This window comes from Planomonospora antibiotica, assembly GCF_014647955.1.
Classification (GTDB): domain Bacteria; phylum Actinomycetota; class Actinomycetes; order Streptosporangiales; family Streptosporangiaceae; genus Planomonospora; species Planomonospora parontospora.
Genome location: NZ_BMQE01000055.1, coordinates 1 through 41,423 on the forward strand (window position 1 = coordinate 1; position 41,423 = coordinate 41,423).

Genomic DNA, 41,423 nt, shown 5'->3' on the forward strand with positions numbered 1-41,423 from the left:
TGTACATCTTGTACGCGGCCAGCATCCGGTCGTACGGCAGCTCGCCCACGATGTGCGGGACGTACTTCTCCGGCCAGGCGTACTTCTCGTCCACGGTCCCGTTCCGGGCGAAGATGTGCAGGCCCAGCTCGCGGATCGGGTCGAGCACGGTCTCCATCTGCTCGCGGCGCTCGGGGTGCTTGTCCCGGAAGTACATGCCGGCGAAGACGACGTCGTGGACGCGGCCCTGCTTCTCCTGGATCGGGTTGTGCACCCGCGGCTGCGCCGCGAACTGCAGCACGTCCACCCGGTCGTGTCCCAGGATTTCGCGATATTTCGGCACCATGTCGCCGTCGCACGTGAACACGTAGTCGAACAGCTTGGCCGTGTCGATGAAGAAGTCGAAGTTCGGCGGGTCCTCCTTGTTCCAGAAGACCGTCGGGATCCCCTCCGCGCGGCACCAGTCGATCAGCGCGCGCAGCTCCGGCTTGGGGGCGTTCGTCCCGGTCATCTGGTAGCGCCAGCGCCCCTGGTTGCCGTGCCAGGCCGACTCCACGAAGAGCAGCTCGGGCCGGCGCTCGGCGAAGACCTCCGGCCAGTCGCGCAGCCCGAACTCGATCTGGTCCCACTCGTATCTGAACGCCATCCGGGAGAAGTCGTCGAGGATGACCGCGACCTTCAGGTCCGGCCGGACGACCGGCCCGGCGGGCCACTTCACCACCGGCACGTCCACCGACGGTCCGCGCTCGTCCAGCTCGGCGACCACCTCGGCGACCGGGCGCGGCGCGGCGGGCCCCTTGCGCGGCTTGAGCGCCATGCGGAGCTTGCCCGGCAGCCGCACCACCCCCGGCCCCTTGGCCGCGGTGAGCGCCTCGGCCACCCGGTACGGCCGCTGGACCCGGGTCGACTCCAGTTTCCACTGGGCGTAGTCCGCGCGCGCCTCCGCGATGGCCAGGCGCCGCTCCAGGTCCCGCACCCGCTCCTCGAAGCGCTCGACGACCTTGCGCTCCTCGGGCAGCCAGTTGACCGGTCCCAGCCGCTGGAACCTCGGCTCTTCGGGGGTCTCGTCACTCAGGGGGGAGGTGGAGCTCATGGGAGTCGCCTTCGTCCGGGGTCGTGCCAGGGTACGGCTTTCGCCGTACCGGAACGGTGCTTTTAGAGGGATTTGGGCGGTACGGCCTGCGAGGCCGGGGAGAGGTTCTCCCCCTTCAGCCAGGAGACGATCACCCGGGCGATGCGCGGGCCCGCCTTGCCGTCCCAGAGCGGGGGCAGCTCGCCCGAGGGCGTCGCCGCGCCGTCGGCCAGGGCCTTGTCGGCGGCGGCCGGGAGCAGGTCCGGGGTGACCAGGCGGTTGGTGCCGTGGGTGACGGTGACCGGCCGCTCGGTGTTGGGCCGGACCGTCAGGCAGGGCACGCCGAGCATGGTCGTCTCCTCCTGCACGCCGCCCGAGTCGGTGACGACCAGGGACGCGCCCCGGACCAGGGAGAGGAAGTCCACGTAGCCCAGCGGGTCGACGATCAGCAGGTTCCCGCCGGTCACCAGCCCCGCCGCGGCCAGGCGCTCGCGCCCGCGCGGGTGGATCGGGACCACGACCGGCAGCCGCTCGCTCACCTGGAGGACGGCGTCGACCAGCTCCTTGGCGGCGGCCGGGTCGTCGACGTTGGCGGGCCGGTGCAGGGTGGCCACGCCGTACCGCTCGGGCAGGCCGAGCCGGGTGCGGACCGGCGCCGGGTCGAGGCGGTCCAGCGCGGAGAAGAGGCTGTCGATCATCGGGTTGCCGACGAGGTGGACGCGGGAGGGGTCCACGCCCTCGTTCGACAGGTGGGACAGCGCGTCCGGCGAGGTGGCGAAGAGGATGTCGGACAGGGCGTCGGTGACGACCCGGTTGACCTCCTCGGGCATGCCGCGGTCGAAGGAGCGCAGGCCCGCCTCGACGTGCGCGGTCGGGATCTGCAGCTTGGCGCAGACCAGGATCGCGGCCAGCGTGGAGTTCACGTCGCCGTAGACGACGACCAGCGCGGGGCCGTGCTCCAGCACGACCTCCTCCAGGCCGGTGAGCAGGGCCGCCGTCTGGCGGGCGTGCGAGCCGGACCCGACGCCCAGGTTCGCGACCGGCTCGGGCAACCCCAGGTCGGCGAAGAACACGTCGGACATCAGCGCGTCGTAGTGCTGACCGGTGTGGACGATGCCCTGGCGCACTCCCAGCCCGTCCAGCGCGCGCACGACGGGGGCGGCCTTCACGAAGTTGGGCCGGGCGCCCAGCACGTGCAGGACGAGGGGGTTGCCGGGAGCCTTCCCGGAGGCCTTCCCGGGGGCCTTCCCGGGGGCCTTCTCGCCGGCCGGAGCCGCCTGCGAAGGGGCGGAGTCCCTCATTGACCTCGCCTTTCATGTGGGAGTGGGGCAAACGTTGCCTATGGTACGGTCACGACCGTGGTACCTGACGCCAGTCGGCCGGAGTCCTCGGCGCCCTCGACGGTTTCCGCGAAGTCGGCGCGTGCCGGTTTGCGCGGACTTCTCAAGGGTTTCGCCCAGCATCCGATCATCGTTTCCCGAGTCGTCGCGACCAAGGTCAAGAGTGACCCCGTGCGCGTCGCCCAGGCCGCCGCGGAGACCCTTCCGCCGAGCCTGCGCCCCGTCGTGGGCCGGGTCGCCTGGCCGCTGGCCCGGCGCGCCCGGGTCGCCGTGCGCAAGTTCGGCATGCGCGTGGTCCGGGGACCCTGGAACGAGGCGAAGGAGCACTTCGACGCGGGCCGGATGACCGAGGCCGTCGCGGTGCTGGAGGGCCACGCGAAGTACCCCTTCATCAAGCGCCGGGCCGCCTACTACGCCGGCGAGCTGGCCGCCATCCAGCCGAACCCCATCCCGCCCAAGTCCAAGGTGATCGTGGGCGAGCGGGTCGAGGGCCGGGTGCTGCACTGCGTCACCAACGCCCTGCCGTACACCCAGGCCGGCTACACCGTGCGCACGCACCGGATCGTCACCGCCCAGAAGGAGGCGGGCCTCGACCCGCACGTCGTCACCAGCTGGGGCTGGCCGATGATGCAGGGCCACGCCGACGCGACGCCGTACGAGGAGATCGACGGCATCCCCTACCACCGGCTGCTGCCGAGCGGCGAGGTGCCGTTCGAGAGCCGGGGCCGGATGATCCGCGGGGCCGGCGAGGTGACCGAGCTGGTCAGGACGCTACGGCCGCAGGTGCTCCACGCCGCCACCGACCACCGCAACGGGTCGGTCGCGCTGGCCGTGCGGGAGCGGACCGGCACGCCGATGGTCTACGAGGTCCGGGGCTTCCTGGAGGAGACCTGGGCCTCGCGCGACCCCAAGCGGATCGGCAGCCAGCGGCACGTGCTCCAGCGCGACCGCGAGGCGTTCATCATGCGCTCGGCCGACGCCGTGGTGACCCTCGCCGAGACCATGGCCGCCGAGATCGTCGAGCGGGGGGTGCCCCGGGAGAAGATCTACCTGGCGCCCAACGCGGTGGACGACTCGCTGCTGACCGCGGACTACGACGGGGCGGCCTTCCGCGCCGCCTACGGCATCGCCGACGACGAGATCGTCATGGGCTCGGTCTCCAGCATCGTGGCCTACGAGGGCTTCCGGACCATGATCAGCGCCGCGGCGCTGCTGCGCGACCGGGGGACCCCGGTCCGGGTGCTGCTCGTGGGCGACGGAGCCGAGCGCCCCGCGCTGCTGGAGCAGGTCGAGGAGCTCGGCCTCGGAGACCTCGCGATCCTGCCCGGCCGGGTCGGCCCGGACGAGGCGCTGCAGGCCCAGGCGGCCATCGACATCTTCGCCTGTCCCCGCGAGGACCTGCGGGTTTGCCGACTCGTTACGCCATTGAAACCCGTCGAGGCGATGGCCCTCGGCAAGCCCGTCGTGCTCAGCGATCTGCCCGCCCTGTCGGAGCTCGTGGGCTCGGAGGGCGCCGGTCTCCTGGTCCCCCCGGGCGACCCCGAGGCGTTCGCCGACGCCGTCGCCGGACTGCGGGAAGACCCGGCGCGGCGGGCCCTGATGGGCGAGGCCGGACGGGCCGAGGTGGCGGCGAAACGCACCTGGAGCCGGGTCGCGGAGACCTACCGCGACCTCTACCGGACGATCAGCGGTTGATGATCCGATGGAGATAACCCGTGGCCACCGCATTTGTGATGCGTTTAATCGCATCAGGCGTGGGGTGTGCGGAGTTGAGATAACCTTTGCGACCATGAAGTGTTGTTTCCGGCTCCCCAGGGTCTCCCAGTGACCGGCTACGACCTGGCCGTGATCGGTCTGGGTTACGTCGGCATGCCGCTGGCCAAGGAGGCCACGGCAGCAGGGCTGCGCGTCGTCGGTTACGAGGTCGACCCCCGCAAGGTGGACGCCCTCAACGGCGGGCGGTCCTACATCGACGACCTGACCGACGCCGACCTCGAGCACATGCTGGCCGGCGGCTTCCGAGCGACGCTGGACGAGAGCGTGCTGGCCGAAAGCCGCACCATCGTCATCTGCGTCCCCACTCCCCTGGACGACGACCACCGTCCCGACCTGTCCGCGGTGGAGGGCGCCACCGCGACCGTCGCCAAGAACCTCACCGCCGGCTCCCTGGTGGTGCTGGAGTCCACCACGTGGCCCGGCACGACCGACGAGGTGGCCCGTCCCCTGCTGGAGTCCTCCGGGCTCGTCGCGGGCCGGGACTTCCACCTCGCCTTCTCGCCCGAGCGCATCGACCCGGGCAACCCCAAGTTCGGCCTGCGCAACACGCCGAAGGTCGTCGGCGGCTACACCGACGCCTGCCGTGACGTGGCGGCCGCGTTCTACGCGCAGTTCATCGAGCAGGTCGTGCCGGTCAGCGGCACCCGCGAGGCCGAGATGGCCAAGCTCCTGGAGAACACCTACCGGCACGTCAACATCGCCCTCGTCAACGAGATGGCGATCTTCTGCGACGAGCTCGGCATCAACCTCTGGGAGTCCATCGAGGCGGCGGCGACCAAGCCGTTCGGCTTCCAGAAGTTCCTGCCCGGACCGGGCGTCGGCGGCCACTGCATCCCGGTGGACCCGTCCTACCTGTCCTACACCGTGCGCAAGCTGGGCTACCCGTTCCGGTTCGTGGAGCTGGCCCAGGAGATCAACGAGCGGATGCCGTCCTACGTGGTCACCCGCGTGCAGCGGCTGCTCAACCGCCACAAGAAGGCGGTGAACGGCTCCAAGGTCGCGCTGCTCGGCGTCACCTACAAGCCCGACATCGCCGACGAGCGCGAGACCCCGGCCCTGCCGGTCGCGCGCGGCCTGCTGGAACTGGGCGCCGAGCTGGTCTTCGTCGACCCGCACGTCAAGCAGTGGCAGGTCGACGGCACTGCGGTGCCCCGCGAGGAGAACCTCGCGAAGGCGGTCGCCGAAGCCGACGTGACGCTGCTGCTGCAGCAGCACGGCGCCTTCGACCTGGCGATCGTCGAGGACCACGGCAAGCTCGTGCTCGACACCCGAGGCGTGCTCGCCGAGGGTGAACGCGTCGAGCGGCTCTAGGCACGAAGGGGCTGCGCGCAGTGCACGTGCTCGTCATGACGGTGGTACATCACCCCGAGGACGCCCGGATCCTGCACCGGCAGATCCGGGCGCTCGTGGACGCCGGTCATGAGGTCACGTATGCCGCGCCGTACACCGCCCGCGGGGTCATGGCCCGGTCCTGGGTGAACGGCGTCGACCTCCCCCGGGCGGCGGAGCGCCGGCGGCTGTCCGCGGTGCGCGCCGCCCGCAAGGTGTTCAAGCGCATGCGCGGCCAGGTCGACCTGGCCGTCATCCACGACCCCGAGCTGCTGCTCGCGGTCGCGGGGGTCCGCGGACGCCCGCCGGTGGTCTGGGACGTCCACGAGGACACCCCGGCGACCCTGTCGCTCAAGCCCTGGCTGCCGGCGTTCCTGCGGCCGCCGGTGCGCTTCCTGGCCCGCCTCCTGGAGGGCACCGCCGAGCGCCACCTGCACCTGCTCCTCGCCGAGTCGGCCTACGCCGGGCGGTTCAGCCGGGCCCACCTGGTGGTGCCGAACGAGACGTGGGTGCCGGACGACGTGACCCCGCCGGGCGACGACCGGATCGTCTACCTCGGCTGGCTGTCGGAGGCGCGGGGCGTGAAGGAGGCCGTCGAGGTGGCCCGGCTGCTCCAGCCGTACCGGGTGGCGGTCGAGCTGATCGGCTACGCCGACCCGCAGTCGCGGCCGGTGCTGAACCAGGCCGTGACCGAGGGCCTGCTGGAGTGGCGCGACTTCATGCCGAACGACGAGGCGCTCAAGCGGCTCGACGGTGCGCTGGCCGGCCTCTCGCTGCTGCGGGACGAGCCCAACTACCGGCACTCCATGCCCACGAAGATCGTGGAGTACATGGCCCACGGGATCCCGGTGATCACGACTCCGTCGCCGCGCGCGGTGGAGCTGGTAGAACGCTACAACAGCGGCATGGTCGTGCCCTGGCAGGACCCCAAGGCGGTGGCGCAGGCGGTCCTCATGCTCCGGGACGACGTCAGGGAGCGGCATGCCCAGGGCGCCCGGGGGTATGCGGCGGCCCGTGCGAACCACCACTGGCCGAACTCGGCCCGCCGTTTCGTCGCCCAGCTGGAAGCCTGGGCGGGAGTCAAGGACTGAGATCTCCGGCGCCGTTTATGCCCGCTTGATCACGAGAACGGTAGTGTCCTGAACGTGCGCTGGCTCACGGCTCTCCTCGGCGTGGCGATCCTCGCGGCGGTGGCGGCGGTCGTGATCGTCCTGCGTTCCGGCGACCCCGGCGGCCCGGCCGGAGACGGATCGCAGGCCGCCTCGGCGACGTCGTCCGCGGCCGCGCCGTCCTCCTCCCCGGCCCCCTCCTCCACCCCCTTCACCGACCCGTGTGGAACGTTCGACACCGCGATGCGCGCGCCGTACGCGGTGACCGGGTACTGGCTCATCCCGACGGCCGACCACTGCACCTGGCGCCGCCAGCTCGCCGCCATCCACGGCGTCGGCGGTGACACCGTGATCCGGATCGGCTGGGGTCTGCAGGCCCGCGCGACCGACGAGGACGGCCGGATCCTGGACTCCGGAGGAGAGCCCGACCCCCGCTACGAGCGGTGCCGGGAGGACGGGCTGTCGTGCGTGGCCGCGGCCGAGCGCGACCTGCAGGCGCTGAACCCGGGCAACCGGGTGAGCTGGACGTTCGTCTACCGGACCGACGAGGCGTTCGGGCCGAAGCTGTTCCGCTGCCCCGAGGTCGAGAAGAAGATCGTGGTGGACGGGCGGGTCTACTACCGGATCGTCGCGCCCGACGACGGCAGCGACGACGGCGACTGCACGAACCTCTCCGCCCGGGGACGCGGCTACCACGTGATCCTGGTCGCCGCGGCGCGCCAGGACAGCCTCGCCGAGCTGCTCGACCTGGGGGACCGGTTCGGCGTGAAGGTCTTCCCCGCGCTGCCGCTCGCCCCCCGGGACCCGGCGCAGGCCACCCGGGCCTCGGAGCGGGGCATCGACACGCTCACCACGCTGACCCGGCGCATCCTGACGGACTACGGCGACCGCTTCGCCGGCCGGGCCTCGCTCGGCGGCTTCTACCAGCCGTTCGAGCTCCAGATGAGGGACATGGTCTACACGGGTGCGCCGGAGGGCGCCGAGGAGGCCGCGCGGGACCACCCGACGCTCAGGGTCTACGCCTCCCAGCACCGGATCGTGGAGCAGGTGATGCCGGACAAGCCCGTCCTGGTCAGCCCCTACCTGGAGGCGCGGAAGGAGAAGGGGTTCAGCGCCACGCCCAAGGAGGTGGCGGCGGGCTTCGAGGCCATGGCCAGGACCGGCGTCGGGATCATCGCGCCGCAGGACAGCCGGGGGACCGGCAAGGTCGGGCTGTTCTGGCCGGACGAGCGGGACGAGCCGGTGGACGAGCGGCTCCGCCCGGTGGTCGGCGAGACGACCAACGGGGAGGCCTACCACGGCTCGACCCGCGACTACTACCGGGAGATGGCCGCAGCGCGGGCGCGGATGGCCGAGCAGGGCCACGACGTGCAGCTCTGGGCCAACGTGGAGGCGTTCGAGCCGTCCGGGACCGAGGCGTGCGGCACCAGGACCGGCACCCGGGGGCGCACCGACAAGGACCGCCTGGACCAGGCCGTCACGCAGGTCGGCCGCTACGTCTCCAAGGTCGTCTCCTACATGTGGAGCGACTTCTTCACCTGCGGCTCCCCGTCGCTGTCGGAGGAGATGACCGGTGACGCGGGGCGGCCGATCCCGGTGGAGGCCGTGCGCGCGGGGCACGACATCCGCGACGGCATCGAGCTCCGCGGCTACGATCTGCAGCTGGGCGGCAAGGTGACGATCACCTGGGAGGGGCAGGACGTGCCCAGGACCGCCGAGGTCGCCGGGGTGAACCTGTCGGAGCCGCCCCCCGACACCCCCGACAGGCTGATGACCGCCTGGGTGCCCTTCGACTGGACGCAGGTGCCCGCCGGCACGTGGGTGCGGATCGAGGTGGCCGCTCCCGACGGGCGCACGGCGGCCGAGCCGCTGCACGTCCGCATCGACGCCTGAGCGGTGTAACGTGCCTGCCGTGGTGGTGCCCCGCATTCCCGTCAGCGTGGACCTGGTCGTGCTCACGGTGCGCTGCCAGGCGCTGAGCGCGCTCGTCTGGCGGCGGGACCGGCCGCCGTACGAGGGGCACTGGGCGCTGTCGGGCGGCTTCATCCAGCTCGACGAGGACCTGCCCGCCGCCGCGGCCCGCGTCCTCGCCGAACGGGCCGGCCTGCCGGGCGCCCCGGTCCACCTGGAGCAGTTGCAGACCTACGGCTATCCCGACCGCGACCCCCGCCAGCGGGTGCTGAGCGTCGCCTACCTCGGGCTCGCCCCCGACCTGCCCGCCTCCACCGAGGCGCACATGAGCTGGCAGCCGGTCGCCGCCCTGACCTCGATGGCCTTCGACCACCGGCGCATCATGGTCGACGGCGTCGAGCGGGCCCGCGCCAAGCTGGAGTACAGCTCGCTGGGGGCGGCCTTCTGCCCGCCGGAGTTCACGGTCGCGGACCTGCGCCGGGTCTACGAGATCGTCTGGGGCCGGCCGCTGGACCCGCGCAACTTCCACCGCAAGGTCACCAAGGCCGAGGGCTTCCTGATCCCCACCGGCCGGACCACCACCCGCGACGGCGGCCGCCCCGCCAAGCTCTACCGCCGGGGCCCGGCGGAGAACCTCCACCCGCCGATGCTCCGCTCGCTCAAGGACTGACCCGGAGCCCGGGGGGAGCCGGGCGGCGTCCGCGGTCGCACCCGGACGCCGCCGAGGTCAGAACCGGTCGATCTCCGTCAGGTCGACGTCGATGAGGAAGGGCGCGTCGAGCTTGAGCCTGCTGCGGTGGATCCCGGTGGCGACGTAGCCCTTGGTCGCGGAGTCCAGCTCGTAGACGTGCACCACGGGCCGGTCGCCGTCGTTCTCCACGAGCCAGAAGTGGGGGATGCCGCTCTCCGCGTAGAGCCGGGGCTTGCGCTCGCGGTCGCGGATCTCCGACTCGGCGGAGACGACCTCGACGGCGAGCACGACGTCCTGCGGCTCATAGGTGGTCTGCCGCGCCCCCCGGACGGCGTCGGCGCGCACGACCAGGAGGTCGGGCTCGGGCCGCTGCCGCCGCCCCAGCGTCACGGTCATCTCGCGGCGGACCGCCAGGTCGCGGGGGACCACGCGCCGCAAGCCGCTCTCCAGGAGGAAGAGCGTCGACATGTGGAAGTTGGTCTGGGGGCTCACGAAGACGAGAGTGCCATCGATGAGCTCGGTGTGCGGGGGGATCCCGGGAAGCCGGTCCAGGTCGTCGGCGGTGAAGCCGCCCCGCGGCGGGAGGACCCAGTCGGGCAGCGGGTCCCACACCGACGGCTCCGGGCGGAGCTCGGTCTCGGACAGCGGTGCGGCGCTCATGTCGTCCTCCCGGTCGGGCATGCTCGTGCCTCCAGTCTCCCAGGGTGATGCCCCATCCGTCCGCTCCTCATAAGGTAAGGCCATGCCTCGTTTCCGCGCGATCCTGGACACGATGCCCGCCTACAGGCCGGGCAAGGCCGTGGTCTCCCCCGACGGCCGGTCCTACAAGCTCTCGTCCAACGAATCCCCCTACGACCCGCTGCCCTCGGTGGTCGAGGCGGTCGCACGGGCCGCGGCGGAGATCCACCGCTATCCCGACCCCGCGGCGACCGCCCTCACCGAGGCGCTCGCCGAGCGGTACGGCGTGCCGCCCGAGCACGTCGCGCTCGGCGCGGGCTCGGTCACCGTGGCCCAGCAGCTCTTCGAGACGGTGAGCGAGCCGGGCGCCGAGGTGGTCTACGCCTGGCGCTCGTTCGAGGCCTACCCGCTCCTGGCCGACCTGGCCGGGGCGACCTCGGTCCAGGTCCCGCTGGCCGATGAGACCCACCACCTGGAGGCGATGGCCGAGGCGATCACCCCCGCCACCCGGATGGTCTTCGTCTGCAACCCGAACAACCCCACCGGCACGGTCGTGCGCTCGGCCGAGCTGGCGGCGTTCCTGGACCGGGTGCCGGAGGACGTGCTGGTCGTCCTGGACGAGGCCTACCGGGAGTACGTCCGGGACGCCGACGTGACCGACGGCCTCACGGTCTACCGCGAGCGGCCCAACGTGGCCGTGCTGCGCACCTTCTCCAAGGCGTACGGCCTGGCGGGCCTGCGGGTGGGCTACCTGATCGCCAACGAGCCGGTGGCGGCGGCCGTGCGCAAGACGACGGTGCCCTTCGCGGTCAACCACCTCGCCCAGGCCGCCGCCGTCGCGTCCCTGGCGGCCGAGGACGAGCTGCTGGAGCGGGTCGACGCGGTGGTGAAGGAGCGCACCCGCGTCCGCGAGGAGCTCCTCGCGCAGGGCTGGACGGTGCCCGTCACCGAGGCCAACTTCGTCTGGCTCCGGCTGGGCGGGCGCACGCTCGACTTCGCGCAGGCGTGCGCGGCCGAGGGGGTGGCCGTGCGGCCCTTCGCGGGAGAGGGGGCGCGGATCTCCATCGGCACGCCGGAGGCCAACGACACCTTCCTGGCCGCCGCCGCGGCCTTCAGGAACGCCTGACGGCGCCCCGGGCCCGGGGCGGCGGATGACGACCACCACCTCCGGGCCCGGCGCCCGACCTGACCGGGAGGGGCCGTTCCCGGACCGGCTCCCGCCGTGACAGGGGCGGGTCGTCCTCGGCCAGGCTTCCCGCCGTGACCGGGACGGGCCCGGCCCTCGAAGCCGTCCGCCCGACGGCCTACGCGGTCGCGGGCTCCGGCTCGGCCTCCTGCTCCGGGGCGGCCCGCCTGCCGCGCCGCTCGGTGGAGACGACCAGCGCGACGCCGACGACGATCACCAGGCCGGCGACGATCATCGAACCGGTCACCGGCTCGCTCAGGACCAGCGCGCCCAGGGCGACCGCCACGACCGGGTTGACGTAGGCGTAGGTGGAGACCAGCGAGATGGGCGCGTTGCCCAGCAGCCACACGTACGACGTGAAGGCGACCAGCGACCCCATCACGACCAGGTAGGCCAGCGCGGTCCAGGACCGCCCGGAGACGGCGGACGGGTCCAGGCGCTCGCCCAGCGTCAGACCGGTCAGCAGCAGCCCGGCGCCGCCCGCCGCCATCTCGATGGCGCTCGCGGAGAAGGGGTTGGCGGGCATCGGGATCCGGGCGGACAGGAACGACCCGACCGACCACGAGACGGACGCGAGCAGGATGATCACGATGCCGGCGCCGTCCGAGGCGGCGTCCCCGCCGGCCAGGGAGAGCCCGGCGACCCCGCCGAACCCGATGAGCACGCCGGTCAGCGTGAGCAGCCGCGGCCGGTCGCGGGCGGCGATCCGCAGGACCACCAGCCAGAGCGGGACCGAGGCCACCAGCAGGGCCGCCAGCCCGCTGGAGATGTGCTGCTCGGCCAGCGCCACCATGCCGTTCCCGGCGGTCAGCAGGAGGAGCCCGACGAGCGCCGCGCCGCCCGCCTCCCGGAGGGTCATCCGGAAGGCCTCCCGGCCGCGCAGGGCCAGAATCGCGGTGGCCAGGACCAGCGCGGCCACGGTGAACCGCATGGCGCCGCTGAGCAGCGGGGGGATCGTCTCGATGACGATCATGATGGCCAGGTAGGTGGAGCCCCAGACGACGTAGACGATCGTCAGTGCGCTCCAGACGAGAAGTGATGTGCGCTTGTCAGCAGCGTCGGGACTCATGGCACATGACGATACCGGTCGAAGGTGACAGAACTCTCGCGGAGGCCGGACGGGGAAGGGCACCGGGGCCTCCAGCGTTCTCCAGGGCTTCCAGGGCTGCCGTTCGCGGGCGGGTTCAGGTCCCGTCGCCGGGGCGGGTTCAGAGGCCGCGGCGGTACCGGGCGGCGACCGCGGAGATCCAGAGCATCGCGGTGACGGCTCCGACGGCCAAGGCCAGAGATCCGGCCGTGCCGCCGCTCATCGACCAGCCGTTGCCGACCAGCAGGGCGGTGCCGGCGATGCGGGAGGCGACGGCGTGGCCGCGGTGCCCGGTGCGGCCGAAGTGGCGGCCCAGGACGTAGCAGGCGGCGATCAGGGCGGTGAAGGCGACCGAGCCGGCGGCCAGGTGGCCGTAGCCGTGCCAGGTGAGCGTCGCGGGCATCCCGTGGGGGGCGCCGGCGGGGAAGCCGCCGCCCGGGTCCATGACGAAGATCCCCGCGGCGATCATGCCGAATCCGTTGATCCGGACCAGCCGCGGCGTCCACGTGCCTCCGGGGGTGCCGCGCATGGCCCGGCGCAGGCCGCTCGCCCCGGCGACGGTCAGTGCGCCGGCGATCAGGAAGTTGAGGACCTGCAGCCAGCCCAGGGAGCCGTTGCTCAGCGCGCTCAGCGGGTGGCGGGTCAGGTCGAAGCCCTCGCGGGTGGCGGCCTGGGTCAGGGAGACGACCGTCCACAGGGGGGCGGCGGCGATCGCGCAGGTGAGCAGGGAGCGGGTGGTGGCGGAGGGGGTGGCGGCCGGGGCGGCCGGGAGCTGGACGGTGGTCATGGTCGTGCCTTTCCGGGATCCTTCTTCGGTTCTCGCCCATGCGTCGATCCCGTGATGTGACAGGGAATGCCGCCGTTCCCTGTCACATGGCAGGATCGACGCATGGGCACGGCAACGGAAGAGAAGGAAGAGCCCATGCGCTACCTGATGACCACCAAGGCGTCCGACACCGCTCCCGACGAGAGGCTGTACGCCGAGATGGCCGAGTTCGTCGAGGAACTGACCGCGGCGGGCGTCCTGCTGGCCACCGGGGGCCTGGAGCCGGGCGGCGTCCGCGTGACGTCCTCCGGCGACGAGGTCACGGTGACCGACGGGCCGTTCGCCGAGGCCAAGGAGGCCGTGGCCGGCTTCGCGCTGGTCGAGGTCCGCTCCAAGGAGGAGGCGATCGAGCTGGCCCGCCGCTTCCGCAGGATCGTCGGCGACGGAGAGAGCGTGATCCAGCAGGTCTTCGGCCCCTGACCGGCCGGACGGCGCCGCCCCCGGTTTGCGTACGGGCCGGCGGCGGTGCTGTCATCGTGCCGTGACGGACGTCCATCGCACGGTCGACGCGGTCTGGAAGCTCCAGTCGGCCAGGATCATCGCCGGGCTCACGCGGATGGTGCACGACGTCGGCCTCGCCGAGGAGTTAGCCCAGGACGCGCTCGTCTCCGCCCTGGAGCAGTGGCCCGGCTCGGGGGTCCCGGACAACCCCGGCGCCTGGCTGACGGCCGTCGCCAAACGCCGCGCCGTCGATCACATCCGGCGTTCGCAGCGGCTCGAACGCAAGCACGGGCAGCTCGCCCACGAGCTGGAGCAGCAGGGCCGGGGACAGGACCCCGGGCGCGACCCCGAGCAGGACTCCGACCAGGACTCCGACCAGGACTCCGAGCAGGACGATGTCCTGCGGCTGATGTTCATCTCCTGCCACCCGGTGCTGCCGACCGAGGCGCGGGTGGCGCTGACGCTCAAGCTCCTCGGCGGCCTGACGACCGAGGAGATCGCCCGGGCGTTCCTCGTCGGTGAGTCGCAGATCGCCCGGCGCATCGCCGCGGCGAAGCGGACGCTGGCCGAGGAGCGGGTGCCGTTCGAGCCGCCCGGCGGCCCGGAGCAGGCCGCGCGCCTGTCGTCGGTGCTCGAGGTCGTCTACCTCATCTTCAACGAGGGGTACTCGGCGACGTCCGGCGATGATCTGACGCGGCCGGAACTCTGCCTGGAGGCGCTGAGGCTGGGCCGGCTGCTGGCCGGGCTGGCGCCGCACGAGGCGGAGGTGCACGGGCTGGTCGCGCTCATGGAGCTCCAGGCGTCCCGCTCCGCCGCGCGGACCGGGCCCTCGGGCGAACCCGTCCTGCTCCACGAGCAGAACCGGGGACGCTGGGACCGGTTGCTCATCCGCCGCGGTTTCGCCGCGATGCTGCGCGCGCGGGAGATCGGCGGCCCACCCGGCCCGTACGTGCTGCAGGCGGCGATCGCCGTGTGCCACGCGCAGGCGCGGAGCGCCGAGGACACCGACTGGGCTCGGATCGCGACTCTGTACGAGGCGCTGGCCCGGCTGCTGCCGACGCCGGTCGTGCAGCTCAACCGCGCCGTGGCGCTCGGGATGGCACGCGGGCCGGAGGCGGGGCTCGCCCTGGCCGACTCCCTGGCCGGTGATCCCGCGCTGCGGGACTACCACCTGCTGCCGAGCATCCGGGGCGACCTCCTGGCCCGGCTGGGACGGTTCGAAGCGGCGAGAGCGGAATTCGAGCGGGCCGCGTCCCTGGCCGGGAACGCCGCCGAACGCGCCTTCCTGCACCGCCGGGCGGCCGAGATCGCCGTCCCCGCCGCGCCGGGGCCCACTCTCGGACAGGCCGCCCGGGAGTTCCTGCAACGCGGTGAGCTGGACGCCGGAACGGTCCGTTCGTACGGGCAGACCCTGCGGCGCCTTTGCCGGGCCGTGGGCGACCGGACGCCGCTGGCCTCCCTGACCGCCGACGACGTGGCACGGGTGTTCGCCGCGGCCTGGGGCGAGGCGGCGGCCTCGACGTGGAACAGGCACCGGTCGGCCGTCCGGTCGTTCGGATCCTGGGCGTCCATGGAACATCTCGCCGCGGGCCTCGACAGGCGTGCCGAGACCCGCCCCCGGACGGAGGGCATCGGCCGGGCACAGCTGGAGGCGCTCTGGAACCGCCTCGATCTGCCGCTGCGCGAACGGACCCTGTGGCGGCTCCTGCACGAGTCCGGGGCCGGGGTGACGGCCGTCCTGTCCCTGAACGTCGAAGACCTGGACCTGGACGACCGCCGGGCCCGCGCGGGCGGCTCCTGGGTGAGCTGGCGGTCCGGGACCGCCCGGCTCCTCCCCGATCTGGTGGCGGGCCGGGCCCGGGGGCCCCTCTTCCTCACCGACCGGCGGCCCGGGCCGTCCCGGGCGCCGGCGCGGGCCGACCTGTGCCCGGAGACGGGCCGCCGCCGCCTGTCCTACGAGCGGGCCGAGTATCTCTTCAAGCAGACCACCAGGTCCCTGGACCCGGCGGGCGGCGGCTACACCCTCCGGCAGCTCAGGTCTCGCGACTGATCGGCCGGGAGCCGCCGCCCGGAGCGGGATCTCCTAACGGGCGCCGAGCTTCTCCACGATCAGGCGGTAGAGCTGGCGGGGCCGGCCCGGCTGCGGGGTGCGGTTCGGCGGGAGCGGCCACGCGAGTCCCTCGTCCACCAGCGTGCGCAGCAACCGCCGTGCCGTACGCGAGGTGACGCCGAGCATCTTGCCCGCGCCCTCGGCGTCCACCACCGTGTCCCCGTTCTCCAGCTTGGCGGCCAGCCGGGCCAGCACCTCCACGCCCCTGGGTTTGGCCGTGCCGCCGTGCAGGGGCGTCCTGGGGGCGGGGACCAGCGCCCGGCCCTCGCGGTCCACCGCGAAGCCCTGGACCTGCTTGCCCGTCTGGGTGCGGGCCAGCGCCGCCCGGGCGTGGGCCTCGGCGTCGTGGGTCGTACGGCCCATGCCGACGCCGACCTCCACCGCCAGCCCGAGCTCGTCGCGGACCCGCGCGGCGAACGGGAGCACCCGGAAGCCCTCGGTGGCGGTGGACACCGAACCGCGGGTCGCGGTGACCATGTAGCTGTGGTCGTCGATCGCCGTCACCGTCGCGTTGATCCGGTTGGCCTCCTGCACCAGCAGCCGGTGCAGCGACAGGCGCAGCTCGTCGCGCCAGTGGCGGGGCGCGGCCCGCCGTACCGGCTCGCGGAGGGTGGGGACCTCGACCAGGACCACGGTCAGCTGCGACTCCTCCAGCCGGTGGTGGGCGCCGAGCAGCGCCGCGGTGTGCAGCGCCGTCCGGACGGCGGCGGAGGTCGGGCGGACCCGGACCACCGGGACGTCCGCCGCCTGCAGGCGCTCGGCGACGGCCGGCAGGCAGGTCAGCGCCCCGGTGGTGCTGCCCTGCCGGGCCAGGCGTTCGTGGAAGGCCGCGATCGTGCCCGTGGCGCCCGGCTCGTCGCGGCTCTGCACCCCGCCGCTGGGCAGGCCCAGATCGGCGTAGGCCTCCTCGACGTCCGCCCGGCTCAGCACGTCCACGCTGATCCGGCGCGGGTCGATCCGCTCGTCCATCACGGCCCGGCCCAGTGCGGCGATCAGCGCGGCCCCGCCGAGCTGGACGTACGTCGCCGGCATGGTCAGCGCTCCCGACCGCCGGGCCAGGTCGTAGGGGATCGGGCTGGCGAACAGGCAGGCGTCCACCCCGGCCCCCAGACGGGTGACCTTGTCAGGCGCCTCCTGCTCGTCCCGGTAGGCGGCGGCCACGAGGCGGCAGGGCAGGGGAGCCGCCGCGTGGCCCATCAACATCACTCGTTCGACGAGGTCGTGGGGGCCCACCACACCGATGGTGAGATCCGGTGTCAGGGCACCCGTGCGTGACACTCGTGGAGCTTCTTCGGCCCGCTCGACCAATGTTCGTTCCCATCATGCCGTCCGTTTGTTTTCGGCTCTCTTTTGGAACGATCGCTCGTCGGGACCGTAATGTCACGCCCGATTTAGTGTCCGCCTGAGGACAACCCGTGCTGCTAAAGCCTTAACTCATCCTATTCGCACAGGTCAAGATGGTTATAGAGTGGTTGAAACCCGCCGATTATGACGGTGAAATCTCCTGCACCACATCCGCGCCCAGGGCCTGCATGCGCTCGGCCAGATATGAGTGGCCGCGGTCGATGAGATAGCCGGACTCGATGACCGTTTCCCCCTCGGCGGCGAGGCCGGCGAGAACGAGCGCGATTCCCGAGCGGAGGTCGTGCGCGGTCACCCGCGTGCCCTTCAGCGGGGTCGCGCCGTGCACGACGGCGCGGTTCTCCGTCACCTCGATGTCCGCGCCCATCTTGTTGAGCTCGCTGGCCAGCGCGAACCGGCCGTCGAAGATGCGCTCGTGGATGTAGCTGGCGCCGTCGGCGAGGCAGGCGACCGTCATGATCGGCGACTGCAGGTCGGTGGCGAACCCGGGGTAGGTGTCGGTGATCACGTTGATCGGGCGCAGCGGGCGGTCCCGGCGCACGTGGAGCACCGCGCCGTGGTCGGCGAACTCCACCCCCATCTGCTCCAGCTTGTAGCGGACCACGCCGAGGTGGTCCAGGTCGGCGCCGACCAGGTTGACCTCGCCGCCGGTGATGGCCGCGGCCATGGCGAACACGCCCGCGTCGAGCCGGTCGGGCATCACGGTGTGCTCGACGGCCTGGAGCTCCTCCACGCCCTCCACGGTGATGAACCCGGTGCCGCCGCCGCTGATCTTCGCGCCCATCCGGGTCAGCATCTCGATGACGTCGAGGACCTCGGGCTCCAGCGCGGCGTTCTCGATCACGGTGGTGCCGCGCCCGAGGGCGGCCGCCATGATGAGGTTCTCGGTGCCGGTGTGCGAGGGGGTGTCGAGGTACAGCTTGGCGCCGGTGAACCCGCCGCTCTTGACGCGGATGACGGTGTCCTCCTCCTCCACGGCCGCACCCAGGCGCTTGTAGCCCAGGTAGTGGAAGTCGAGGTTGCGGCTGCCCAGGTTGCAGCCGCCCACGCCCTCGATGACCGCCTCGCCGAGGCGGTGCAGCAGCGCGGGGACGAACAGCACCGAGCCGCGGAAGCGCCGGGCGATCTCCGCGGGCAGCACCGGGCTGGTCAGCCGGGAGGCGTCGATCACCAGCGTGCGCTCGGCCTCGTGCAGCTCGACCTTGGCGCCGATGGCCTCGGCCAGCTCCACCGCCCGGCGGACGTCTTCGATGATGGGAACGTTGCGCAGCACCGTGCGGCCCTTGGCCGCGAGCAGTGCCGCGCCGATCATCGGCAGAACGGCGTTCTTCGCGCCCTGGATGAATGCGGTTCCACGCAGTGCGTTGCCACCGCGCACACGGTAACGGACCATGCGTCTTGCTCCTTGCAGGTGGGGAGGTGTGACTCGTGCGCCGGGGGGACGGCAGCCGGAGTGTCGGCCCAACAGTAGCCGGTGGACACTCCTTGCCCGGTCACTTCGCCGAGGCACTACCCCGTGAAAGGTCGGCCAGTCAGTTTCTCGTAAGCCTCCACGTAACGGGCACGGGTCCGCTCGACCACCTCCTCCGGGAGCGGCGGCGGGGCCTCGCCGGAGGCGCGGTCCCAGCCGGAGGCCGGGGAGGTGAGCCAGTCGCGGACGTACTGCTTGTCGAAGGACGGCTGCGAGCGGCCGGGCTCCCACTGGTCGAGGGGCCAGAAGCGGGAGGAGTCGGGGGTCAGGACCTCGTCGCCGAGGGTCAGCACGCCGTCGGCGTCCCAGCCGAGCTCGATCTTCGTGTCGGCCAGGATGATGCCGCGCTCCAGGGCGATCTCCGCGCCGCGCCGGTAGACCTCCAGCGTGATCCGGCGCAGTTCGGCGGCCACGTCCGCGCCGACCTCGGCGACGACCCGCTCGAAGCTGATCGGCTCGTCGTGCTCGCCGACGGGCGCCTTGGTGGAGGGGGTGAAGATCGGCTCGGGGAGCCGGGACCCGTCCACCAGCCCGGGCTCCAGCCGGACCCCGGAGACCTCGCCGTCGCGCCGGTAGTCGATCAGGCCCGAGCCGGTCAGGTATCCCCGCGCGACGCACTCCACCGGCACCATGCGCAGCGGCCGGCACAGCACGCTCCGCCCGTCGGGACCGGGGGAGACCACGTGGTTCGGCACGACGTCGGCGAGCTGCTCGAACCACCACAGCGACATCTGGGTGAGGATCGTGCCCTTGTCCGGGATGTCGGGGGTCAGGACGTGGTCGAAGGCCGAGATGCGGTCCGAGGCGACCATCAGCAGCAGACCTTCTTCGGTCTGGTAGAGGTCGCGGACCTTGCCGGAGTGCAGGTGCTTCACGGCCCAAGTCTGCCAGGAGGGCTCAGGCCTCCTTGACGAGGGGAAGGCTTCGCAGCCGTTCCCCGATGTGGGCGGCGACGAAATCCGGTACGGGACAGCGTTCCCTGACCGCCGGCCATGAGTCGGCCATCGCGCCGACGACGTCCTGTACGGTGGTCGCCACCGCGTCCGGGTCGGCACCGACGGTTCCCGCGAAGCCCCGGAAGTGCTCCAGCGTGATGTACTGGGTGTCGGGCTGCCCCGCGAGGGGAAGCGTCAGGATGTCCCTTCGGAAGCCTTCGTAGGACATGACGGAGACGAGGTCGTAGGCCGGGGAGAGCCGCCGGAGCCGTCCGCCGGGATACTGCAGCGACCAGTTCTTCAGGTGCTCGTCGGTGTTCCCCATCACCACGCAGGCGGCCAGCCGCCGGATGTACTGGTCGAGGTCGTCCGGGCACTCGCGGTGGATGACCCGGCCCACGTCCTCTGCCCGGCCGCGGTCCTTCTCGTACGGCAGCAGCCCGAAGACCTGGGCGAAGTCCTCCTGGTGGACACGCCCGCCACTGGACCGGTCGAAGCGCCGGATGGCGAAGGCCGTCCCGCCGGCGGTCGTCAGCTCGGCAGGGACGTTCTCCAGATCGCCGACCGGGACCAGGGCGTGCTCGGGCACCTCGATCCCGGCGAGTGCCGCCCAGGTCATCATGGCGTGCTCGTTCTCCGGGAGGAGGTCGTGGCTCCGGCTGGGGAACTTCACGATCCAGTCGCCGCCGACCCCGACGTACCGGAATCCCGTGGGCGTCCGGGCCATCGAGAGCTTCACCTGCATGCCGGCCAGGGAGAAGCTCATCTTCTGCGCGTCGGAACGCGGCCCCTCGTCCTCCGCCGGGACCTCGGGAGGGGTGTCCTCACCGATCACCCGGACGGCCCCGGGCAGGTCTTGGCCGAGGTGGACGAGCAGGGCGAAGTCGCTCACGGACTTGAGCCCGAGCTGGGCCATGACCAGGCGGCGCAGCCCGGACTCCCGCTCCGGGAGCAGGTTGGCGAACCACGGCGGCAGCTGACCGCCCGGAGGGTTCTCGACCTTCCGTGGGTTGTACTCGTAGTGCAGTCCAAGCACGGGTCGGTCCGGCGCGCGGTCCGTGTAGCGGAAGGAGACCTTCCCTGCCCGCTGCTCCAGCACGCCGACGGCCCGGTCGCCGATCAGGACCTGAGCGCTCGTCCGGCCGCTCATCCGGCGTCTCCGGGGGTGATGAGGCCAGTGGGATCGGGCCCGTCGGGAAAGCCGAACAGGGCGTTCTCCTGGACGTGTTCGGCGATGGCCGCGCGGACGAGTCCGGCCCGGTGAGCGACGAACTCGTGCTCCCTGCCCGTCCGCAGCAGGTCCAGGCCCTCGGTGTCGATGAGATGGCTCTCCAGGATCCCGGAATCGACCTCCTCGTGGAGCAGGACCCGGCGGATGTCCGCATGGGATGCCGATCTGGGGTGGATCAGCAGGTCGGCCAGTAGACCACTGGGGATCTCCCCGTGAAGAGAGGTGATCCTTATCCAGGGAGGCCTCCTCGCCTCCATGAGTCCGTTCGGATCTATCGTCGCACCGGCCTGATCACCGGATTCGCCGGTCTGGACGAGGGCCTGGGGACGGAGTGAGAGCAGGCCGAGAAGATTGACCTTCGCCTGCGCCCGGTCGAGCCGGACGGCGTTCAGATCGGGTTCCCAGGTCGTGTACGGCGGGAGCAGAGCGAGCAGCCGGTCCGCACTGGATACGGGGTCGCCTTCTATGACCTGGCTGTATTCGCGCAGTGCCGCGGTATGGCCGCGATGTGCCATACCGAGCACCGCGCCGCGCCAGATCCAGCGTCGCAGGAGCTCCGCGGCCCGTCCTCGAGGAGGGCCGAAGAGAACGACGAATCGGGTCAGGGCGGGGAGGACGAGTGAGTAGGGCAGCAGCCTGACGTGGGGGATGCCCGCCTCGTCCCGGAGGAATTCGGCGGCTGCTCCCAGTGCTCGTGCGGTGGTCCGCAGGGCTTCGTCCCGTTCCTGTTTCCTGCCGGGATCGGTGAGAAGCCCTCTGCCGCCGTCACCATGGTGCGCGACGCGGACCGACCGGGAGAGGAGGTGCTCCGGAAGCGTACCGAAGCCCGTGCTTCTGACCGCTGAGGCCAGCGTGTCAAGACCGGGCGGAACCGTTCGTGCGGAGATGCGCTGAGCCGCCTCGATCTCGTCGTGTCGCAGCGCGGTGCCAGAAGTGTTGATTCTCTGGAAGATATCCACATAACGGGGAAGGGCGGGGCCGTCTCCTTCGAAGACGTACATGGCGATGGGGAAGTCGCGTACGGCCGTCACCATGGCGTCGCATCGCGCGAGTTCGGCGTTTGTCAGCCATGGACGCTCACGTCTCCAGGCCAGCGTCGCCGCGGTGCTCAATACCGCCGACATCGGGAACCAGCGGTCGGGGATCTGCTGGTCCTGTTCGGCGGCGGCGAAACTGTTCCCCCCCAGGTCGAAGAAGATCCTGAATCGCGGATCGAATGTGTCCGGTGGGGCGGCGAGGACGCCCACCAGACTGATGACGCGCTGCTGACCGTCGATCACCCACAACGCATCGGGCCTGGCTTCCGCGGTGATCGCCAGAGGCCCTGCCCATAGAGTCGCCGCGTCGACAGGTCGTTGCCAGACGATCAGGCTTCCGATGGGGTAGCCCTGGAGGACGCTCTGGAAGAGGCTCAGGACGTTTTCACGTCCCCAACGGTACGGACGGTGGAAGGACGGGATGTGAATGCGGCCGGACAGCGCCCACTCGACGAGTTGAGCCGGCCGCGTCTGCTCCACTCTCGGCCGTGTGAACGTGGTCATGCCCGCACCTCCCGATGGTCACGTCAATGCTAGGTGGGAAACGCTCGCTCATCCGGTCTCCGAGGCGATGAGGACGACGAGCGGGACGCGGCGGACGGGGCCGGGCTCAGAGGGCGGTCGCGGCAGCTTGATCGCCGGGACGGCGCCTATGAGCCGTTCCGGAGCACTGCCGCCGGTCCGCCGGAACCCGTGGGCGGAACCGGTGCGTCCGCGGGTTCCAGCGGGGTGGCGGCTGGCGCCCCGCAGTGCCCTGAACGGTCGCTGCGGGGCGTCACAGGGCCGTTCAGAGGGCCTGGGCGGCGATGTCGGTGCGGTGGTGGGAGCCGCGCAGCCGGATGCGGCCGACCAGCTCGTAGGCGGCGGCGCGGGCCGCGGCGACGTCGGGGCCCGTGCCGACCACGCTGAGCACGCGCCCGCCGGCCGAGACGACCCGGTCCCCGGCGCCGGCGGCCGTGCCGGCGTGCAGCACGTAGGCGCCCTCGGCCTTCTCGTCGAGGCCCTCGATCACGTCCCCCTTCACCGGGTCGGCCGGGTAGCCCTCCGCCGCGACCACCACGGTCACCGCCGCGCCGCCGCGGTAGGACAGGGGGCCGAAGTCCTCCAGCGTGCCGGTCGCGCAGGCGAGCAGCAGCCCGGCGAGCGGCGTCTCCAGCCGGTCCAGCACGACCTGGGTCTCCGGGTCGCCGAACCGCGCGTTGAACTCGATCACCTTCGGGCCGCCGGGGGTCAGCGCCAGGCCGACGAAGAGCACCCCGGTGTACGGCGTGCCGCGCCGGGCCAGCTCGGCCACCGTCGGGATGACCGTCTCGGCCATGACCCGCTCGGCCAGGTCCCGCGGGGCCCACGGCAGCGGCGTGTAGGCGCCCATGCCGCCGGTGTTGGGGCCGGCGTCGCCGTCGTAGGCGCGCTTGTGGTCCTGGGCGGGCATCAGCGGCACGGCCGTGGTGCCGTCGCAGAGCGCGAAGAGCGAGACCTCGGGGCCGTCGAGGAACTCCTCGATGACGACCCGCCCGCAGGCGGCGGCGTGCCGGAGCGCCTCGTCGAGGTCGCCGGTGACCACCACGCCCTTGCCGGCGGCCAGCCCGTCGTCCTTGACCACGTACGGCGCGCCGAACTCCGCGAGGGCCGCGGCGGCCTCCTCGGGGGTCGTGCAGGTGCGGGAGCGGGCGGTCGGCACGCCCGCGGCGGCCATGACCTCCTTGGCGAAGGCCTTGGAGCCCTCGATCCGCGCGGCCTGCGCCGACGGGCCGAAGCAGGGGACGCCCGCCTGCCGTACCGCGTCGGCGACGCCGGCGACCAGCGGGGCCTCGGGGCCGACCACGACCAGGTCCGCCCCCAGCTCCACCGCCAGCCCGGCGACGGCGGCCGGGTCGGCCGGCGCCACCGGGTGCAGGGTCGCGACCTGCGCGATGCCCGCGTTTCCGGGAGCGCAGTGGACCTCGGTCACCTGGGGGTCTGCTGCCAACGACCGGCACAGGGCGTGTTCGCGCCCGCCGGATCCGATCACAAGAATGCGCACGCGCGAGAGCCTATCGGCCCTGGACCCCGTCGCTCCGTCCACAGCCTGTGGACGGGCCGGTGCGGGCGGCGGGATTCCCGGGTCGTGCCTGATCGCCGGTGAAGGCAGGGGTAGGCTGGAGGCCGTTCCCCCGCCCTGTGGTAGATTTGGGCGGCTTTGCATGTCTCTTGCCGATTGGAGGTGGTTCGGGATGTCCTCTGGCGATCCCAGCAGTACGTGCTCGCGCACGTGGCCGTGCGCAATCTCGACCATTTCTTCAATCGGTGCCCGACCTGCCTCGCGCGCATTTCGTTTGAACTGAGGTGACATCGCTTCGCGCGTAGATGGTGTCAGGTTGGGCGGGAAAGGCATGTCATGCGTTCTTCGCTCCTTTTTCCCCGCATTCGGCACGTACGCACGGTCCGTGCGCCCCATGCTCCTTCTGTCCCGGTCCGTGACCGCTTGAACGGCACCTGCGTCCCGCCGAGCGACTCCCTCGTCGAATACGCCGCCTACGTCGGCGGCAGGCGGATCGAGGCCCTCGGCATCCCGGACGCCCTGGAGCTCGTCCGCGCGCACAACGCCGCCCAGGAGAAGGCCGACGCCTTCGTCTGGGTCGGGCTGCACGAGCCCGACGCCCCCGAGGTCGAGTGGCTGGCCGAGGTCTTCGACCTCCATCCCCTCGCCGTCGAGGACGCCGTCAAGGCTCACCAGCGGCCCAAGGTCGAGCGCTACGACGACTCGCTCTTCGTGGTGCTCAAGACCGTCGCCTACCTGGAGCACCCGGAGCTGACCGCGACCAGCGAGATCATCGGCACCGGCGAGATCATGGCCTTCGTCGGCCCCGACTTCGTGGTGACCGTACGGCACGGCCGCTACTGCCCGCTGGCGGAGGTCCGCGAGCGGCTGGAGGCCAAGCCCAAGCTGCTCGGCCGCGGCCCGACCGGCGTGCTGCACGCCATCGCCGACCACGTCGTGGACCGCTACCTGCACGTGGCCGACGACATGCAGGCCGAGCTGGAGGAGGTGGAGGCCATGGTCTTCGCCGACGTCAGCGCCCGGGACATCAGCCGGATCTACAACCTCAAGCGCGAGATGATCGAGCTCAAGCGGGCGGTCACCCCGCTCCAGTCGCCGATGTCCACGCTGGCCCAGCGCCGGATGATCCCCTCCGAGATGCGGGAGTACTTCCGCGACGTCGTCGACCACCTCGCCCGGGTCTGCGAGCAGGTCGAGTCGTCCAACGAGCTCTGCAACTCCGTGCTCCAGGCGGCGCTCGCCCGCTCCAACGCCCTCGCCAACGAGGACATGCGCAAGATCTCCGCCTGGGTCGCCATCATGGCCGTCCCCACGATGATCGCCGGGATCTACGGCATGAACTTCGACCACATGCCCGAGCTCGACTCCGTCTTCGGTTACCCCATCGTGCTCGGCGTCATGGTGATCGCCTGCACGCTGCTCTACCGGGGGTTCCGCCGCAACGGCTGGATGTAGTCCCGGGCGGGCCCCCGGCGGCCGACCGGGCCGACCTGCACGCCGGCCCGGTGACCGCCCCCGGTCGCAGCGCTAGACGGTGGCGGCGCGGCACGCGGTGACCGGATCGGGCAGGGGGAGCCCGCGCCCGGCCCACAGCTCGCGCATCCGGTCGGGGTAGTCGGTGACGATCCCGGCCGCGCCGAGGTCGAGCAGGGCCGCGGCCCGGTCCGGCTCGTTGACGGTCCACGGGACCACCGGCAGGCCGGCGGCGGCCGCCCGCCGCATGAACTCCTCGTCCATCATCACGTGCTCGGGCGAGACCGCGGTGCCCCCGGCCGCGGCCGCGGCGGCCGGGACGTCACCGCCGAAGTCCGAGAGGAGCAGGCCGTCCAGCCAGACGCTCTCCAGGGTGTCCAGCTCGATCAGGGCGTAGCGCCGCGCCGCCGGGGCCAGCTCCCGCGCGATCCGCAGGATGCGCCAGTCGAAGCTGAGGATCGCCGTGCCGCCGAGCCTGTCGTGCCGGTCGAGCTCGGCGACCACCAGCTCGGTGAACTCGCGGGGGTCGGCGGTGAGGTCCGGCCGGGTCGGGTCGGACTTGAGCTCCACGTGCAGCCGCACCCCGTCGGCGCCGTAGGCGTCCACCAGGCCGAGCACCGCCCCCAGCGTCGGCATCCGGGTGTGCGGCACCGGGACCTGCGTCGCGGCGAAGCGGTCGTCGGGGCGGAGCGGCAGCCGTACGCCGCATTCGAGGGTGCGCAGCTGCGCCAGCGTCAGCGCGCCGACGGGTCTGCCCACGTAGGGGAAGAGCGGGTCACCCGCCCGGGCCGGGCCGGTGTCGGCGCTGGTCACCGGGGAGACGGTGAGGTCGTGGGTGAGCACCAGCCGCCGGTCGGCCGTCAGTGCGACGTCGAACTCCAGCGCGTCGACGCCCAGCTCCAGGGCGTGGGCGAGCCCGGGCAGCGTGTTCTCCGGACGGAGCCCTCGGGCCCCGCGATGACCGTGGATCTCGGCATGCACACCGGGACCCTACCGAGCGGGGCGCCCGGATGGCTCTCCGCAGGGCCCGTTCTTCCCGGCGGCTCCGCCCCGGCCGCCCCTCCCGCGGCGGCCGTACGGCTCCGGGCCGCCGGGCGGAGCCGTACGGGACGCGGGTTCGGATCGGCGGGCGGAGCCGTACGGGACGGGGTCAGATCAGCGGGCGGAGCTGGAGGGTCTCGGTGCGGCCGGGGCCGACGCCGATGGCGGAGATCGGGGCGCCGCTCATCTCCTCCAGGGCCCTGACGTAGGCCCGGGCGTTGGCGGGCAGGTCGTCGAAGGACTTGGCGCCGGTGATGTCCTCCTGCCAGCCGGGGAACTCCTCGTAGACCGGCTTGGCGTGGTGGAAGTCCGTCTGGGTCATCGGGATCTCGTCATGGCGCACGCCGTCCACCTCGTAGGCCACGCAGACCGGGATCTTCTCCAGGCCCGAGAGCACGTCCAGCTTGGTGAGGAAGAAGTCGGTGACGCCGTTGATCCGGGTGGCGTAGCGGGCGATCACCGCGTCGAACCAGCCGCAGCGGCGGTTGCGGCCGGTGGTCACGCCGTACTCGCCGCCGGTGGTGCGCAGCCAGTCGCCCATCTCGTCGGTGAGCTCGGTCGGGAACGGGCCGGAGCCGACCCGGGTGGTGTAGGCCTTCAGGATGCCGATCACCCGGGTGATGCGGGTCGGCGGGATGCCCGCGCCCGCGCAGGCGCCGCCCGAGGTCGGCGAGGAGGAGGTGACGAACGGGTAGGTGCCGTGGTCGATGTCGAGCAGGTTGCCCTGCCCGCCCTCCAGCAGCACGACCTTGCCGTCGTCCAGGGCCCGGCTCAGGATCAGCGAGGTGTCGGCGATGTGCGGCTTGAGGCGCTCGGCGTAGCCGAGGTACTCCTCCAGGACCTTGGCCGGTTCGAGCGACCGGCGGTTGTAGATCTTGGTGAGGATCTGGTTCTTCTCGCCGAGGGCGACCTCGATCTTCTTCTGCAGGATGCCCGGGTCGAGCAGGTCCTGGACCCGGATGCCCATCCGGTAGATCTTGTCGCCGTAGGCCGGGCCGATGCCGCGGCCGGTCGTGCCGATCCGGGCCTTGCCGAGGTAGCGCTCGGAGACCTTGTCGAGGGCCTTGTGGTGGGGCATGATCAGGTGCGCGTTGGCGGAGATCAGCAGCCGCTCGGAGGAGACCCCGCGGGCCTCCAGCCCCTCGATCTCGCTCAGCAGCACGCCCGGGTCGATGACGACGCCGTTGCCGATCACCGGGACGACGTTCGGCGACAGCACCCCCGTCGGCAGTAGGTGCAGGGCGTACTTCTGGTCGCCGATGACCACCGTGTGGCCCGCGTTGTTCCCGCCCTGATATCTGACGACGTAGTCAACCTTGTCGCCGAGCAGGTCGGTGGCCTTACCCTTGCCTTCGTCGCCCCACTGGGCGCCGAAGAGAACGACAGCCGGCATCGTTAGTCTCCCACCACAAAACGAAACCCCTGGCGCAATCGCGACAGGGGCTCTTGCGAGGAGAGAATACCCGACGGGCCGCGGAAGGGGGATCTCCCCTCCCGCCGGAGGGGGATCCCCCACGCCCGGACCGGGCGCGGACGGGGCCCGGCCTGCTCCGGGTCCGGCGCCGGAGCGGACGCCGACGCGGGCGGGCCGGACCTTCAGCGGGCCGGGCCCTCAGCGGCCGGTCAGCGCGGCGTGCGCCTCGGCGCTGGAGTCCTTCAGGAAGGTCATGCAGCGCTCGGCCTCGTCCTTCTCCCCGATGCTCTGCGCGGCCCGGGCCAGGGCGTACAGGCAGCGCAGGAACCCGCGGTTGGGCTCGTGCTCCCAGGGGATCGGGCCGTGGCCCTTCCACCCGGCGCGGCGCAGCTGGTCGAGCCCGCGGTGGTAGCCGGTGCGGGCGAACGCGTAGGACGTCACCGCGTGCCCCGACGCGAAGTACTCCTCGGCCAGGGCGGCCCAGGCCGCCGGATGGGCGGGGAAGCTCGCGGCGACGTCGGACGCCTTGGCGCCGGACTCCAGGGCCTCCCTGGCCTCGGGCAGGTCCGGCAGCAGGGTGGGCGGGGGACCGGCGAGAAGGTTCTCGTGGGATTCCATTGGTTTTCTGGCCCGTCCGGCCCGCCCGGTGAGCGGGGCGGGACGCGCCGTCCCTCCTCTTCGAGGTCTCGTCAGCCCGGAGCGGCGGGCGGGCGCCGGCGGGCGCCCGCCCGCCGCTCCGGGCCGAGGGGGTGGGGCGGATCAGGTGAGCTTGGTGCCGGCGGACTTCAGGTGCCGGCAGGCCTCGGCGACGCGCGCCGCCATGGAGGCCTCGGCGGCCTTGCCGTACGCGCGGGGGTCGTAGGCCTTCTTGTTGCCGACCTCGCCGTCCACCTTGAGCACGCCGTCGTAGTTGGCGAACATGTGCGCGGCGATCGGGCGGGTGAAGGCGTACTGCGTGTCGGTGTCGATGTTCATCTTGACCACGCCGTAGGAGATCGCCTCGTGGATCTCCTCCAGCAGCGAGCCGGAGCCGCCGTGGAAGACCAGGTCGAACGGCTTGTCCTTGCCGAACTTGGCGCCGACGGCGTCCTGGATGTCCTTCAGCACGCTCGGGCGGAGCTTGACGTGGCCCGGCTTGTAGACGCCGTGCACGTTGCCGAAGGTCGCGGCGAGCATGTAGCGGCCCTGCTCGCCGACGCCCACCGCCTCGGCGGTCGCGATCGCGTCCTCGGCGGTGGTGTAGAGCTTCTCGTTGATCTCGCCGACGACGCCGTCCTCCTCGCCGCCGACGACGCCGATCTCCATCTCCATGATGATGTTCGCGCGGCGGCACTTGTCGAGGAGCTCCTTGGCGATCTCCAGGTTCTCCTCCAGGGGTACGGCGGAGCCGTCCCACATGTGGGACTGGAAGAGGGGGTCCTGGCCCCTGGCCACCCGCTCCAGGGAGATGTCGATCAACGGCCGCATGAAGCCGTCCAGCTTGTCCTTGGGACAGTGGTCGGTGTGCAGCGCGATCGTCACGGGGTATTTCGCCGCGACGACGCGGGCGTACTCCGCCAGCGCCGTCGCACCCGTCACCATGTCCTTGACGGTGGTGCCGGACAGGAACTCGGCGCCGCCCGTGGAGACCTGGACGATGCCGTCGCTCTCGGCCTCGGCGAAACCGCGGAGCGCGGCGTTCAGGGTCTGGGACGAGGTCACGTTGATCGCCGGATAGGCGAAACCGCCGGCCTTGGCGCGGTCGAGCATCTCGGCGTAGACATCTGGGGTCGCGATAGGCATCGGTTCAACTCCCTGGAAGACGGCAAGCGCGGATCGGCCGGGCCTGGCGGGACCCTCGCGGGACACGGCCCGACGGCCAGTATTCCTGTTTACGCCCCGGCCCGGTAGCTTCGCCACTCCTTGATCCCGACGGATCCGCCCGCCCGTCCGTCCGCCCGTCCGTCCGCCCGTCCGTCCGCCCGTCCGCCCGTCCGCCCGTCCGCCCGTCCGCCCGTCCGCCCGTCCGTCCGCCCGTCCGCCGGGCCGGCGGCGGGCTCGCGGTCTCCGGCGGCGGGGTCCGCGCTCCGGGCGGCGGGGCCCGTGGTCTCCGGGGCGGGGTCCGCGCCCCCCTCGGCGGCGGGGCCGGTCGTGGGGCCGCCGCGCTTGCCGCTACCCTCCACTGTGTGGGACGCCACAGGTCCGACCCGATGGGCATCGCCCGCCTCGCCCTCGCCGGGCTCGCGGTGCTGGCCCTGCTGTTCCTGATCGCACTGGGCGGCAGGTCGCTGATCGGCGCGCTCGGCTCCGGACCCGCGTCCTCCTCCTCGGCCCCCGCCCCCGCCCCCGCCCCCGCGTCCGCGAGCGGAGCCCCCTCCGCCACGTCCGCCCGGGTCCCCACGGTGCTCGTCGAGTGCGTCGAGGCGCACTGCCCCACGGTCTTCCTGAAGGTGGCCGGCGGCGACGTGCTGCTCAACCGGGAGATGGCCCGCGGCGAGCAGGCGCAGGCCTTCGACGACAAGGTGGACGTCGTGCTGACCGACGCGTCCACCGTCCGCGTCCGGGTGAACGGCGCCGTGCGCCCCCCGGGCGGTCCCGGGGAGCGGCAGGAGTTCACGGCCGTCCGGGAGTAGCGCCCGGCTCTCCCGGCCTCCGCGACCCCGGAACCCCGCGACCCCGGGGTCCTGAGGTCGCGGCTCGGCTCAGGACAGGCCAAGGTCCTCCAGCGTGTAGGCGGTGCGGTACGGCAGGCCGGCCCCGGCGATGGCGGAGGCCGCCCCCCGGTCCACGATCGTGGCGACCGCGACGACCTCGGCGCCGGCCTCGCGGAGCGCCTCCACGGCGGTCAGCGGCGACCCGCCGGTCGTGGAGGTGTCCTCCACCGCCAGCACCCGCCGCCCGGCGACGTCCGGTCCCTCGATCCGGCGCTGCATCCCGTGCGCCTTGGCCGCCTTGCGGACCACGAACGCGTCGAGCGCGCGGCCCCGCGCCGCCGCCGCGTGCAGCATGGCCGTCGCCACCGGGTCCGCGCCCAGGGTGAGCCCGCCCACGGCGTCGTAGTCGAGGTCGGCGGTGAGATCCAGCATGACCCGGCCGACCAGCGGGGCCGCCCTCCCGTCGAGGGTCACCCGGCGCAGGTCCACGTAGAAGTCCGCCTCCTTGCCGGAGGACAGCACGACGCGGCCGTGCACGACGCCCTTGCTCTTGATCTCGGCCAGCAGGTTCTCACGATCGCTCATGGCATCAAGGTTAGGGCCGCCCCCGGCGGCGCCTCCGACCCGGTCTCAGGCAAAGCCGCGACTTCGGTTTAGCCGTCGTACGGACTGCGGAATGTATGGGCGCGACGACTGTAGGTAATCGCGAGGTCACAATGAGTGTTGAATCGTCTCAAGGCGACGCCGAGTTGCTCGCCGCGACCCGGAACGGGAACGCGGCGGCCTACGGCGGCCTCTACGAACGGCACGCGCCGGCGGCGCGCGCCCTGGCCCGGCAGCTGGCCCGGAGCGCGGCCGAGGCCGAGGACGTCGTGGCGGAGACGTTCACCAGGATCCTCGACCTGACCCGGCGGGGCGGCGGCCCCGAGGAGGCCTTCCGGGTGCACCTGCTCACCGCGGTCCGCCGTACGGTCTACGACCGGGAGCGGCGCCGTACCGCGAGCGGCGAGGTGCCCAAGGGGGAGGCGGAGCTGTTCGACCCCGGGGTGCCGTTCGTCGACCCGGCGCTGATCGGCCTGGAGCGCTCGCTGGTCGCCCGGGCCTTCCTGTCGCTGCCCGAGCGCTGGCAGTCGCTGCTCTGGCACGTCGAGGTGGAGAAGTCCGGGCCCGCCGACGTCGCCCCGCTGATCGGGCTCCCCGCCGACCAGGTGGACGAGCTCGTCGGCAGGGCGAAGGAGGGGCTGCGGCAGGCGTGCCTGAAGGTGCACCTGTCCGGAACGCCGCGGAAGGGGTGCCGCCCGTCGCTGTCGAAGATGGGCGCCTACGTCCGGGGCGGCCTGGTCAAGCGGGAGAGCAGGCTCATCGACCGGCACATGGAGGGCTGCACCGACTGCCGGGCCGTGTTCATGGAGCTGACCGACGTCGACCGGGGCCTGCGCGTCATCGTCGGCCCCCTGATCGCCGGACCGGTCCTGGACGGCTACCTCACGGCGCTGGGCAAGTCGGGCGGCGCGCCCGGGTGCGGCCTGGTCACCGGTCTCGGCGCCCTCGGCGGCGCGGCGGGCTGGGCGCGGAGCGCCTCCCGCGGGCGGCAGCAGGCCGTCGCGGCGAGCGCGGCCGTCATCGCGCTCGGCACGGCGACGGCTCTCGTGCTGGTGACCTCGGGCGACCCGGCGCTCCTCCGGCCGGCGCCGGGGTCGGTCCCGGTGCCGGTGCCGCCGCCGATCATCGCGCAGCCCGAGCCCCTCCCGGCCGGGCCGGAGCCCTCGGCGGCCTCGCAGGGGAGCACGCCGGTGCCGCCGCGGCCCTCCTCGGCGCTCCCGGCGGCGCCGTCGCGCGCTCCCGGGCCCTCCCGTGCTCCCGGGAGCGCGCAGCCTCCGGCGGCCGAGCGGTCCTCCGGGAGCGTGCGGACCGGGGCTCCGGCGCCCGCCCGGCCCGAGCGGCCGGTGCGGGCCGCGCCTCGCGAGGCGCCGAGCCCCGCGCACCAGCGGGGGAGGATCGGGGTGGCCGTCCCGCGCCTGGTCGCCGGGATCGAGGCGCTCGGCGCGCTGGTCAGGGCCCAGCCGGGCATGGTGGCCGTACGGCTGCGCAACGCGGGCCTGGGCGGGAGCCGCGAACTGGTGGCGCGGATCGGTCTGCCGGACGGGGTGACGATGCTGACGGGCGGGAGCCGGGCGAGGCCCGCCGCGGGCGGGTCCGTCGGCACGGTGGACGGGTGGTCCTGCCGGCCCGCGGGCCGGAACGTGCGCTGCGCCCGCGGCCCGCTGGCCCCCGGCCAGGCGACCTCGGTCTTCCTCCGGGTGAAGGTCGCGCCGACGGCGGCCCTGGGCGTGCCGCTCTCGCTCCGGGTCGGCGGCGGGGGCGAGCAGGCGAGGGCGGAGTCGGAGAGCGGGGTGCGGGCCTTCGGGGCCCCGGCCCGCTTCGCCGCCGAGGGCAGGGTGGTCACCGCGGCGATCGGCAACACCCTCCTGACCCGGGCGCCCACCGGCCGCATGTGCCGGGCGGTGCGGTCGCGGGACGGCGACGAGCGCGACAACGACCAGGCGCCCATGCGGCTCTTCGACCGGGACAGGGACCCGTCGACGAAGAGCTCCAGCGCCGCCCGGCTGGACCTGCCCGGCCGCGGCAGGGTCGTCTGGGCCGGGCTCTACTGGTCGGCGAGCGCGCCCGCCGCCGGGCGGGTCAAGTTCAGGGCCCCGGGGAGCGCCGGCTACACGCAGGTGAGCGCCACCAGCGTGGTCGAGCGGGCGCTGCCGTCCGGCCGGGCATACCAGGCGTTCGCCGACGTGACCGGGCTGGTGCGCAGGCTCCGGGGCAAGTACTGGGTGGCCGACGTCCCCCTCCGGGCCGGTGTCTCGCGGCACGCCGGCTGGAGTCTGGTGGTCGTCGCGGCCGACCCGCGCCGGCCGTACGGCCAGGCCGTGGTCGTCGACACGGCGGTCCTGGTCGGGGCGGGCACGCCGGTGCGCCTGCCGCTCGGCGGGCTGGCCCGCGGGTCCGGGCCCGCGCAGCTGGACGTGGTGGCCTGGGAGGGCGACGCCGATCTCCGCGGCGACCGGGTGAGCGCGGGGGCGGGCCCGCTCCGGCCCGAGGGCGGCGACCGGAACCCCGACAACCCCTTCGACGGCTCGTCCACGGGGTCGGTGGGAGTCGACCTCACCCCCGGCGTGGACGTCGACCGCTTCCACGCCGTCCTGGGGCGGAATCCGGTGCTCAGGCTGAGCACCCGCCGGGACTCGGTCCTGTTCGGGGCGGCGGCCGTGACCGTGCAGACCCGTTCGTGATGGACGGCCTCTATAAAGGGACAAACTGGTACGGTCGGCGTGAACGCTCCGGCGGGTGGTCGGTTGCGGGTGGAATCGTCGGGATTCGCCCTCAGCGGCTCCGTTGCTTTACTACCCTGGAGAAGGCCCACCTGTCCGGCCTTTCGGGGCGTTTTCAAGCGTGTCCGAGCCGTAGGGCCGGGCGACGTAGGAAGGGCGGTGTCGCGTGGATCGCTGCGCGCTGTTCGTGGACGCTGGTTACCTGCTGGCAGACGGAGCGATGGCCGCGCACGGGACCCGGCATCGCGAGGCCGTCTCCTGGGACTACACCGGCCTGCTCCAGCTGCTCAACGAGCTGTGCCGGGAGCGCACCGGCCTGCCGCTGCTCCGCTGCTACTGGTACGAGGCGACCGTCGAGGGCCGCCACACCCCCGAGCACGACACCCTGGGCGACGTCCCGGGCCTGAAGCTCCGGCTCTCGCGCATCCGGCCCGGCCGCCGGGAGGGCGTCGACGCGCAGGTCCACCGCGACCTGATGACGCTCGCCCGCAACAACGCGATCTGCGACGCGGTCGTGATCAGCGGGGACGAGGACCTGACCCAGGTCGTCTGCGACGCGCAGGACCTGGGGATCCGGGTGACGCTGGTGCACATCGCCGCAGACGGGGGCTGGGGCGTGTCCCGCTCGCTCCGCCAGGAGTGCGACGACCTGATCGAGATCGGCGGCGGTCACCTCCGGCCGTACGTCAGCCTGCTCTCCGGGGCCGGTGAGGCCTCCTCCGCCCAGGGGGCCCTGGGCGCCGCGGGCACCGCCGTGGCGCTGAGCCACGCGGTCCCCCCGGGCAACGGGTCCCGCGTCGGTTATGAGATCTCCCCCGGCTCCGGTTACGGGACGCCCACCGGGAACGGCGCCCGGCCCGGCTACGAGGCGGTGGCGGGCAACGGGACCGCCGCTGCGAACGGCGCCGCTTCCGCGAACGGGGTCTCCTCCGGGAACGGGACGTCGCCGGACGGCCCCGCGCCGCTGAACTACGGCGGGGCCACGCCGAGCAACGGGGTGCCCTCGCACCGGGGCATGCCGTCCGGCCACGGTGCCGGACACGGCGGCGGGCACAGTGGCGGGCACGGCTATGACGCGGGCAACGGGGTCTCCCCGGCCGGCGGGGCCCCGTCCGGAGGCGTCTCCCCGGACGGCGCCGCGCCGCAGAACCGGCCTTCCCCGGGGGGGCCGTCGCAGCCCACCTATCCGGGCTACGCCCAGGAGTCCCCGCCCACCTCTCCGGCTCCGGCCGTCTCCGCCTCCTCGGGATCACAGCCGGGATCACAGCCGGGATCACAGCCGGGGACGCAGCCGGGACCGCACCACGGCTCGACCGGTTCGATGCCCGCCGTCCCGCCGTACGGTTCCGGTAGCACCGGCGGCACGGGCGGCACGCCGGGCTACCAGCTGCCCACCTCCTACACGGGACCGCAGTCCACGGCCTCCCAGTCCCAGCCGCAACCACAGCCCATCGGGCCCTACACCGGCCCGCAGGCCGCCCCCGTGCCGGTCAACGCGGCGGCCGGCGGCACGACCACGCTGGCCGACGCGGTGAAGGCGGCGCACACGGAGGGCCACGACTTCGGTGAGTCCGTGGCCAAGGACGCGCCGGCCCTGTGGCTCGAAGCCGTCCTGGCCCGCAAACCCCGCATGCCCTCCGACCTGGAGGCCCGGCTCCTGCAGGGCTCCTCGCTGCCGATCGACTTCCTCCTGCACGACGAGGTCCGGCACGCCCTGCGCCGCGGTTTCTGGGACGCCCTGGAACGCGCGCGCCACTGACCGCGGCCATGCGGCCGGGTGCTCCGCGTCTTCATGCGGGCCGTGGCGTCTCGCTCTCCGGCCGCCCCGCGTGCTCACCGGTGCTGAAGCGAGCGGTACGGGTCCGGCTCGGGGTGGACCGCCGTAACTGAAGCCATCGTGGCGGAAAGGGGCTCAGGGCCGATCGCCGCAGGGAGTCCTGCCGGGAGCACCGACGACTCCGGGTGGGGGTCCGAATAAGCAGTCGATGCACGGACGGCGGCTTGTTAGCCTGGGGCGGTGCAATACCTGTTCTTCCTCTGACGGGGACCGTCCAGCCCGCCCTTCGCGCCCGTAGGCCGAGGCAGCGGGCTGTTCGCCGTTTCCATCGGCCGACCGGCCGACCGTCAGTGACCGAGAGCGCCTCCCGCCGCCCGTCCGGGGGATGAGCGCGCCTCCTCAGGAAGAGACATGAACAACCCTGTGACCCTGCCCGCGCGTGCCCACGCGCAGCTCACGGCATCCGACATCCACATCAGCCGCGGTGGCCGCAAGATCCTCGAAGGCGTCGACCTGACCGTCTCCCCAGGTTCCCGCTGGGGCGTCGTCGGCGAGAACGGCCGGGGCAAGTCCACGCTGCTCCACATCCTCGCCGGGACCCTCGCGCCGGACTCCGGGAGGATTCAGCGGGTCGGCACGATCGGGACGGCCGAGCAGGAGATGGCCGTCGGCGGCGGCCGTACCGTCGGCGACCTCGTCGACTCCGAGCTCGCCGACGTCCGCGCGGCACTGCGCGCCCTCGACCGCGGCGCCGCGCACCTGGCCGAAGAGCGGCCCGGCGCCGCCGAGGAGTACGCCGTCGCGCTCGCCGCCGCCGAGACGCTCGGCGCGTGGGACGCCGACCGCCGTGTCGACGTCGCGCTCGAAGCGCTGGGCGCCGTCACCGACCGCTCCCGGCCCCTCGACGAGATGTCGGTGGGCCAGCGCTACCGGGTACGGCTGGCGTGCCTGCTCGGCGCGGAACGCGACTTCCTGCTGCTCGACGAGCCGACGAACCACCTCGACCAGGACGGACTGGAGTACCTCACCGCGCGGTTGCGCGGCCTGTCCGGCGGGGTCGTGCTGGTCAGCCACGACCGGGCGCTGCTGTCCGACGTCGCCACGGCGATGCTCGACCTCGATCCCAGCCGTGACGGGCGCCCCCGCGTCTACGGCGGCGGATACGCGGGATACCAGGAGGGACGGCGGGCCGAACGGGACCGCTGGGAGGAGGAGTACGAACGGCAGCGGGCCGAGCACGCCCGCCTCACCGAGGACCTGGCCAAGGCGCAGGACCGGCTCGTGACCGGCTGGCGCCCCGACAAGGGCACCGGCAAGCACCAGCGCGCCACCCGGGCACCGGGTCTCGTCCGGTCGGTCAACCGGCGCCGCGACGACCTGGAGGAGCACGCGGTCACGGTGCCCGAACCCCCGCTGCGCCTGCGGGTGCCCGACCTGCCCGGACGTCCCGGCGTCACCCTGCTCCGCGCCGCCGGGATCACCGTCGCCGGACGCCTGGACCGGCCCGCCACGCTCGTCCTCGGCTCCGGGTCGCGACTGGTCGTCAGCGGGCCCAACGGCTCGGGCAAGTCGACGCTGCTGTCCGTACTGGCCCGCCGGCAGGAGCCGTCGGCCGGGACACTGCACGTCGGCCGGGACGTGCGGGTGGAGCTGCTGGCCCAGGAGTCGTCCGCGCTCGTCGACGAGCTGACGCAGGCCCTGGAGGCGACGGGCGCCGCGGTCGTGCTCGCGACCCACGACCGGCGGCTCCGCCGTGACGTCGCGCACTGGCCGGCCCTGGCCCTGAACGGCGCACCGCCGCGGCTCGAAGGTCCCCAGGAGCTCCGGGGAGCCGGTGCCGTTCCCGCCGGGTAGATCCGCCCCTTGACTAATGACCTCAGGTCAATAATATTGACCTGAGGTCATTAGGGCCTCCCGATCCATGAGAGGGGCTTTCCATGCCCGTGTTCACCGGAGTCCGCCACATCCATCTGCGGGTGAGCGATGCCGAGTCGGCCGCCGCCTTCTACGGGCAGGCGCTGGGGATGCGCCGGATGGTCGACAAGTTCGACGGGAAGATGATCATCCTCGGCACGCCCGGAGGAGGGGACATGTTCACGGTGAGCGAGGAGACCGTGCCCGTCGAGTTCGAGGCGGAGCGGGAGCGGGTCGGCAAGATCGGCGGGCTCGACCACTTCGGCTTCGAGGTCGCCGATCTCGAGCGGTTCGACGCGGCTCTGGAACAGGTGCTCGCCGCGGGCGCCGTACTGGTCAACCGGGAGACGATCCCGCCCGGCATCCCGTCGGCGTTCCTCCGCGACCCCGACGGCTACGTGTTCCAGATCTACGCCTTCCCTCCCGAGGTGAAGCAGGCGATGCCCTAACCTCGGCAGGTGTGAGCCGACCCCGTACCCGCCGCAGACTGTCCCCGGACGAGCGCCGCACCGAGCTGATCGACGCCGCCATCCGCGTGCTGAGGGAGCAGGGCGAGCCGGCCAACCGGGCCGCCGCGGTGACGGCCGAGGCGGGTACGGCCAAGGGCACCTTCTACGTCTACTTCCCCTCCTGGGAGGACCTGCTGGCCGCGGTGCGCGACCGGCTGATGGACGACTACAGCGCTCCGCTGCGGGAGCGGCTGGCCGCGGAGGCCCCGCAGGACTGGCGCGCGGTCCTGGACGGGGAGATCGACCGCTTCGTCGACTTCACGGTCGGCTGCGGAAGGCTGCACGACGCGGTCTTCCACTCCTCCGCCGTGTCGGCCCCCGCCGACGGCGAGCACTCGGCCACCGGACTGCTCGCCCGGATCATCCGCCGGGGCGTCGAGGAGGGCGCGTTGCGGCAGGTGGACCCGGACGTCGCAGCCGGCCTGCTGTTCGCCGCGCTGCACGCCGCGGCCGACGCGGTCGCCGCCGGAGGGGACCGGACCCACTGGTGCGAGGGCCTGCGCGAGCTCACCGCGAACTGGCTGGCGCCCTGATCTCAGGACCGCCGTCGTCCGTGGAGGCACGGACCCGGCCGGACAAGCCCGCGGGGGACCCGGTCAGGGGTCAGGAGAGGGCGTCGAGGCCCGCGCGCAGGTGCTTGAGGCGGTCCGTCAGGTCGGACAGAGGCCCGGCCAGGGCGGGGTCGTCGGTCTTGCGGGCGGCCTCGCGGACCCGGGTGAGCTCGTCCTCGACGGCGGTGAGGCGGCGGGAGAGCTCGGGGAGCACGGCGGCCTGGTCACCGTCCCGGCCCGCAGGGAGTTCGTCGTTGAGCCGCTCGCGGAGCATGGAGGCCTGCTCGGTCAGGCGGCGGTTCATGTTGTAGAGCTCGACGAACACCGCCACCTTGGCCCGGAGCACCCACGGGTCGAACGGCTTGGTGAGGTAGTCGACCGCCCCGGCGGCGTAGCTGCGGAAGGCGTAGTCCGGGGCGCTGTCGACCACGGTCAGGAAGATGATCGGGATGTTCCGGGTGCGCTCGCGCCGCTTGATGTGGGAGGCGGTCTCGAACCCGTCCATGCCGGGCATCCGGACGTCCAGCAGGATCAGCGCGAACTCCGTGCTGAGCAGCGCCTTCAGCGCCTCCTCGCCCGACTTGGCCCGGACGGGGACCAGGTCGAGGGAGCTGAGGATGGCCTCCAGGGCGATCAGGTTCTCCTCCCGGTCGTCGACCAGGAGGATCTTGGCGCGGTCCGGCATCGATCATGCACCTTCACGGGGGTCATCGGCCGCCCGCCCGCGGGTGAGCCAGCCGCGCAGGCGCTCCAGCAGGCGGTCGACATCGACGGGTTTGGGGATGTAGTCGGAGGCGCCGGACGAGATGCTCTTCTCCCGGTCCCCCTGCATGACCTTAGCGGTAAGCGCGATGATCGGCAGATCGGCGAACTGCGGCATCCGGCGGATCGCCGACGTGGTCGCCCAGCCGTCCATCTCCGGCATCATGATGTCCATCAGGACCAGGGCGACGTCCTCGTTGCGCTCCAGCTGCTCGATGCCCTCCCGGCCGTTCTCGGCGTAGACCACCGTGGAGCCGTACCGCTCCAGCACGCTGGTCAGCGCGAAGACGTTGCGGATGTCGTCGTCCACGATGAGGATCTTGGCGCCGGAGAGCGGGTCCTCGCCGCCCGTCCACACCGGTCCGTCCGCCGGCGGGTAGTCCGGGACGGCCGGGCTCTCCTCCGCCGGGGCCTCCGGCAGCTCGGGAGCCCGCTCCAGCTCGCCGGGGATGACCATCGGCGGCTGCTGGACGGCGCTCGGCGTCGCCGCTCCGCCGTCGCGCGAGGCCAGCGGGCCCGCGTAGGCGGGCGGGAGGTACAGGGTGAAGGCGCTGCCCCGGCCCACCTCGCTCATCACGTGGATCTCACCGCCGAGCAGCCGGGCGATCTCCCGGCAGATGGACAGGCCCAGGCCGGTCCCGCCGTACTTGCGGCTGGTGGTGCCGTCGGCCTGCCGGAACGCCTCGAAGATGACCTCCAGCTTGTCGGCGGCGATGCCGATGCCGGTGTCCACGACCTCGAAGGCCAGGATGCCGTCGACACCGCGCAGCGTCTCGTCCACGAAGGCGACGCCGCGCGGTGCGTGGAGCACGCGGAGCCGTACCTCGCCCTTGGGGGTGAACTTGATCGCGTTGGAGAGCAGGTTGCGCAGCACCTGCTGGAGGCGCTGCTCGTCGGTGCGGAGCTCCTGCGGGACCGACGGCTCGACCTCGACCGCGAACGACAGGCCCTTGTCCTGGGCCAGCGGCGTGAAGGTGGCCTCGAAGTAGTCGACGAGCTTGGGCAGCGAGATCTGCTGCGGGTGGATGTCCATGCGCCCGGCCTCGACCTTGGACAGGTCGAGGATGTCGTTGATGAGCTGGAGCAGCGCGGACCCGGCCCCGTGGATGGTCTTGGCGAACTCCACCTGCTGGGGCGTGAGGTTGCCCTCGGCGTTCTCGGTGAGCAGCTTGGCCAGCACCAGCAGGCTGTTCAGCGGGGTGCGCAGCTCGTGGGACATGTTGGCCAGGAACTCGGACTTGTAGCGCGAGGAGACCGCGAGCTGCTCGGCGCGCTCCTCCAGCGTGCGGCGGGCCTGCTCGATCTGGAAGTTCTGGATCTCGATGGCGCGGTTCTGCTTGGCGAGCAGCGCGGCCTTGTCCTCCAGCTCGGCGTTGGAGCGGCGCAGCTCCTCCTGCTGGCGCTGGAGCTCGTCGGAGCGCTCCCGCAGCTCGGTGGTGAGGCGCTGGGACTCGGTGAGCAGGTCCTCGGTCCGGGAGTTGGCGATGATGGTGTTCATCGTGACGCCGATGGTCTCCACGAGCTGGACCAGGAAGTCGTGGTGGACCTCGCTGAACTCGTAGAGCGAGGCCAGCTCCAGCACGCCGAGGACCTGGTTCTCGAACAGGACCGGCAGCACCACGATCTGCGCGGGCGCCGAACCGCCGAGGCCGCTGTCCACGGTGAGGTAGCGGTCCGGGACGTCGCGCAGGATGATCCGCTTGCCCTCCAGCGCGGCCTGGCCGACGATCCCCTCGCCGGTGGCGAAGCGCTGCCGCGGGCCGGAGCCCGGGCGGGTGCCGTACCCGGCGATGAGGTGCAGGTCGTGGTCGCCCGCGGGCTCGGCGAGGTAGAAGGCGCCGTACTGGGCGGAGACCAGCGGGGTCAGCTCGCTCATGATCAGCTTGGCGACCTCCATGAGGTCGCGGTGGCCCTGCATGAGCCGGGAGATGCGGGCCAGGTTGGACTTGAGCCAGTCCTGCTCCTGGTTGGCGGTCGTGGTGGAGCGCAGCACGGACACCATCGTGTTGATGTTGTCCTTCAGCTCGCCGATCTCGCCCTCGGCGTCGACGGTGATCGAACGCGTCAGGTCGCCCTGGGCGACGGCGGTGGTGACCTCGGCGATCGCGCGGACCTGGGTGGTGAGGCGGCCGGCGAGGTCGTTCACGCTCTCGGTGAGGCGCTTCCAGATGCCCTCGGCGCCCTCGACCTGGGCCTGGACGCCGAGGTTGCCCTCGGAGCCGACCTCGCGGGCCACCCGGGTGACCTCGGAGGCGAAGGACGACAGCTGGTCGACCATGGTGTTGATGGTGGTCTTGAGGGCGAGGATCTCGCCCTGCGCGTTGACGTCGATCTTGCGGGTCAGGTTGCCCCGGGCGACGGCGGTGGTGACCTCGGCGATGTTGCGGACCTGGTAGGTCAGGTTGTTGGCCATC

General features: G+C 72.5%; 31 protein-coding genes and 3 pseudogenes. 16 read left to right on the forward strand and 18 right to left on the reverse strand.

The annotated features are described in order from the left end of the window. Both IEZ06_RS31040 and wecB read right to left on the reverse strand, forming a co-directional pair. Positions 1 to 1,072: pseudogene (locus IEZ06_RS31040) on the reverse strand (DUF3880 domain-containing protein); the annotation flags it as partial. A 62-nt stretch (positions 1,073 to 1,134) separates the two neighbouring features. After that, positions 1,135 to 2,352, reverse strand: coding sequence for a non-hydrolyzing UDP-N-acetylglucosamine 2-epimerase (gene wecB / locus IEZ06_RS31045; RefSeq protein ID WP_373293967.1), 1,218 nt, complete (start codon positions 2,350 to 2,352; stop codon positions 1,135 to 1,137). 210 nt (positions 2,353 to 2,562) lie between these two features. Here wecB and IEZ06_RS31050 point away from each other — a divergent pair, with 210 nt between their 5' ends. The 5 genes from IEZ06_RS31050 to IEZ06_RS31070 all read left to right on the forward strand — a co-directional run bounded on the left by IEZ06_RS31050 (position 2,563) and on the right by IEZ06_RS31070 (position 9,186). Further along, entirely contained in the window at positions 2,563 to 4,086 is a 1,524-nt protein-coding gene (locus IEZ06_RS31050) for a glycosyltransferase family 4 protein (RefSeq protein ID WP_229798967.1), read from the forward strand. Positions 4,087 to 4,215: 129 nt separating this feature from the next. Next, complete coding sequence (locus tag IEZ06_RS31055; protein ID WP_189240241.1) at positions 4,216 to 5,478, forward strand: nucleotide sugar dehydrogenase; 1,263 nt, start codon at positions 4,216 to 4,218, stop codon at positions 5,476 to 5,478. Between the two features lie 20 nt (positions 5,479 to 5,498). Continuing rightward, a complete protein-coding gene (locus IEZ06_RS31060; RefSeq protein WP_189240242.1) occupies positions 5,499 to 6,587 on the forward strand; it encodes a glycosyltransferase in 1,089 nt (362 codons plus the stop codon). Between the two features lie 54 nt (positions 6,588 to 6,641). Then, on the forward strand, positions 6,642 to 8,498 hold the full coding sequence (locus IEZ06_RS31065; protein WP_189240243.1) for a DUF4434 domain-containing protein: 1,857 nt from the start codon (positions 6,642 to 6,644) through the stop codon (positions 8,496 to 8,498). A gap of 22 nt (positions 8,499 to 8,520) precedes the next feature. After that, a complete protein-coding gene (locus tag IEZ06_RS31070) occupies positions 8,521 to 9,186 on the forward strand; it encodes an NUDIX hydrolase (protein WP_068898346.1) in 666 nt (221 codons plus the stop codon). A gap of 57 nt (positions 9,187 to 9,243) precedes the next feature. On the opposite strand, the gene IEZ06_RS31075 is transcribed toward IEZ06_RS31070, so the two are convergent. Next, complete coding sequence (locus IEZ06_RS31075) at positions 9,244 to 9,867, reverse strand: Uma2 family endonuclease (RefSeq protein ID WP_229798974.1); 624 nt, start codon at positions 9,865 to 9,867, stop codon at positions 9,244 to 9,246. 82 nt (positions 9,868 to 9,949) lie between these two features. Here IEZ06_RS31075 and hisC point away from each other — a divergent pair, with 82 nt between their 5' ends. Beyond that, complete coding sequence (gene hisC, locus IEZ06_RS31080) at positions 9,950 to 11,011, forward strand: histidinol-phosphate transaminase (protein ID WP_189240245.1); 1,062 nt, start codon at positions 9,950 to 9,952, stop codon at positions 11,009 to 11,011. Between the two features lie 178 nt (positions 11,012 to 11,189). Here hisC and IEZ06_RS31085 read toward each other — a convergent pair whose 3' ends face one another. Then, positions 11,190 to 12,140 (reverse strand): EamA family transporter, encoded by a 951-nt coding sequence (locus tag IEZ06_RS31085; protein ID WP_189240246.1) that lies wholly within the window; start codon positions 12,138 to 12,140, stop codon positions 11,190 to 11,192. A 139-nt stretch (positions 12,141 to 12,279) separates the two neighbouring features. After that, entirely contained in the window at positions 12,280 to 12,945 is a 666-nt protein-coding gene (locus IEZ06_RS31090; protein ID WP_189240247.1) for a DUF998 domain-containing protein, read from the reverse strand. 102 nt (positions 12,946 to 13,047) lie between these two features. Here IEZ06_RS31090 and IEZ06_RS31095 point away from each other — a divergent pair, with 102 nt between their 5' ends. From IEZ06_RS31095 to IEZ06_RS37770, 3 genes and pseudogenes are all read left to right on the forward strand, one after another. Further along, the gene (locus tag IEZ06_RS31095) at positions 13,048 to 13,404 is read left to right on the forward strand and encodes a YciI family protein (protein ID WP_229798969.1); all 357 of its coding nucleotides are present in this window, start codon (positions 13,048 to 13,050) and stop codon (positions 13,402 to 13,404) included. A gap of 136 nt (positions 13,405 to 13,540) precedes the next feature. Beyond that, positions 13,541 to 14,725: pseudogene (locus IEZ06_RS37765) on the forward strand (RNA polymerase sigma factor); the annotation flags it as partial. Positions 14,726 to 14,809: 84 nt separating this feature from the next. Then, a pseudogene (locus IEZ06_RS37770) lies at positions 14,810 to 15,475 on the forward strand (site-specific integrase); the annotation flags it as partial. 33 nt (positions 15,476 to 15,508) lie between these two features. On the opposite strand, the gene IEZ06_RS31105 reads toward IEZ06_RS37770, so the two are convergent. The 6 genes from IEZ06_RS31105 to purD form a co-directional block, all read right to left on the reverse strand. Continuing rightward, positions 15,509 to 16,738, reverse strand: a complete 1,230-nt coding sequence (locus tag IEZ06_RS31105) for a GTP cyclohydrolase IIa (protein ID WP_189240269.1) — start codon at positions 16,736 to 16,738, stop codon at positions 15,509 to 15,511. Positions 16,739 to 17,021: 283 nt separating this feature from the next. Beyond that, positions 17,022 to 18,290, reverse strand: coding sequence for a UDP-N-acetylglucosamine 1-carboxyvinyltransferase (murA, locus tag IEZ06_RS31110; protein ID WP_189240249.1), 1,269 nt, complete (start codon positions 18,288 to 18,290; stop codon positions 17,022 to 17,024). Between the two features lie 116 nt (positions 18,291 to 18,406). Beyond that, positions 18,407 to 19,243 carry a phosphoribosylaminoimidazolesuccinocarboxamide synthase gene (locus IEZ06_RS31115; protein ID WP_189240250.1) on the reverse strand — a complete coding sequence of 279 codons (837 nt, stop codon included), beginning with the start codon at positions 19,241 to 19,243 and terminating at the stop codon, positions 18,407 to 18,409. A 22-nt stretch (positions 19,244 to 19,265) separates the two neighbouring features. Then, entirely contained in the window at positions 19,266 to 20,453 is a 1,188-nt protein-coding gene (locus IEZ06_RS31120; protein ID WP_189240251.1) for a type II toxin-antitoxin system HipA family toxin, read from the reverse strand. After that, positions 20,450 to 22,075 carry a DUF262 domain-containing protein gene (locus IEZ06_RS31125; RefSeq protein WP_189240252.1) on the reverse strand — a complete coding sequence of 542 codons (1,626 nt, stop codon included), beginning with the start codon at positions 22,073 to 22,075 and terminating at the stop codon, positions 20,450 to 20,452. The genes IEZ06_RS31120 and IEZ06_RS31125 overlap by 4 nt, the downstream gene beginning before the upstream one ends. 283 nt (positions 22,076 to 22,358) lie before the next feature. Next, complete coding sequence (gene purD / locus IEZ06_RS31130) at positions 22,359 to 23,594, reverse strand: phosphoribosylamine--glycine ligase (protein ID WP_189240253.1); 1,236 nt, start codon at positions 23,592 to 23,594, stop codon at positions 22,359 to 22,361. 354 nt (positions 23,595 to 23,948) lie between these two features. On the opposite strand from purD, the gene corA reads away from it, so the two are divergent. After that, positions 23,949 to 25,067: a magnesium/cobalt transporter CorA gene (gene corA, locus IEZ06_RS31135; protein ID WP_189240254.1), complete on the forward strand. Its 1,119-nt coding sequence runs from the start codon at positions 23,949 to 23,951 to the stop codon at positions 25,065 to 25,067. Positions 25,068 to 25,139: 72 nt separating this feature from the next. Here corA and IEZ06_RS31140 read toward each other — a convergent pair whose 3' ends face one another. The 4 genes from IEZ06_RS31140 to fbaA all read right to left on the reverse strand — a co-directional run bounded on the left by IEZ06_RS31140 (position 25,140) and on the right by fbaA (position 29,322). Then, positions 25,140 to 26,066 (reverse strand): glycerophosphodiester phosphodiesterase family protein, encoded by a 927-nt coding sequence (locus tag IEZ06_RS31140; RefSeq protein WP_189240255.1) that lies wholly within the window; start codon positions 26,064 to 26,066, stop codon positions 25,140 to 25,142. A 169-nt stretch (positions 26,067 to 26,235) separates the two neighbouring features. Beyond that, a complete protein-coding gene (locus IEZ06_RS31145; protein ID WP_189240256.1) occupies positions 26,236 to 27,519 on the reverse strand; it encodes an adenylosuccinate synthase in 1,284 nt (427 codons plus the stop codon). A gap of 219 nt (positions 27,520 to 27,738) precedes the next feature. Next, on the reverse strand, positions 27,739 to 28,158 hold the full coding sequence (locus IEZ06_RS31150; protein ID WP_189240257.1) for a DUF3151 domain-containing protein: 420 nt from the start codon (positions 28,156 to 28,158) through the stop codon (positions 27,739 to 27,741). 141 nt (positions 28,159 to 28,299) lie between these two features. Further along, positions 28,300 to 29,322 (reverse strand): class II fructose-bisphosphate aldolase, encoded by a 1,023-nt coding sequence (fbaA, locus tag IEZ06_RS31155; protein WP_189240258.1) that lies wholly within the window; start codon positions 29,320 to 29,322, stop codon positions 28,300 to 28,302. 383 nt (positions 29,323 to 29,705) lie between these two features. On the opposite strand from fbaA, the gene IEZ06_RS31160 reads away from it, so the two are divergent. Next, positions 29,706 to 30,152, forward strand: a complete 447-nt coding sequence (locus IEZ06_RS31160) for a hypothetical protein (RefSeq protein WP_189240259.1) — start codon at positions 29,706 to 29,708, stop codon at positions 30,150 to 30,152. A gap of 69 nt (positions 30,153 to 30,221) precedes the next feature. Here the strand turns inward: IEZ06_RS31160 and pyrE are convergent, their stop codons facing one another. Continuing rightward, complete coding sequence (pyrE, locus tag IEZ06_RS31165; RefSeq protein ID WP_068897986.1) at positions 30,222 to 30,758, reverse strand: orotate phosphoribosyltransferase; 537 nt, start codon at positions 30,756 to 30,758, stop codon at positions 30,222 to 30,224. A gap of 131 nt (positions 30,759 to 30,889) precedes the next feature. On the opposite strand from pyrE, the gene IEZ06_RS31170 reads away from it, so the two are divergent. From IEZ06_RS31170 to IEZ06_RS31190, 5 genes are all read left to right on the forward strand, one after another. Next, on the forward strand, positions 30,890 to 33,457 hold the full coding sequence (locus IEZ06_RS31170; protein WP_189240260.1) for a sigma factor: 2,568 nt from the start codon (positions 30,890 to 30,892) through the stop codon (positions 33,455 to 33,457). 205 nt (positions 33,458 to 33,662) lie between these two features. Further along, positions 33,663 to 35,255 (forward strand): NYN domain-containing protein, encoded by a 1,593-nt coding sequence (locus IEZ06_RS31175; protein ID WP_189240261.1) that lies wholly within the window; start codon positions 33,663 to 33,665, stop codon positions 35,253 to 35,255. A 429-nt stretch (positions 35,256 to 35,684) separates the two neighbouring features. Beyond that, positions 35,685 to 37,127 carry an ATP-binding cassette domain-containing protein gene (locus IEZ06_RS31180; protein WP_189240262.1) on the forward strand — a complete coding sequence of 481 codons (1,443 nt, stop codon included), beginning with the start codon at positions 35,685 to 35,687 and terminating at the stop codon, positions 37,125 to 37,127. Positions 37,128 to 37,210: 83 nt separating this feature from the next. Further along, positions 37,211 to 37,636 carry a VOC family protein gene (locus IEZ06_RS31185; RefSeq protein ID WP_189240263.1) on the forward strand — a complete coding sequence of 142 codons (426 nt, stop codon included), beginning with the start codon at positions 37,211 to 37,213 and terminating at the stop codon, positions 37,634 to 37,636. 11 nt (positions 37,637 to 37,647) lie between these two features. Then, complete coding sequence (locus IEZ06_RS31190; protein WP_189240264.1) at positions 37,648 to 38,229, forward strand: TetR/AcrR family transcriptional regulator; 582 nt, start codon at positions 37,648 to 37,650, stop codon at positions 38,227 to 38,229. 70 nt (positions 38,230 to 38,299) lie between these two features. Here IEZ06_RS31190 and IEZ06_RS31195 read toward each other — a convergent pair whose 3' ends face one another. Further along, positions 38,300 to 38,932 (reverse strand): response regulator, encoded by a 633-nt coding sequence (locus IEZ06_RS31195; protein WP_189240265.1) that lies wholly within the window; start codon positions 38,930 to 38,932, stop codon positions 38,300 to 38,302. 3 nt (positions 38,933 to 38,935) lie between these two features. After that, positions 38,936 to 41,423, reverse strand: a 2,488-nt coding sequence (locus tag IEZ06_RS31200) for a hybrid sensor histidine kinase/response regulator (protein WP_189240266.1), incomplete at its 5' end; no start/stop codon positions are given.

Bases quoted from the DNA above. Each gene is read 5' to 3' on its own strand.
- wecB (WP_373293967.1), bottom strand. From the start codon at position 2,352: ATGAGGGACTCCGCCCCTTCGCAGGCGGCTCCGGCCGGCGAGAAGGCC.
- IEZ06_RS31075 (WP_229798974.1), bottom strand. From the start codon at position 9,867: ATGAGCGCCGCACCGCTGTCCGAGACCGAGCTCCGCCCGGAGCCGTCG.
- hisC (WP_189240245.1), top strand. From the start codon at position 9,950: ATGCCTCGTTTCCGCGCGATCCTGGACACGATGCCCGCCTACAGGCCG.
- IEZ06_RS31085 (WP_189240246.1), bottom strand. From the start codon at position 12,140: ATGAGTCCCGACGCTGCTGACAAGCGCACATCACTTCTCGTCTGGAGC.
- IEZ06_RS31090 (WP_189240247.1), bottom strand. From the start codon at position 12,945: ATGACCACCGTCCAGCTCCCGGCCGCCCCGGCCGCCACCCCCTCCGCC.
- IEZ06_RS31095 (WP_229798969.1), top strand. From the start codon at position 13,048: ATGGGCACGGCAACGGAAGAGAAGGAAGAGCCCATGCGCTACCTGATG.
- IEZ06_RS31105 (WP_189240269.1), bottom strand. From the start codon at position 16,738: ATGTTGATGGGCCACGCGGCGGCTCCCCTGCCCTGCCGCCTCGTGGCC.
- murA (WP_189240249.1), bottom strand. From the start codon at position 18,290: ATGGTCCGTTACCGTGTGCGCGGTGGCAACGCACTGCGTGGAACCGCA.
- IEZ06_RS31120 (WP_189240251.1), bottom strand. From the start codon at position 20,453: ATGAGCGGCCGGACGAGCGCTCAGGTCCTGATCGGCGACCGGGCCGTC.
- IEZ06_RS31125 (WP_189240252.1), bottom strand. From the start codon at position 22,075: ATGACCACGTTCACACGGCCGAGAGTGGAGCAGACGCGGCCGGCTCAA.
- corA (WP_189240254.1), top strand. From the start codon at position 23,949: ATGCGTTCTTCGCTCCTTTTTCCCCGCATTCGGCACGTACGCACGGTC.
- IEZ06_RS31145 (WP_189240256.1), bottom strand. From the start codon at position 27,519: ATGCCGGCTGTCGTTCTCTTCGGCGCCCAGTGGGGCGACGAAGGCAAG.
- IEZ06_RS31150 (WP_189240257.1), bottom strand. From the start codon at position 28,158: ATGGAATCCCACGAGAACCTTCTCGCCGGTCCCCCGCCCACCCTGCTG.
- fbaA (WP_189240258.1), bottom strand. From the start codon at position 29,322: ATGCCTATCGCGACCCCAGATGTCTACGCCGAGATGCTCGACCGCGCC.
- pyrE (WP_068897986.1), bottom strand. From the start codon at position 30,758: ATGAGCGATCGTGAGAACCTGCTGGCCGAGATCAAGAGCAAGGGCGTC.
- IEZ06_RS31170 (WP_189240260.1), top strand. From the start codon at position 30,890: ATGAGTGTTGAATCGTCTCAAGGCGACGCCGAGTTGCTCGCCGCGACC.
- IEZ06_RS31180 (WP_189240262.1), top strand. From the start codon at position 35,685: ATGAACAACCCTGTGACCCTGCCCGCGCGTGCCCACGCGCAGCTCACG.
- IEZ06_RS31185 (WP_189240263.1), top strand. From the start codon at position 37,211: ATGCCCGTGTTCACCGGAGTCCGCCACATCCATCTGCGGGTGAGCGAT.
- IEZ06_RS31195 (WP_189240265.1), bottom strand. From the start codon at position 38,932: ATGCCGGACCGCGCCAAGATCCTCCTGGTCGACGACCGGGAGGAGAAC.